The organism is Pseudomonas sp. GM25 (assembly GCF_000282255.1).
GTDB classification, from domain to species: Bacteria; Pseudomonadota; Gammaproteobacteria; order Pseudomonadales; family Pseudomonadaceae; genus Aquipseudomonas; species Aquipseudomonas aphyarum.
In genome coordinates this window covers 1-51696 of sequence record NZ_AKJQ01000008.1, presented here as the reverse complement: position 1 = coordinate 51696, position 51696 = coordinate 1, and the positions used below count along the sequence as shown (strand labels likewise).

General features: G+C 62.3%; 42 protein-coding genes. 15 read left to right on the top strand and 27 right to left on the bottom strand.

All coding sequences use genetic code 11. The features are described 5' to 3' along the window. The 11 genes from PMI24_RS02585 to PMI24_RS02540 form a co-directional block, all read right to left on the bottom strand. Window positions 1–567 (bottom strand): Plug domain-containing protein (locus PMI24_RS02585; protein ID WP_007951047.1); only part of this gene is annotated, 567 nt, incomplete at its 3' end. Between the two features lie 162 nt (window positions 568–729). After that, window positions 730–2109, bottom strand: coding sequence for a PepSY-associated TM helix domain-containing protein (locus PMI24_RS02580; RefSeq protein ID WP_007951046.1), 1380 nt, complete (start codon window positions 2107–2109; stop codon window positions 730–732). Window positions 2110–2188: 79 nt separating this feature from the next. Further along, complete coding sequence (locus tag PMI24_RS02575; RefSeq protein ID WP_007951045.1) at window positions 2189–4309, bottom strand: TonB-dependent copper receptor; 2121 nt, start codon at window positions 4307–4309, stop codon at window positions 2189–2191. A gap of 84 nt (window positions 4310–4393) precedes the next feature. Continuing rightward, entirely contained in the window at window positions 4394–4840 is a 447-nt protein-coding gene (locus PMI24_RS02570; RefSeq protein ID WP_007951044.1) for a DUF2946 domain-containing protein, read from the bottom strand. Between the two features lie 21 nt (window positions 4841–4861). Further along, window positions 4862–5341 (bottom strand): copper chaperone PCu(A)C, encoded by a 480-nt coding sequence (locus PMI24_RS02565; RefSeq protein WP_007951043.1) that lies wholly within the window; start codon window positions 5339–5341, stop codon window positions 4862–4864. 48 nt (window positions 5342–5389) lie between these two features. Further along, window positions 5390–5791: a DUF2946 domain-containing protein gene (locus PMI24_RS02560; protein WP_007951042.1), complete on the bottom strand. Its 402-nt coding sequence runs from the start codon at window positions 5789–5791 to the stop codon at window positions 5390–5392. Window positions 5792–5903: 112 nt separating this feature from the next. Further along, a complete protein-coding gene (locus PMI24_RS28665; RefSeq protein ID WP_007951041.1) occupies window positions 5904–6227 on the bottom strand; it encodes a helix-turn-helix domain-containing transcriptional regulator in 324 nt (107 codons plus the stop codon). A 4-nt stretch (window positions 6228–6231) separates the two neighbouring features. Further along, on the bottom strand, window positions 6232–6567 hold the full coding sequence (locus tag PMI24_RS02555; RefSeq protein WP_027613575.1) for a type II toxin-antitoxin system RelE/ParE family toxin: 336 nt from the start codon (window positions 6565–6567) through the stop codon (window positions 6232–6234). A gap of 56 nt (window positions 6568–6623) precedes the next feature. Further along, window positions 6624–7349: a cobalt-precorrin-6A reductase gene (locus tag PMI24_RS02550; RefSeq protein WP_007951040.1), complete on the bottom strand. Its 726-nt coding sequence runs from the start codon at window positions 7347–7349 to the stop codon at window positions 6624–6626. Further along, entirely contained in the window at window positions 7346–8443 is a 1098-nt protein-coding gene (locus PMI24_RS02545) for a cobalt-precorrin-5B (C(1))-methyltransferase (RefSeq protein ID WP_007951039.1), read from the bottom strand. Before PMI24_RS02545 ends, PMI24_RS02550 begins: the two co-directional genes overlap by 4 nt. Beyond that, on the bottom strand, window positions 8436–9647 hold the full coding sequence (locus PMI24_RS02540) for a bifunctional cobalt-precorrin-7 (C(5))-methyltransferase/cobalt-precorrin-6B (C(15))-methyltransferase (RefSeq protein WP_007951038.1): 1212 nt from the start codon (window positions 9645–9647) through the stop codon (window positions 8436–8438). Before PMI24_RS02540 ends, PMI24_RS02545 begins: the two co-directional genes overlap by 8 nt. A 144-nt stretch (window positions 9648–9791) precedes the next feature. Here PMI24_RS02540 and cobG point away from each other — a divergent pair, with 144 nt between their 5' ends. From cobG to PMI24_RS02515, 5 genes are all read left to right on the top strand, one after another. Continuing rightward, window positions 9792–11090, top strand: coding sequence for a precorrin-3B synthase (gene cobG, locus PMI24_RS02535; protein ID WP_007951037.1), 1299 nt, complete (start codon window positions 9792–9794; stop codon window positions 11088–11090). Continuing rightward, window positions 11083–11709, top strand: a complete 627-nt coding sequence (locus PMI24_RS02530; protein ID WP_007951036.1) for a precorrin-8X methylmutase — start codon at window positions 11083–11085, stop codon at window positions 11707–11709. The genes cobG and PMI24_RS02530 overlap by 8 nt, the downstream gene beginning before the upstream one ends. Next, window positions 11706–12440 (top strand): precorrin-2 C(20)-methyltransferase, encoded by a 735-nt coding sequence (locus PMI24_RS02525; protein ID WP_007951035.1) that lies wholly within the window; start codon window positions 11706–11708, stop codon window positions 12438–12440. Before PMI24_RS02530 ends, PMI24_RS02525 begins: the two co-directional genes overlap by 4 nt. Then, a complete protein-coding gene (gene cobJ / locus PMI24_RS02520) occupies window positions 12440–14143 on the top strand; it encodes a precorrin-3B C(17)-methyltransferase (protein WP_007951034.1) in 1704 nt (567 codons plus the stop codon). Before PMI24_RS02525 ends, cobJ begins: the two co-directional genes overlap by 1 nt. Window positions 14144–14446: 303 nt before the next feature. After that, a complete protein-coding gene (locus tag PMI24_RS02515) occupies window positions 14447–21574 on the top strand; it encodes a TcdA/TcdB pore-forming domain-containing protein (protein WP_007951033.1) in 7128 nt (2375 codons plus the stop codon). 66 nt (window positions 21575–21640) lie between these two features. Here PMI24_RS02515 and PMI24_RS02510 read toward each other — a convergent pair whose 3' ends face one another. From PMI24_RS02510 to gcbA, 14 genes are all read right to left on the bottom strand, one after another. After that, on the bottom strand, window positions 21641–22237 hold the full coding sequence (locus PMI24_RS02510; protein ID WP_007951032.1) for a MarC family protein: 597 nt from the start codon (window positions 22235–22237) through the stop codon (window positions 21641–21643). Between the two features lie 62 nt (window positions 22238–22299). Beyond that, window positions 22300–25077, bottom strand: coding sequence for a hybrid sensor histidine kinase/response regulator (locus PMI24_RS02505; protein WP_007951031.1), 2778 nt, complete (start codon window positions 25075–25077; stop codon window positions 22300–22302). Between the two features lie 102 nt (window positions 25078–25179). Further along, window positions 25180–26472, bottom strand: a complete 1293-nt coding sequence (gene purD / locus PMI24_RS02500; RefSeq protein WP_007951030.1) for a phosphoribosylamine--glycine ligase — start codon at window positions 26470–26472, stop codon at window positions 25180–25182. A 189-nt stretch (window positions 26473–26661) separates the two neighbouring features. Continuing rightward, window positions 26662–28269 (bottom strand): bifunctional phosphoribosylaminoimidazolecarboxamide formyltransferase/IMP cyclohydrolase, encoded by a 1608-nt coding sequence (gene purH, locus PMI24_RS02495; protein ID WP_007951029.1) that lies wholly within the window; start codon window positions 28267–28269, stop codon window positions 26662–26664. An 82-nt stretch (window positions 28270–28351) separates the two neighbouring features. Continuing rightward, a complete protein-coding gene (fis, locus tag PMI24_RS02490; protein WP_002555375.1) occupies window positions 28352–28672 on the bottom strand; it encodes a DNA-binding transcriptional regulator Fis in 321 nt (106 codons plus the stop codon). Further along, window positions 28669–29679, bottom strand: a complete 1011-nt coding sequence (gene dusB / locus PMI24_RS02485) for a tRNA dihydrouridine synthase DusB (protein WP_007951027.1) — start codon at window positions 29677–29679, stop codon at window positions 28669–28671. Before dusB ends, fis begins: the two co-directional genes overlap by 4 nt. A 185-nt stretch (window positions 29680–29864) precedes the next feature. Further along, window positions 29865–31133, bottom strand: a complete 1269-nt coding sequence (locus PMI24_RS02480) for a DUF3426 domain-containing protein (protein ID WP_007951026.1) — start codon at window positions 31131–31133, stop codon at window positions 29865–29867. A 30-nt stretch (window positions 31134–31163) separates the two neighbouring features. Beyond that, window positions 31164–32042 carry a 50S ribosomal protein L11 methyltransferase gene (prmA, locus tag PMI24_RS02475; protein ID WP_007951025.1) on the bottom strand — a complete coding sequence of 293 codons (879 nt, stop codon included), beginning with the start codon at window positions 32040–32042 and terminating at the stop codon, window positions 31164–31166. 166 nt (window positions 32043–32208) lie between these two features. Beyond that, the gene (accC, locus tag PMI24_RS02470) at window positions 32209–33567 is read right to left on the bottom strand and encodes an acetyl-CoA carboxylase biotin carboxylase subunit (protein WP_007951024.1); all 1359 of its coding nucleotides are present in this window, start codon (window positions 33565–33567) and stop codon (window positions 32209–32211) included. Window positions 33568–33584: 17 nt separating this feature from the next. Beyond that, window positions 33585–34052 carry an acetyl-CoA carboxylase biotin carboxyl carrier protein gene (gene accB / locus PMI24_RS02465; protein ID WP_007951023.1) on the bottom strand — a complete coding sequence of 156 codons (468 nt, stop codon included), beginning with the start codon at window positions 34050–34052 and terminating at the stop codon, window positions 33585–33587. Between the two features lie 24 nt (window positions 34053–34076). Then, window positions 34077–34532, bottom strand: coding sequence for a type II 3-dehydroquinate dehydratase (gene aroQ, locus PMI24_RS02460; RefSeq protein WP_007951022.1), 456 nt, complete (start codon window positions 34530–34532; stop codon window positions 34077–34079). A gap of 132 nt (window positions 34533–34664) precedes the next feature. Then, on the bottom strand, window positions 34665–36422 hold the full coding sequence (locus PMI24_RS02455; protein WP_007951021.1) for a protein-disulfide reductase DsbD: 1758 nt from the start codon (window positions 36420–36422) through the stop codon (window positions 34665–34667). A 157-nt stretch (window positions 36423–36579) separates the two neighbouring features. Then, complete coding sequence (locus PMI24_RS29670) at window positions 36580–37623, bottom strand: methyl-accepting chemotaxis protein (RefSeq protein WP_371857702.1); 1044 nt, start codon at window positions 37621–37623, stop codon at window positions 36580–36582. 953 nt (window positions 37624–38576) lie between these two features. Continuing rightward, window positions 38577–40247: a diguanylate cyclase GcbA gene (gene gcbA, locus PMI24_RS02445; protein ID WP_007951019.1), complete on the bottom strand. Its 1671-nt coding sequence runs from the start codon at window positions 40245–40247 to the stop codon at window positions 38577–38579. A 428-nt stretch (window positions 40248–40675) separates the two neighbouring features. Between gcbA and PMI24_RS02440 the strand changes: the two genes are divergently transcribed. The 6 genes from PMI24_RS02440 to PMI24_RS02415 all read left to right on the top strand — a co-directional run bounded on the left by PMI24_RS02440 (window position 40676) and on the right by PMI24_RS02415 (window position 47349). After that, window positions 40676–41743: a DUF2333 family protein gene (locus tag PMI24_RS02440; protein WP_007951018.1), complete on the top strand. Its 1068-nt coding sequence runs from the start codon at window positions 40676–40678 to the stop codon at window positions 41741–41743. Window positions 41744–41746: 3 nt separating this feature from the next. Continuing rightward, entirely contained in the window at window positions 41747–42304 is a 558-nt protein-coding gene (locus PMI24_RS02435; RefSeq protein ID WP_007951017.1) for an NUDIX hydrolase, read from the top strand. 186 nt (window positions 42305–42490) lie between these two features. Next, on the top strand, window positions 42491–42862 hold the full coding sequence (locus PMI24_RS02430) for a translation initiation factor Sui1 (protein WP_007951016.1): 372 nt from the start codon (window positions 42491–42493) through the stop codon (window positions 42860–42862). 218 nt (window positions 42863–43080) lie between these two features. Then, window positions 43081–44994, top strand: coding sequence for an arginine decarboxylase (gene speA, locus PMI24_RS02425; RefSeq protein ID WP_007951015.1), 1914 nt, complete (start codon window positions 43081–43083; stop codon window positions 44992–44994). 232 nt (window positions 44995–45226) lie between these two features. Next, window positions 45227–46558, top strand: a complete 1332-nt coding sequence (locus PMI24_RS02420; RefSeq protein ID WP_007951013.1) for a type VI secretion system Vgr family protein — start codon at window positions 45227–45229, stop codon at window positions 46556–46558. After that, complete coding sequence (locus PMI24_RS02415) at window positions 46555–47349, top strand: DUF4123 domain-containing protein (protein ID WP_007951012.1); 795 nt, start codon at window positions 46555–46557, stop codon at window positions 47347–47349. Before PMI24_RS02420 ends, PMI24_RS02415 begins: the two co-directional genes overlap by 4 nt. A 9-nt stretch (window positions 47350–47358) precedes the next feature. On the opposite strand, the gene PMI24_RS02410 is transcribed toward PMI24_RS02415, so the two are convergent. Next, window positions 47359–48708, bottom strand: coding sequence for an MATE family efflux transporter (locus PMI24_RS02410; protein WP_007951011.1), 1350 nt, complete (start codon window positions 48706–48708; stop codon window positions 47359–47361). Window positions 48709–48745: 37 nt separating this feature from the next. Further along, complete coding sequence (locus PMI24_RS02405; protein ID WP_007951010.1) at window positions 48746–49039, bottom strand: hypothetical protein; 294 nt, start codon at window positions 49037–49039, stop codon at window positions 48746–48748. 143 nt (window positions 49040–49182) lie between these two features. Here PMI24_RS02405 and PMI24_RS02400 point away from each other — a divergent pair, with 143 nt between their 5' ends. From PMI24_RS02400 to PMI24_RS02385, 4 genes are read left to right on the top strand one after another with little or no spacing between them, the layout of a single operon-like run. Beyond that, window positions 49183–49485 carry a MazG-like family protein gene (locus tag PMI24_RS02400; RefSeq protein WP_007951009.1) on the top strand — a complete coding sequence of 101 codons (303 nt, stop codon included), beginning with the start codon at window positions 49183–49185 and terminating at the stop codon, window positions 49483–49485. Beyond that, window positions 49485–50234: a methyltransferase gene (locus PMI24_RS02395; protein WP_007951008.1), complete on the top strand. Its 750-nt coding sequence runs from the start codon at window positions 49485–49487 to the stop codon at window positions 50232–50234. The genes PMI24_RS02400 and PMI24_RS02395 overlap by 1 nt, the downstream gene beginning before the upstream one ends. Before the next feature lie 12 nt (window positions 50235–50246). Continuing rightward, on the top strand, window positions 50247–50861 hold the full coding sequence (locus PMI24_RS02390) for a DUF4136 domain-containing protein (protein WP_007951007.1): 615 nt from the start codon (window positions 50247–50249) through the stop codon (window positions 50859–50861). 54 nt (window positions 50862–50915) lie between these two features. Continuing rightward, window positions 50916–51473: a DUF4136 domain-containing protein gene (locus PMI24_RS02385; protein WP_007951006.1), complete on the top strand. Its 558-nt coding sequence runs from the start codon at window positions 50916–50918 to the stop codon at window positions 51471–51473. The last annotated feature ends 223 nt before the right edge of the window (window positions 51474–51696 follow it).

Here is a 51696-nt window from a genome sequence, read left to right as displayed (position 1 = left end):
CTGGCGGTCGAAGGAGCCGTAACCGACGCGCACGTGGTTTTTGATTTCACCTTCGAACGGCTTCTTCGGGATCACGTTGACCACCGCGCCGGTCGCGCCTTCGCCGTACAGCACCGAGGCCGGGCCGCGCAGCACGTCAACGCGCTCCACCGACCAGGTGTCGACCGGAAACGTCACGGTGCCCATGCCGGTGTACATCCGGTTGCCGTCATACAACTGCATCACCGAGCTCTGTCCGGTAAAGCCCCGAGCCTGCAACGAAGTGCCGCCATCGCCCGGTGTGCCGGTTCGGCTGATGCCGGTGCTGCGCGACACTGCGTCCTGCACGCTGCGATCGCCACGGGCGCGGACTTGCTCGCCGCTGAGGCTTTCGACGCTGGCCGGGGTTTCCATGGCCGTGAGGTTCAGGCGCGAGCCGGCGCTGGTCGGCGTGGTCAGGCTGACGGTCTGGTCGTCATTGGCCGGTGCGGTGATGGTGCCGGTGGGCAGCGTCAGCGGGGCGTTGTCGGCGTGGGCGCTGTTGTTCAGGGCGAACAGACAGAGGCTGGACAAGAGGTACTTGTTCATCGGGGCGGTGAATCACTTCTTCAAAAGAAAAGCCCGCAGGCTCATGACAGTGCATGGCTGCGGGCAGAGCAGCAAATTTGCGTTATACAGTAACACTAAAAATTGCCGGAGTTTAAGCCCCGGCAGTTTAAAGATCTGTCTAAATCGCGCATCTCGCCTGTTTCATGATGAAGTTGAGGCAGATTCAGCTTGTCGGCCCAGACGCGACAACAGCAGCCGATCCAGCAACCACACCACCACCAGCGAAGCCCCCACCAGCGGAAACACCACCGCCAGAACCAGCATGATCGCCACCCCGGTTTTCCACTTCGGCAGATCGTGACGCAGCGGCGGCACGCCGAATTTTCCTTGCGGGCGACGCTTCCACCAGATCACCACGCCGCTGACGGCGCTGAGCAGAATCATCAGGCAGATCAGCAGCACGATGATCTGGTTGAAGGTGCCGAACATCTTGCCTTCGTGGAGCATCACGCCGATCTCGGTAGCTCGGGCAACAGCGCCGTATTGCTCGAAACGCACATCGGCCAGAACTTTGCCGGTGTACTGATCGATGTGCAGGGTCGCATCGTTGCGTGGGTCGTCGGCGAACACGGCGATGGTGAATACGCCGGTGGCAGTGGTCGGCATTGTGATGCTGTAGCCCGGCTCGACCTTGCGCTCAACGGCGATGTTCTGCACGTCCTGCAGGCGGATGGTCGGTGCGGCGGGGCCGTGTTGCATGCCGCCGTGGGCCATGTGTTCGGCGTGGTCGCCGGACATCGGCATCGGGGTGTTTTCCATCGCCCAGGGTACGGTCTGGCGGGCGGCGTTGTTGAGGCTGCCGGCCTCGACGTCGGAGGTCGGCACGTTGTCCCACATCGCCGCCGGGAACACGTTCCACACTTGGGCGTACTGCTTGCCCCAGAAGCCGGTCCAGGTCATGCCGCTGAGCAGCATCACCAGCAGCAAGGCCGCGCCCCAGAATCCGGTAACAGCATGCAGATCACGCCACAGCACGCGGCCGCGACTGCTCAGCCGAGGCCACAGAATCCCCGCTGCCTGACCTCGCGGCCACCACAGGAAAACCCCGGACACCACCAGCACCACGCCCCAGCCGGCGGCCATTTCGATCAGTCGGTCACCGACGGTGCCGATCATCAGTTCGCCGTGAATCGTCCGGGCGATGGCTTGCAGGTTCTGCTTGGCATCCTGCTCGCCGAGGATGTCGCCGTGGTACGGATCGACGAATACGTTCAGCTCATGGCCGGCATTGGCCACGACAAACTGCGCGCTGCGCTCGGCATTCACCGGTGGCAGGTACTGGGTGACCTGGCCCTGTGGATAAGCGCTTTTGACCTTTTGCAGCAAGTCGTCGGCCGGCACCGTGTGATGCCCGGCGGGGACGTTCAGCAGGCTGCTGTACATCAGCGAATCGAGTTGCGGCTTGAACAGGTAAATGATGCCGGTCAGGGCCAGCATCACCATGAATGGCGCGACGAACAATCCGGCATAAAAATGCCAACGCCAGGCCAGGTTGTAGAAATTCGGTTTGGGCTGTTTCATCACGTGTGCTCCGCTTGGCTTGGATCTTCTAGTTGTCTGTTGCCGCCCGCTCCCTGAAGGGAGCGAGCGCCCTTCAGGGTTAGAAACTCATGTCCACCTTGGTCCAGAGCGTGCGCCCCGGTTCATTGATCGCTTGCGGGTCGTTCGCCGGGTAGCCGAACCCGGCGTTGCCCGCCAGGTTCAGGTGTTCGGCGTAAGCCTTGCCGAACAGGTTGTCGACGCCGGTACTGACCTTCCAGTTTTTGTTGATCCGGTAGGCACCGTTGAGCGAGAACACGCCGAAGCCTGAACTCTTGTCGTAATCCTTGCCGACCACGTTGCCCTTGTTCTGGTCGATACGGTTTTGCGCGGCGACCACCCTCCACAGTGCGCCGGCGCTCCAGTTGTCTTCGGTATAGGTCAGACCGAAGCGCGCATCCAGCGGCGGCATCTGCGGCAGAGCCTTGCCGTCGCTGCTGTTCTTGCCCCAGGCGTAGGCCAGGGTCGCATCGGCTTTCCAGTTGTCGGTGAGTTTGTAAGCGGCACCGAGTTCACCGCCCATGATCCGCGCGTCGATGTTCTCGGCGCGGGAAGTGCTCATGCCCATCATCCCCGGGGTGTAATCGAACAGGATGTAATCGCGCACCTGGCCGATGTAACCGGAGGCCCAGGCTTCGAGCTCGGCGCTCTTGTAGTTCACGCCGAAGTCGAGCTGAGTGGTCTTTTCCGGCTTGATCGAATCGAACGCATTGACCGAACCGGCCGGGCCGGACTTGGGCGAAAACAGCTCCCAGTAATCCGGAAAGCGCTGAGCGTGGCCGAGGCCGGCGTAGAGCGTGGTCGGGCTGTCGGCCAGGTCATGCTCGTAACGGATGAAACCGCTCGGCAGGGTGTCGGCACGGGTATCGCCGGCAGTCGGGTTCGGGCGGGACATCATTCCCGAGCCGGTGGTCTGTCGGAAATCCTTGGCCGAGGCACGGTCGACACGGGCGCCGGTGATCAGCCGGTCGCGATCGGCGGCGTACCAGGTCATTTCGCTGAACACCCCGTAGTTATGGAAGTCGGCGTCCTTGGTGAACGGCTGATCCTTGTAGGTATCGATGCCCATGCCGCTGCGCTGCCGGTGTTCGTTGGTCTGCGCGTCGAGGCCGGTGATCAGCTGGATATCGGCCCAGCGCCAGGTCGCCTTGATCCGTGCGCCGAGGGTACGGCGGTCGACGTTGGACGCCATGGGCCCGGCCATCATCCCGGTGCCGGACGGCGTGCGCAGGGTGTAGTTGTCCATCACGTGGTCGGCGTAGTTGTAGTAGACCTGGGCTTCGAGCTTCTCCAGCACATCGGTGATGTTGGATTTCTCGACGCGCAGACCGAGGCTTTCGCGCAGGAATTGCGAACCGTCCATGCCGCGTCCGGCGTAGCGTGCTTCGCCATCGCCCTTGCCGGCGGTGAGTTCGATCAGGGTGTCGGCGTCCGGGGTCCAGCCCAGCGCCACGTCGCCGTTCCACTTGTCATAGCGCGAGGCAACGATGTCGTTGTTGCCGTCGCGGTAGTCGTCGGAATGCGCGGTGTTGCCGATCACCCGCACGTAGCCCAGCGATCCGCCGGCCGCCGCATCGACGACCTTGTCGAAGCGCCCGTGGGAGCCGGCCAGTACGCTGGCGTTCACCCGGGTGCCGAGCTCGCCGAAGCTTTCCGGCTCGCGGTCGAACAGGATCGTGCCGGCCGAGGCGCCGGGTCCGTAGAGCACGGTTTGCGGGCCTTTGATCACGGTGAGCTTGTCGTAGGTCTCGGGCGAGATGTACGAGGTTGGCGCGTCCATCCGGCCGGGGCAGGCGCCGAGCATCATGCTGCCGTTGGTGAGGATGTTCAGGCGCGAACCGAACATGCCGCGCAGCACCGGATCACCGTTGGTGCCGCCGTTGCGCACCAGGGCGAAGCCGGGAATCGTTTTCAGGTAGTCACCGCCGTCGCTGGCCGGCACCGGTTGGCGCGGGTCTTTCGGGTTGGTGACGATGGTCAGCGGCGAACTCGGGGCGATGGCGGTGATCACCGTCGGGCTCAGCTCATCAGTGTGGCCGGCGTGTTCGTCGGCGTGGACCAGCGGGGACAGCAGGACGCCGCAAAGGACGGCGGTAGCGTGCCTGAAACGAACGCGGGATTCGTTCAGGGCAAAGGACGCCGGGGCAGAAGCCGGGCGTGGGACAGCAGAAAACCTGGACATGACAATTTCCATCAAACAGTCGTAAACGACACGGCCGGCAGCCTGAGGCTGTCTTCTCAACCGTGTGCAATCAGAGGTGGGTGTTTACGCTGCGACGGGCGGGGCGCGGGTGCGGGCGCCGGGGAAGAAGGTCTGCCGGGCATGGCCCAGACGCGGGGAGGGTGGGGTGAAGGTGTTGACGAGTGGAATGCTGAAAGTGGCGAAGCTGCCGCCGCCGGTCAGCGCCGGGCAGTTGAACAGCAGGCTGCAATAACCGCATTTTTCCCACAGCACATGGTGCGAGGATTGCGGTGGGCAGTGTTCGGTGGTGGGCTGCGCACCGTGCCCGGAATGATCCATGCCCGCCATGTCCATCGACATGTCCATGCTCATCGGCATGGAGGTCGAGGCGTGCTGATCCATCGGCATCGACTGGGAAATCAGCGGGCCGATGAAGATCATCAACATGGCGAACAGGGCGATCCAGCTGCCGCGGGTCAGGTGTTCAGTCTGACGGCGTTGCAGGGAGGGCCTGGCGCTAATGGGGCGCATGGGCGGAGTCTGCCGGAACGGTTACTGGGCGTGCGCGTGGGCTTGCGTGGCTTCCGGTGGCTTTTTCTGCACGGCGACTTCGACGGTCACGTCACCGGCCTTTTCGAAGTGCATCGTCAGGGGAAAGCGCTTGCCGTCGGTCAGCAGACTGCGGTCGGTCGGATTCATCAGCATCACGTGATAGGCCATCGGCGCGAAGGTCACGTTTCCACCGGCCGGGATGGCCACGTTCGGCACCTGTTGCATCTTCATCAGATCGCCCTGCATCACGTGCTCGTGCAGTTCCGCAGTCGGGGCGATGGGCGAGTCGACGCTGAGCAGGCGGTCAGCCGTCTTGCCACCGTTGTGAATGATGAAATACGCGGCAACCGTCGGCGCGTTCGGCGGCAGTTCCTGCGACCACGGGTGGGCGATTTCCAGCTCGCCGGCCTTGTATTCGTGGGCATGGGCGAAGCACGCAGGCAGCAACAGCGCAGCTATGACGATGAATTTGTTCAACATGGCAGTTCTCCAGAACGATTTGAAACGCAGGTCAAATGCGGGAACAAATCAAACCAGAGGAGAGGCGCGGGGATTGAGGCTCGGCCATTGCTGGCGAGGTGTCGGAGTTTGCAGCAAGGCGGGCGCCACGCTGCGATTGCTTTCGTATCGGGCGAAATACAGCTGCGGCGAATGCCCCGGCAACGCCACCACCGGCGCCGATCCGGAACAGCACCAGCAATGCTGCATGGTCGAATGATGGTCACCGCTTTGCGGCGCTTTCTGATCGAGGCTGCCGATGTCGATCGCCACCATCTTCGTCCCGCTGCCGGTGCAGAAACTGCTCCACAGCAACTGCTCGGCCGGCGTCTGCGCCGCCTGCGCCATCGCTCCCGTCAACGGCATGGCGAGCATGTTGAACAGCACTGCAAAGCAGGCGATCCAGGCAAATGCGAGCCGGTGTCGGTTCATGGGACAGATCCGTAGGGTGGGCGATCAGGCGCGGCTATTTAGCCTGATCAGGGCCGATAAGTAAAAAAGCGTCGTGCGGTTTGGTGTCGCAGCGATCTCATCAACCAATCGCTCAGTTCACTGGTACCGCGTGAACCTCCATGTCTACTCCCAGCGTAGCTCGGATTACCGAAAAAATTTTTGCCAGATTGTCCATGCTCGGGTTGCCTTTGGCGGACAACATTCGATGCAGGCTTTTGCTGGGCTTTTCAGTTTCCCTTGCAAGTTCTTCGAATCCGACAGTTGCATTGACGAGGTCGCGCAAAATTATCCTGGCAACTTCTGGCTCGCCATTCAGAAAAAGCGTTGCGGCTTCGTCCAGTAATGCCTGGGCAAATTCGGGATCACGTTGTGCACGCTCTGAAATTGAAATTTTGTAGCTTCGAGTGAGCGCCATCAAATTACCTCTGGTTCTGTTCAGCTTTTTTTCGAGTTCGAAATTCGGCTATCAGTGCTTTCACCTGTTTGATGTCCTGTCTCTGTGTGGATTTATCTCCTCCACCGAACAAGATAATCAGTCGTTTTCCCTCTTGTATCAGATAAATTCTATAGCCAGGACCCCAGTTTATTTTGTATTCGCCGAGACCATCGAACCACTTGATGTTGGAGGTGTTGCCCGCTTCCAGCCGTGCCAAGGCTTTCGAAACCCTCGCTGCGGCCGGCACGCTCAAAGTGGAGATCCAACGGCCAAACGGGCTTGAATCGTTTTCTTGTAGATATTCTTCGAGTGTGATCACAGTCGGCCCTGAAGGTAACAAATAGGTTACTTATCATGCAAGCCGTGGATCTTGCCTCAGGAGTTGATTGTCTCCAATTCAACAAGTGTTTCTTGAAGCGTCCAAAACTCCCGATCAACCCCCGCCAACTCCGGCCGCTTCAACACCATCACCGGCACCCCAAGCTCCCGCGCCACGTCCAGCTTCGGCTCGGTTGCGGTGCTGCCGCTGTTCTTGCTGATCAGCACGTCGATCTGCCGGCGTTCGAACAGCGCCCGTTCATCCTCCAGCAGAAACGGTCCACGGGCGTCGATGACTTCGCAGCGTTCGTTGCCGGGGTAGGCGTCGAGGGCGCGCAGGGTCCAGAACTGGTGCGCGGGGATTTCGTCGAGGTGTTGCAGCGGTTCGCGGCCGAGGGTGAACAGTGGGCGACGAAAGGGTTCGAGGGCAGTGATCAGTTCGGCCCAGTCGGCGACTTCGCGCCAGTCATCGCCCGGCTGTGGTTGCCACGCGGGGCGGCGCAGGGCCCAGCAGGGGATGCCGGTGAGTTGCGCGGCGGTGGCGGCGTTCCGGCTGATCTGTGCGGCGTAGGGATGGGTCGCGTCGAGCAAAAGTGTGATGCCTTCGTCGCGAATGAACTGCGCCAGACCTTCGGCGCCACCGTAGCCGCCGACGCGCACCTGACACGTCAGATCGGTCGGCACCCGGCCGACGCCGGCCAGGCTGTAAATGTGTTCCGGCCCCAACGTGCGCGCGATGGCCAGCGCTTCAGTCACGCCGCCGAGTAACAGGATTCGCTTCATACAAAGGCTCCCGCATGGCCAACGATGCCGCCCTGACGATCAATCGCAAACACTTCGACCTGGACCTGCGCCGGCACCACGCTACGGGCGAATTCCAGAGCATGGCGGCAGACCTCATCGCCCAGCGCAACGCCAGCCGCGTTGGCCATCGCCAACGCCTGCTGACTGGTGTTCGCCCCGCGAATGGCTTGCTGCAACGCATCGTCAGCACCAATCGCCGCCGCCCATTCGGCCAGTTGCGGCAGGTCGATGCTCGAATGGCGCGAGTGCAGATCCATGTGCCCGGCCGCCAGTTTGCTGATCTTGCCGAAGCCGCCGCACAGGCTGAGCTTATCCACAGGTACTTTGCGCAGGTGCTTGAGCACGGCGCCGACGAAGTCGCCCATTTCGATCAGGGCGATTTCCGGCAAGTTGTAGACCCGGCGCATGGTGTCTTCGCTGGCGTTGCCGGTGCAGGCGGCGATGTGCAGGTAGCCGTTGGTTTTCGCCACATCGATGCCTTGATGGATCGAGGCAATGTACGCCGCGCAGGAAAACGGCCGGACGATGCCGCTGGTGCCGAGGATCGACAGCCCGCCGAGAATGCCCAGGCGCGGGTTCATGGTTTTCAAAGCCAGGGCTTCACCGCCCTCGACATTGACCGTCACCTCGAAGCCGCCGCGATAGCCGGTTTCTTCGGCGAGCAGCGTCAGGTGATCGCTGATCATCTTGCGCGGCACCGGGTTGATTGCCGGTTCGCCTACGCCCAGCACTAGCCCCGGTCGAGTCACAGTGCCGACGCCTTTGCCGGCGATGAAGCGGATTCCCGGCTCGGCCATCAGTTGTACCCGTGAATAGAGCAGGGCGCCGTGAGTCACGTCCGGATCATCGCCCGCATCTTTGATCGTCCCGGCTTCAGCGCCGTCATCAGTCAGTCGACAGAACTCCAGGCGCATCTGCACCTGCTTGCCCTTGGGCAACACGATCTGCACGGCGTCCGCCACCACTCCGCCGAGCAGCAGGCGGGCAGCGGCGAGGCTGGTGGCCGTGGCGCAGCTGCCGGTGGTCAGGCCGCTGCGCAGGGGCGCGGGTTGTTCGGCGGTTTCGTCACGCATCGAGGGGTTTGACCAGATCGAGCAGGGTGATCGGCAGGGCCTGGCGCCAGGTGTCGAACTCGCCCAGCGGCTGGGCCTGGGCGAGGTGGATGCGGGTCAGCTCGCCGCCGTGGCGTTCGCGCCAGCTCATCAAGGTCATTTCGCTTTGCAGGGTCACGGCGTTGGCGACCAGGCGGCCGCCGGGTTTGAGTTGTTCCCAGCAGGTGTCGAGCACGCCTTCGCGGGTCACGCCGCCGCCGATGAAAATGGCGTCCGGACGCTCCAGCCCGGCGAGTGCCTGCGGGGCACTGCCGCGAATCAATTGCAGGCCGGGCACGCCCAGCGCATCGCGGTTGTGTTCTATCAACTGTTGCCGACCGTCATCGGCCTCGATAGCCAGAGCGCGGCAGCTCGGGTGAGCGCGCATCCACTCGATGCCGATCGAGCCACTGCCGGCACCGACGTCCCACAGCAATTCGCCCGGTGTCGGGGCGAGGCGGGCGAGGGTGATCGCGCGCACGTCGCGCTTGGTCAGTTGGCCGTCGTGCTGGAAGGCCGAGTCCGGCAGGCCGGCGAGGCGCGACAGGCGCGGTGTCTGCGGATCGGCGAGGCACTCGATGGCGATCACGTTGAGGTCGGCAATGAGTGGATCGTTCCAGTCGTTGGCGGTGCCGTCGATCCGGCGCTCGGTGTCGCCGCCCAGATGTTCCAGAACACTCAGACGACTGGTGCCGAATCCGCGCTCGCGCAGCAATGCTGCAACAGCCGCCGGACTTTGTCCGTCATTGCTCAGCAACAACAGGCGCACGCCGCTGAACAGTTGTGCGTTGAGGGCCGCAAGCGGGCGAGCCACCAGCGACAGCACGCTGACATCCTGCAACGGCCAGCCCAGTCGGGCCGCCGCCAGCGAGCAGGACGACGGCGCCGGCAGAACCAGCATCTCGGCCCCCGGCACCTGCCGCGCCAGACTCGCGCCAACGCCGTAGAACATCGGATCACCGCTGGCCAGCACGCACACCGCTTCGCCACGGCGCTCGAGAACCGGGACTAGGGAAAACGGGCTCGGCCACAACTGGCGCTCGCCACGGATGCACACCGGCAACAGATCCAGCTGACGCTGGCCGCCGATGATCCGCGAAGCGCCCAGCAAGGCGCGCCGGGCATTCTTGCCCAGGCCCTTGAAGCCGTCTTCACCGATTCCTACTACTGTCAGCCAGGGTGACATCTGTAGCCCCTCAAAAAAGTGTCCGCAAACGCGCCGTTCCGACGGGCAGACTTTTCATGCCGTCGGACAAAGCAGGCATAATACCGCGCCTTCGCCCGCGAAGCGCCTTTCCCACAGAGCTGCCAGCCCTTGAACGAACGCCCGATGTCCAACGCCATACGCCCCTCGGCCTGTCCGGGGTTGCTGCGTATCGTCCAGGCGCTGGATGGCGGGATCTGCCGGATCAAGCTCGATGGCGGGTCGATCACGGCCGATCAGGCCGATGCGGTGGCCAACGCCGCCGAGCGGTTTGCCGGCGGGGCGATCGAGGCGACCAACCGCGGCAATCTGCAGATTCGCGGGATCGGCGAGCAGTCCGCCGCGCTGATCGACAGCCTGCTGGCCGCCGGTCTCGGGCCGCGAACCGCAGCGGGTGACGATGTGCGCAACCTGATGCTCAGCCCTGCCGCCGGCATCGACCGGCAGATGCGCTTCGATACTCGTCCAGTGGCCGGGCAGATCCTCGAAACCCTGCAAAGCCATCCGCGCTTCCACGAGCTGAGCGCCAAGTTCGCCGTGCAACTGGATGGCGGTGAAGCGCTGGCGATGCTCGAACATCCCCACGATCTGTGGTTGTCGGCATTCGAAGAGTGCGGCGACACGCTGTTGGCGTTCGGCCTGGCGGGTTGTCCGACGGATCGACCGCTGGCCGCTGTGGCGCTTGCGCACGGACATGCGCTGGTGGTCGCGGTGCTGGAGTTGTTCCTCGATCTGGCCCGTCCGGAGCAGGCGCGAATGCGCCATCTGCTGGATGAATGCCCGGCGCCGGTGTTCCTGGAAAAACTCGCCCAGCGAATCAACCTGAAAGCCGCCGCTGATTGGCAGCGCGAAGCCGGACCGGAAGGTTTGCACCTCGGCATCCATCCTCAGCAATCGGCCGGTCAGGTCTATGTCGGTGCCGCACCGGCGCTCGGTCGCCTCGATCCGGACATGCTGCGTGGCGCCGCACAACTGGCCAGAACCTTCGGCGACGGCAGCCTGCGTTTCACCCCTTGGCAGAGTCTGTTGCTGCCCAATGTGCGGGAAACCGATGCGGTTCAAGTGCTCGACGAATTGGGCAAGCTGAACCTGCTGCCCCACTTCGAAGATCCCTTAGCGCACCTGATCGCCTGCACCGGCGCCAACGGCTGCGGCAAAGGCCTGGCCGACACCAAACACGATGCCCGCCTGCTGGCTACGCTGTTGCCACACGCCGTGGATGTGCACCTGTCCGGCTGCTCGCGTTCCTGTGCCGCTGCGCATCGGGCGGCGGTGACGCTGCTGGCGGTCGGCCCCGGTCACTACGATCTCTATTTTCGCGATGCAGCCCTGCCGGGATTCGGCGCGCTGCACGCTCACAACCTTACTATCGAAGCGGCGGCGAAATTGCTCGCCGCCCGCTCACGGAGCCCCCTTGATGCTTGATTACATCCGCGACGGTCAGGAGATCTATCGCAACTCCTTCGCGATCATTCGCAGCGAGGCCAACCTGGCTCGCATCCCGGCCGACCTGGAAAAACTCGCCGTGCGGGTGATCCACGCCTGCGGCATGGTCGAGGCCATTGACGGGCTGCAATTCTCCGAGGGCGCGGGCAAGGCCGGGCGCGATGCGCTGGCCGCCGGCGCGCCGATCCTGTGCGATGCGCGGATGGTTTCCGAGGGCGTGACCCGTGCGCGCCTGCCGGCCAACAACCAAGTGATCTGCACCCTGCGCGATGACAGCGTGCCGGATCTGGCGCGCGAGCTGGGCAACACTCGCTCGGCAGCGGCGCTGGAACTGTGGCGCCCGCATCTGGAAGGCAGCGTGGTGGTGATCGGCAACGCGCCGACCGCGCTGTTCTATCTGCTGGAAATGCTCGACGCCGGTGCCCCGAAACCGGCGCTGATCCTCGGCTTCCCGGTGGGCTTTGTCGGCGCTGCCGAATCCAAGGCCGAGCTGGCCGCCAACAGCCGTGGCGTGCCGTTCGTGATCATGCAGGGCCGCCTCGGCGGCAGCGCCATGGCCGCCGCCGCGGTCAATGCCCTCGCCACGGAGATCGAATGATGCAGGCTCAAGGACGTTTGATTGGCCTGGGCGTCGGCCCCGGTGATCCGGAACTGATTACCGTCAAGGCCTTGCGCCTGCTGCGCGAATCGCCGGTGGTGGCGTACTTCGTGGCCAAGGGCAAGAAGGGCAACGCGTTCGGCATCATCGAAGCGCACCTGCAGGACGCGCAGAATCTGCTGCCGCTGGTGTACCCGGTGACCACCGAAGTGCTGCCGGCGCCGCTGTCCTACGAGCAAGTGATCAGCGATTTCTACGATGACGCGGCAGAAGAAGTCGCCGCGCATCTGGATGCCGGTCGCGACGTGGCGGTGATCTGCGAAGGTGACCCGTTCTTCTACGGCTCCTACATGTACCTGCACGATCGCCTCGCCAGCCGTTACGAAGCCGAAGTGGTGCCGGGCGTCTGCTCGATGCTCGGCGGCGCGTCGGTGCTGGGCGCGCCGCTGGTGTATCGCAATCAGAGCCTGTCGGTGCTGTCCGGCGTGCTGCCTCACGATGAACTCAAGCGCCGTCTGGCCGATGCCGACGCGGCGGTGATCATGAAGCTGGGGCGCAACTTTCCGAAAGTGCGCGACGTGTTGGCAGAGCTGGGCCTGGCCGAGCGTGCGCTGTACGTCGAACGCGCGACCATGGCCAACCAGAAGATCGTACCGCTGGATGAGGTCGAGCCGATGTCGTCGCCGTACTTCTCGCTGATCATTGTTCCTGGCGAACGGTGGCAAGGCTGATGACTCAATCCACACCGGCCATCGTCATCCTCGGCCAGGGCGCGCTGGCCACGGCCCGTCGCCTTCAGCAGGTTTATCCGGCTGCACAGATTCACGGGCTGAAAGGGCGCGTCGATGGCGCCGACCTGACTTACAGCGACTTCGGCGCGACCCTGCGCGAGCTGTATCAACAGGACACGCCGATCATTGCCCTGTGCGCGGCCGGCATTGTCATTCGTACCCTGGCGCCGCTGTTGCTGGAGAAAGGTGTCGAGCCTCCGGTGCTCGCCGTGGCGGAAGACGGCAGTGCCGTGGTGCCGCTGCTCGGTGGCCTGGGCGGAGTGAATGTCATGGCTCGCGAGATGGCGGCTGCACTTGAAGTGGCAGCGGCGATCACCACCAGCGGCGAATTGCGTTTCGGTACCTGCCTGCTCAATCCTCCCGGCGGTTATGCCCTTGGCGATCTGGAGCAGGGCAAGCGCTTTGTCTCCGACTTGCTCGCCGGCCACAGCGTGCGCATCGACGGTGCTGCGCCGTGGCTTGAGCAGGCGCAACTGCCGGAAGATCCATTGGCGCAGCGTTCGATTCATGTGGGCAGCGATGCCCGCGCGGCGAGCACCAGTGAGTTGCTGATTTATCCACGCAGTGTGGCGGTAGCGGTCGGTGCCGATGTGGCCGGTCTGCCGGATGCGATTCGCGACGCGTTGCAGCAGGCCGGTGTAGCTATTCAATCGCTGGCCTGTCTGGTGGCGGCTGATACACAGATGGCCAGTCCGGCGTTGCGTGAAGCCGCGCTTGAATTGGCTGTGCCGTTGCGCTTTGTCGCGCCGGCGAGTGACATCGTTGAGCTGGTTCGCGATGCAGTCCCCGACGCTCGAATCATCACAACATCCCGCGACATTGCCATCGCCGTGGCCGAACAGCCGCTGGATGTTTCGCAGGTCGGCCGTCCACGCGGTCGCCTGGCCGTCATCGGCCTCGGCCCGGGTGCGGCAGAGCTGATGGTGCCGGCGGTGAAAGCCGAACTGGCCCGAGCCACCGACGTGCTCGGTTACGAAACCTATGTGCGCATGGCCGGCCCGTTCCGCGACGATCAGGTGCAGCATTGCACCGACAACCGCGAAGAAATGCAGCGTGCCCGTCACGCCTTCAGGCTGGCGGCTCAGGGCCGTTCGGTGATCGTCGTTTCGTCCGGCGATCCGGGCGTGTTCGCCATGGCGGCGGCTGTGCTCGAAGCGTTGCACGAATCGACGGATCCGGCGTGGCACAGCGTCGATCTGGAAATCCTGCCGGGTGTTTCGGCGTCGCTCGCCACCGCCGCTCAGGCCGGTGCGCCGCTGGGCCACGACTTCTGCGTGATGTCGCTGTCGGACAACCTCAAGCCGTGGTCGATCATCGAGAAGCGCCTGGATCTGGCTGCCGAGGCGGATCTGGCATTGGCCTTCTACAACCCGATCTCCCGTGCCCGTCCGTGGCAACTGGGGCGAGCGCTGGAAATCGTCGCGCAACACCGCACGCCGCAAACGCCGGTGGTGTTGGGCCGCGATATCGGCCGTCCCGGACAGGCGTTACGCACCACCACGTTGGGCGCATTGACTCCGGATCAGGTCGATATGCGCACCATGGTGTTGATCGGTTCGTCCACTACGTGCACCTTCCCTCGCCCGGAAGGCGGGGAGTGGGTGTATACACCGAGATGGTACGGGGACAAGCCCGTAGCCTGATACCGTTATATTAGTTTTCGATAAAACCAGAAAAGGCCGCGAATTCGCAATTCGCGGCCTTTTTTGTTTGTGCGCATTCTGAAGTTTGTATTTGTTTCAATAGCGTTTGTTTGAGTGGTCTAGTGTTGATGGATGTTTCGTTGGACATTGTTTGAATGGCTTTGTGTTTGTCTTTGGATATTGTTTTGCACTAGTTTCGGTTATGTGAAATCTGTTCGGGTTTTAGTGTTTGCTTATTGCAAGTTGTTTGCTCTCGCGGCGTCGGCGCGCGCGTGTAATTTATTATGTCGAGGAAATGTTTCAATGCAGGAAGCTAAAGTTGATGGCGGGTATGTAAAGTTTGTCAATCTGTTCAAATTGTCTGATCTAGAACAAGCGCTGTTGCCCTACAAGAATACCGTTCGTTATGACGAGGTGATCCGTTACTACTTTGCCTGTGTCGGTTTGCTCGACTCGCCACGGCTCTTGCAACCCCTCGCGCTGTTAAAGCGGGCGCTTGGAGAGTTCGACGGACATCGGGTGCGACGTGAAGTTGAAAAAGCACCTGCGCCGAGCCCGAAGACGGAAACAGCGCCCGATCTTTCAGAAATCAGCGCCAGGGTCAGCGACTTCGAGTTGCGGCTGAACTATAGCGTTGAACTGATGAAAACACCTGCTACGCAGGTGCCGAAGATCCTGCACTTCGTCTGGCTGGGTGGCGGAGTCGGTGACATCCAGCGCGATTACATCAATGTCTGGAAACAGGTATTGGCCGGTCAGGGTTATCAGATCAACGTCTGGTATGACGGTGATGCGTTGCTGGCCTGGCAGGCCAATCGCTTGATGGTCGAGGCGGCCAAGGCGGACGCCATGGAGCACGGGGGCGTCGACAGCCTCTCCGACAAGGTTTTGGGCGAGATGTATGTCGCCCGTGCTATCGCTTTGAAGCAACAGATGAGCGAACACATTGATGCGGCGGTTGCGAGAGGCGAATCCGCCGATGAAGCAAGATTGCAGTTGTTGTGCCGTGCTTATGGGCAGAACGTTCAGGATTTAAAGGCGTTGAAAGCAAAGAACCGTGAAAGTATCGATGCGCTGGTCGGAGGTAATATTCGAGTGCGCGATCTGGCGGGTTCGGAAATACCTTTGAAGTTGCGGGATGTTTACCAGCGGGAAATGCGCATGCGGTGCAACCTGGCGGCTGCGTCGGATATCGTAAGAGCAGAGGTCTTGCACTTCGAAGGTGGCAGCTACAGCGATGTTGATAATTTGCCGCCGTTGCTGAAGGAAATTGCAGGTATCGATATCAGCGACTTTGGTGCCGATGCGCGCCTCGGTGTCTTGCAGTTGATGCTGGATCAGAATCCCGACTGGATGCCCGGTCGACAGGCGCTACGGGGGCGGTACAGAGACAAGCTGCTGCAAATACCCGAAGAGCATCGCCCGGTGCTGCAGGCGTTTGCCAAAAGCCGGCCGCTTTTGACTCAGGTGTTTCAGCCTCCGCAGGATCTGCTTGTCCGACCGTATGCGCTGCGCGCAGTGGCAATGGGAAACACGATCAGCAATGCCTACATGATGGCTCATGCCGGTTCGGCGGTACTTGAGTCCGTGCTCAAGCGCTTCAGGTTCAACTACGAACTGCTCGATGACACCGCCCGATTGGCCATTGAAAGAGGTATCAGTCTTCAAGAAAGCGAGGCAATGAGTACGCTGGCCAACGAAGTACTGGAACGATCTTACGGGCCTTTGGTTGAGATGCCGGGAATGGAGTCCGTCTTTGCGGCTTATCTGGCGGATGCCGTTGCCGGATACTACAACGAAGGTATCCGTCCGGGAAACGAGGGGACGATCTATTTGACCGGGCCCGTCGGAATCAAGGATGGCACCAGCGATTTCGAAAAGACATTTTTAACGCCCGAAGGGGCGCAGGCGTCACGGCGGGAAATGGCCATCGCACCTTTGCAGACGGTCAATCAGCTCACTGAAGAGGAGCTGGATCACTCCTGGAAAGAAAACGAAACCGATACCCGAAAGTGGCTCGATACTGAACAGCAAAGCTGGCGCGACGGCCGATACAAAACCCGCTACGCCGGGAATGTCGCCGAATTGCTCAAGCAGACCACCGTCGAATTCGAACTCGGCTGGCCACTGGTCGAAGGACGTCATGTCCTGAATACCGAGCTGTTGCAGCGTATGGCAGATCACCTCGGGGAACCGTTTACCAAGGCGATGATGAGCGGCCATGATGGGCCGGTCGTGTTCGCCGACCGATTGCCGCTGAGCTTCGATGATCGTCAGGCCATACGTCATCAGAACACTCGCCTGCGGCCACCGGCATTCCCGAAAAATCCGATTGCCCAGAGTATCGCGCTGGATGAACTGCTGATCGGGCTGGGTACCCGTTCCTGGCAACTCGCGCAGCTCAACCCGCTGCAGCGTTTGACGATCGGCGCGTTGCTGGGCGCCGATTCACTGGATGCCCAGCGATTTTCCGCATTGAACGGTGCGCTGGACAATCTGATCAACAGCGTCAGTGAACGCGGTACGTCCGGGCGTTACGCGGTAATTGAACAGCAGCTCTATCAGCACCGGGCACCTGCGTTCATGGCAGGCATGTCCAGTGTGGGTGATGAATTGCCCGCACATTCGGTCAACGCACTCAGCCTGAAAAAGAACGCGCTGGCCAACGCTGCGACGCTGTTTGACTGGGGGCGCCGGGTAGCGCAGATCCAAAGGCTGGCCACTCAGGAGCATCGCGATCAAATCCAGGAAAGGGCGGAGCAGGTGCTCAATCAGTTCGCGGCCGGCACCGTCAAACTGGTGCCTCAGGATTTGTTGATGCACGGGCTGGGTGATACCGCCGCCGGGCGCTGTTTTCCGCTGGCGCTGGCAATGAGTGCCGCCCTCACGCAGGGTGAGGGTGAGACCCGACAGTTGCGCGAGCGATTCTATCTGGCGGTGCTTGAGCCGGAGCATTCGGACTCGAAGGCGTTTCTGGCCGCGCTGGAGGAAATGCGTGGCGTGAACGCCGCAGAGGTGGGCACGGCGCTGGGGCGGGTCGATCTGGACAACATGGTCGCGACCCTTGAGGCGTCCGCGGGGCCTCGAACCCTGATGCTCAACTCGGACAACCACTCGATGCTGGTGGCCCGGACCGTAAACGGGAGTACGGCCGTTTACCACTTTTACGATCCGAACTTCGGCCTGTTCGAATTCGACAGCCCGGCGACCTTCCGGATGGCCCTGAAGCAATTTTTCAAGAACACGCATATCGCCCGTCATTATGCCGTGTACGGCAAACCCGGCCGTCCGCAGTTCGATCTGATCGATGTGCAAGGCGAAAAGGTTGCCGCCCTGAACCTGTCGAACGGCATCAAGGTAAGTCAGTTGCTCAGGGATGAACCGCTGCCGGACAAACCGTTCAGGTCCGTTCGCCAAAGGGTGAACAGCGCTCACGGTCGATCGCTCATGGACAATTCGCGCCTGGGCAGTGCATTGCTGTCTTCAGAAAATGACTGGTGGGCCGAGCAGATTGCCGACGTCACTGCACGTTTGCAGGAGGGCCATGAGTCGGTCACTCCGCTGGTGCCGTTGTTCGACTCGCTGGAGGTGACCCCCGAGGGCGGTTACCGGGTACACATGCTCGACCCGCAAAGTGGCGAGACGGTCGCCGTGGTCACCAGCCGGGATGATCGCCTGCTGCGGATCAGGAATTACCTGACGGATCTGTTTTCGACGCTGGGGCACAAACCTGCGACCGGCGCGGTGGTGGATCCGACAGAGGCGGCGGCCGTGCACACGCTCAATGCCGGTTTTGCGGTACAGGCGCTGATGAATGCGTTGCGCGGGCGCGAGGGCGAAGATCGCACTGTGAGCACCGCGGTTCAGTGGCATGCCTACGTCAACTACGCACAACTGGTGCATGGCAATGTGGTCGACGTAGCGGGGCTGATCGGTCTGGTGCAAGCCGCATTGCGTGATGAAAAACTGATCGCCCGCACCACTGCGAAAGTCGTCGGCGAGGCGCTCGAGCCGTTGACCGCCAGAACGCTGGGAGCTGTGGCCGGGCATGTGGCTAACGAGGGCGTCGGTGCCGTGCTGGGTCTGGCGAATGTCGGCTTCGATATCTATCTGTTGGCGAATGCTCGCAACGATGTCGAGACCGCCACCTATGCCACTCAACTGACCTTCGACGCCAGCAGTCTGGCCCTGACCGGTGCGGGACTTGGCGCAGCGGCCGCTGGCGCGGGTACGGCGGCTGCGGTGCTGGGAGGCGCCGGGGTGATTCTGGGTGGCCTTGCCGTTGGCGTGACTGCACTGGCGCAGAATTTTGCGACCATCGCTGAAGAGGCGAAGGCGGTCGGACTGTTTTTCGCGGAGCTGGAGCAGGCACATCACGGTGCCGGATTTCACTACAGCGACGAGCAAGGTGCCTGGTTGCCGCGACCGTCGCTGATCATCAACGGACTGGATCTGAGCACCGGCAAACTGCTGCTCGACAGTTCCCGGCTGTATCCGCTGCGTGATCATTTCGGTGTGCCGGACTTCGAGGTCGACTACCCGCGAGCCATCCACCTCAGTAAAGAGCTTGGCTACCCCGCCGAAATGACGTTCGCACCATCGGCCGAGCAGGCCATTGTCCTGCCGTGCACGCCGCTCACTTGCTACGGCTACGAGTACCAGATCCTGCCGTTTTCATCGCAACGCCACGACAAGGGTTTCGACATCGCGCGGCGTCTGGAGAAGAAAAAAACGGACGGCCAATGGCTGTTCCTGTTTTCGTTCTACTCGTTCCCCAGCCATTACATTGTTCATCGGATGTACCCCGATTATCGCCCGACCGAGATCAGCATCACGCTCGATGCACAGGCGCGCAAACTGGTTGTGCCGGTGATTCCCAAGCCCTGGCACGAGCAGATCAGTTATCGGATTCAGGGTGGGGGAGGCGATTGCACGCTGGTGCTCAATCCAGGTGTCAACGTCGAACTGGTGTCCGTGGGGGCGCAAAAGAACCGCTGGATCATCGTCGCACCCTGGGCCCGAGAGTCGGAGATCGTGTTCAGCCAGGACGGGCAGTTCAGTGTCAAAGGCTGCCAGTTCAAGGTGACGGCGAACAGTGCGCCGGAGATCTCCCTGCTGATCGAAAATGGCCGGCTCTTCAGGATCGCCGGCGGCAAACGGCACGAGTTGGAGCTGCTGCAGGAACAGGCCAAAGGGCTGGATGACCAGACCTTGCAGGATCATCTGCAAGCGCTGGCACGGGCGCATCGACTGGCGCTGCGCTATACGCCGATCCACAACTACCGGGTTCCTTTTGAAAACCCCAAGGCGCCGCGTTACACCAACGGCTGGTACGACGCCACGGAGGATCGGGTCCTCTATATCCGCAATGATGAAGTGTTCGACGATGAGGGATTGTTCTCGGTGGTCACCGGCGGCTCGGCGTTTTTCCATGATCCGAGTGGCTACGATATCTGCCAGGTCGATGCCGACACCGGCCTGCTCAGTCATCGCTTTCGTTTGATGTTTCGACGCACCGGCGTCAGCACGATTCGTAGCGTCGAGGCCGATGGGCAGGGTGTCGTCCACGTGGTGCAGGAGTACGCGTATGAAGACGGCACGCTTGAGCGTCTCAATTACCTGATTCATGAAGGTGAACTGTGGCTGAGCTCGGTCACTCGCGGGCTTGAACCAACTTACTCAGCGCTGTTCGATGACAGCAAAAGCCTGGCAGATTGGGCTTCGGTGCTGGGTGATCGGGTGATGCACAAGCCGGTTCAGGATGACAAAGGCTTTGCCACGGTCGACTGGCAGTTCGCGCCTTATGTTTCGATCTGCTGGATGATCGAAGAGCACGAGCGGGACATGGCCTGGGTTCGTACCCGTGACAACCTGATCGTGCGCCCGGTACCGCGACGTCACCATGCGCGCGCCTGGCCCGATTCGATCCAGAACCTGAACGAGCTGATGCTGCTGACGCCGGCCGATGACGGCGACGTGTTTGTCATTTACGACCGACCGTTCCAGAGCCTGTGCCGGGTGCAGCGCACTGTGGCGCAGGAGCAGAATCAATGGTCGCACCGCTGGGTGCAACCCGAGCGCCTGAAGCAGGTGACGGCTGAGCACAATGGCTATCAGGCCCGCACCGAGGACGGGTTGTCATTCGGGATCGGCGCTGATGGTGAGCTGCATTTTGCCGGCCTGGCAGAACCCTGGCTCAAGGGACGCAAGCAATGGTGGCTGGCGCTCGACGCCATTGCCCGGCAATACGCCGTCGAGCAATTCCCTATTGTCGGCATTGCCAATGCTGCCGGGGATGCGCGCTTGCACGCCTGGTATGTGGACAACCGTTTGTTGTTGTGTGAAGCGCAGCAGACGCAGCTCCGGTTGCTGGGCATGACACCGGACAATCAGTCGGCATGGCTGTTCGAGCCCGAGAGTGGTGAGGTCTGGCGCCAGACGTTTGTCGATCCGCAACATCTGCAGTCGGCATTCGGAGAAGGCACGCAGTTGTTGCAGACCCGGATGCTGACCAGGCCAGAACGACTCTGGACGGCGTGGCGCTTTGCCGATGTGCGGGTCGACGGTGCGGGTCTCGTGGGCACGACGGGCGAAGGTGTGGTGCTGCAACTGGAGCATCAGGAGCCACCGCAGATCATCGGTGTGCAACAGAATTGGCTGGCGGCCCATGGCGAACATCTGATCAGCGACTTGCAGGCCTTGCTGGCGAACGAAGCGCATCGTCTGTTCATTTCGATCGCCGCACAGGACGCCAGTGTGCAGTGGTACATCGCTGACAGTGCGCGGCTGGTTCAGATCCCCGCTGCCGACCTGCCGGAGGATTACGCGCTGCTGGGAACCCGGCGGCATGCCGATGTCTTGCTGCATGAGCCGCAGGATCGCGTTGTGCAGGGTTATCCGAGCCTGCGCCGGATCAGGCCGCTGGATTACGTCCAGCGCACGGGTGACGTGCTGGTGCTCGAAGGACGGGTGGATGCCTACGATCTTCTGCCGGTGATCCCGGACGATGTGCGCACGCTCGTTTTGCGGGTAGGGCGCGGTGCGATGAAATGGCACCTGTCGGAGGCGCTCATGCGCAAGCTCGACTCGCTGGTGGTGGACTGTCGTTATCCGCTGGGGGGCCGCCCGTTGGTCCTGAGCCGATTGATCCTGACGCTGACTGTCCCTCAGAAGCTGGAGGTGGCGATGGTCGAGGATCATCTGGTACTGATCGACCCCGACAGTGAACACTGCGTTCTGGTGCGCAATGCGGATGCGTCAGATCCCTCGCAGCGGGGCGATGCGATGCTAGAGGTCAATGGCCTGCGTCCGTGCCAGGTGTCGACGCTGGTGCGCTGGTTGAAGGCGCGCAAGGAAGGCGCCGAGGGCGTGACGCTGAAAGCGTTGATCGATCAGGCGGATGCGAAGAAAGCCGTCGAGTCGGCGGGTTGACGGTCCGCGGTTACTGACGAAAAAAGACCGCCGACGTTACCGTCGGCGGTCTTTTCGTTTCAGGATTCAAGGCACCAGATAACCTTTGACCCCGGTAAAGATGATCTGCGCCGCCAGTGCGCACACAAACAACCCCATCAGGCGGCTGACGATCTGCAAACCCTGATCGCCGAGAATGCGTTCGATGCGGTTCGACAGATACAGCACCACGCCTACCGTGAAGCTGGCGAGGGCGATACTCATGATCGCGAACAGCTTGTCGTCCCAGTGCGGCTGGCTGACGCCCATCACCAATAGCGCACCGATGGTCCCGGGGCCGACGGTCAGCGGAATGGTCAGCGGAACGATCGTCACGTCCTGCTGCACGTTGTCGGTCTGTACGGCCGACTTGCCCTGCGCCATGCCCAGCGCCGAAATGAACAGCACACTGCCGGCGCCGATGCGGAAGGCATCCACCGTGATGCCGAACACATCGAAAATCACCCGCCCGAACAGATACAGCAACACGCTCGAGACCAGGGTGGCGACTGCCACTTTCCAGGCCAGGCGGCGCTGTTCCTTGCGCGAGTAACCACGGGTCAGGCTGATGAAACAGGACAACACGAAGAACGGGCTGTAGAGCACCAGCATCTTCAGGTAAACACTGAATAACACGTGGAGCATGGCGCGGGCTCGCTGGCGGGGAAAGTCGGGGGAGTCTAACAGGCGCTATCGTGTCTGTCGGCTCACGACGGTTGCGTCGTCGCTCGGTTCTGCTGATCACGCTGGGCCACCCAGTGCTCGATCAGCTCACGCAGTTGCGACAGCTCCACCGGTTTGGCCATGTGCCCGTCCATGCCGGCCTGGCGCGCGCGTTCCTTGTGCTCGGCGAGGATGTGCGCGGTCAGCGCCACGATCGGCGTGCGGATGCGCTGATTGCCGACTTCCCACGCCCGCAGTTGCTGGGTGGCGGAGAAGCCGTCGAGGATCGGCATTTCGCAGTCCATCAGCACCAGGTCGTAGCGCTGGGCTTTCATCGCCTGCAAGGCCTCTTCGCCGTTGCTGGCGGTGTCTGGCTGCAGGTTGAGTTTGCCGAGCATGCCCCGGATCACCTTGGTCGAAATGGTGTTGTCTTCGGCCACCAGAATGCGGAAGTCGCTCGGCACCTTGACCGGCGCGGCGGGACTCGCGACCTGTGGCTGGAACACCACCTGGCCACGGTTGCGCTGGTTGAGTTCGTCGGCGAGCGTGGTCTTGAGGGTGTAGCCGGCCACCGGTTTGGCCAGAATGCGCTTGATCCCCGAGTTGCGCGCGATGATCTTGCTCGGCGCATTGCTGATGCCGGTGAGCATGATCAGCAGGATGTCGTGGTTCAGGCTCGGGTCTTCCTTGATCTTGGCGGCCAGTTGCATGCCGGTCATGCCGGGCATGTTCTGGTCGAGCAGGACCACGTCGAAGTAATCACGCAAATGCGCCTTGGTGCGCAGCAGGGCCAGCGCTTCCTTGCCCGACGGGACGGCGCTGACGTTCAGGCCCCAGGCGCTGCATTGCTGCACCAGCACCTTGCGGCAGGTGTCGTTGTCGTCGACCACCAGCACGCGTGCGCCTTGCAGCGGGCTGTCGAGGTCCGAGGTCGGATGCTCCAGGCGATCAGGGTCCAGCGGCAGGGTCAGCCACAGCGTGCTGCCCTGGCTGGCGCCGCTCTTGATGCCGAACTCGCCCTGCATCAAACGGATCAATTGGCGGGCGATCACCAGACCGAGGTTGCCGCCCAGACGATTGGCCGACAGGAAGTGCTTGCTGTGCAACTCGGCGTGCATCAGCGCGTCGCGTTCTTCCTGATCCATCGGCTGGCCGCTGTCCTGCACGGCAATGCGCAGGCGTGGCCCGGCGCTGCGTTCGTCGAGGGCGACGACTACCAGCACTTCACCTTCTTCGGTTTTCTTCAGGGCGTTTTCCAGCAGGCTCAGCAACGTCTGGCGCAGGCGTGTCGGGTCGCCGCTGATGACCCGTGGCACTTGAGGCTGGATGAAGCTGATCAGCTCGACGTTCTGCTGTTCGGCCTTGGCGCGGTAGATGCTCAGGCAATCGTCGATCAGCGCGTTGAGGTCGAACTGCACGTCGTCGAGTTCGATCTGCCCGGACTCGAGCCGCGAGATGTCGAGGATCTCGTTGATCAGGGTCAGCAGTTCGTTGCCGGCGCTGTGGATGGTTTGCACGTAATCGCGTTGCTTGACCGACAGTGGCGTGCCGAGCAGCAGTTCGGTCATGCCCAGTACGCCGTTCATCGGCGTGCGGATTTCGTGGCTGATCTTGGCCAGGAATTCGGCCTTGGCGTTGATCTCGGCGTTGCTCGCCGCGAGGTCGCGGCTGATGCTGAAACGGCTTTCGGTGATGCTGCGCTGGCGCTCGCCGAGGGCGATGCTCATCAGCAGGCCACTGATACAGATGAAACCCATCAGGGTCATGATCAGGCCTTGCGGCGCGACCAGGGTCAGCCCCAGCAAGGCCGGAAGGATGATCAGCGTTCCGATGTTGAACACCACCATTGCGGCGACGAACAAGCGGGCAGGGCGGTAGCCTTTCTGCCAGTGATAGAACGCCACCAGCAACATGCTCAGCCCGGCCAGGGCCACCAGCGCGTAGGTGATGATGTTCAGCGGCAGGGTGTTGACGAACAACAGCAGCAGGCTGCAGATCACGATGAACAGGATGTCGCCGATCAGCAGCTTGTTCAGCGGATGCGGGCCGAGCGGCGCGAAGAAGCGGTAAGCGAACATCAGGCCCGCCGGAGCGGTCAGCAGCAGGGCCAGATAGGCGCCGGGAGTCTGGATCGCGTGCCAGTTCGGCAGCCACGGACCGGCGAGGTTGAGCAACAGCAACAGGCTCAGGCTCAACAGGCCTTCACACACCGCCAGCCACAGGCTGCTGCGCGAGCGGGTGTAGGCGTAGCGGATCAGGTTGTGCAGGATCAGCATCGCCAGACAGCCGAACAGCAGGCCGTAGATCAGCGTCTGGTTGTGATTGGCCGCGGCCATCACCGCCGATTGCAGGGTGATATACGGGCGCAACTGGTGATCGGAGACCAGTCGCAGGTAAACGTCGAGGGGTTTGTCGCTCTGCGGCAACGGCAGCATGAAGTCGCTGCTGGGCAGCGGTCGTTCCACCTGGGGCTGGGTGGTGCCGGTGTCGCGTTGTTCGATCAGGCGATCGCCGTCGAGGACATACAGATTGAGGTGCGACAGGTCGGGGGCGAAGATCCGCAGCACTTGTTCGTGCTTGCCGGGCGCCAGCCTGAAGCGCAGCCACAAGGCGCCATCGGGTTCGGCCGCGGTGAGGCGGTCAAGCTCGATAGGGCTGAATTGATTGGTGTAGCGGGCGGAGCGGATATCGCTCAGCTGGAGGTTGCCCTGATCGTCAAGCAATACCGACCAGCCACTGCCTTGCGCGGCCTGGGCCGGAAGCATGCAGAGCAAGGTCAGCAACGTGACGGTGAAGCCTATGGCAATCCTGAGCCAGCGCACGGCGAAATCCCTTCGTAGGTTGATGCCAGAATATAACGATGCGCAGCGTCGGAACAGTCCGGCAAGGGCGATGAGCCCCTGCCGGAAACACAGCGTAGCTTATTACTGAGACTCACCGCGTTCACGGGCAATGGCGCGGTAGCCAATGTCGGTGCGGTAGAAGCAGCCTTCCCAGTCGATGGCCTTGGCCAGTTTGTAGGCCTGCTCCTGGGCGGCGCCAACGCTGGCGCCCATGGCGGTGGCGCAAAGCACCCGACCACCGGCTGTCACGACGTTGCCGTCCTTGAGTGCAGTACCGGCGTGGAAAACCTTGCCTTCCAGTGCGGCGGCTGCGTCCAGACCATTGATCGGCGCGCCCTTGGCGTAGTCGCCCGGGTAACCGCCGGCGGCCAGCACGATGCCGACGCTCGGACGTGGATCCCACTGTGCTTCAACCTTGTCCAGCGCTTGCGCCAGTGCCGCTTCGACCAGCAATACCAGGCTCGATTGCAGACGCAGCATCACCGGTTGGGTTTCCGGATCGCCGAAACGGCAGTTGAACTCGATGACCTTCGGATTGCCGGCCTTGTCGATCATCAGACCGGCGTACAGGAAACCGGTGTAGACGTTGCCTTCGTCGGCCATGCCGCGCACGGTCGGCCAGATCACCTGGTCCATCACGCGCTGGTGCACGTCGGCGGTGACAACCGGAGCCGGGGAGTAAGCACCCATGCCGCCAGTGTTCGGGCCGCTGTCGCCGTCGCCGACGCGTTTGTGGTCCTGGCTGGTGGCCATCGGCAGAACGTTCTTGCCGTCGACCATGACGATGAAACTGGCTTCTTCGCCGTCGAGGAATTCTTCGATGACAACGCGCGAACCAGCGTCGCCAAAGGAATTGCCGGCGAGCATGTCGCGCACGGCGTCTTCGGCTTCGGCCAGGGTCATGGCGACGATCACGCCTTTACCGGCGGCCAGACCGTCGGCCTTGATCACGATCGGTGCGCCTTTTTCACGCAGATAAGCCAGGGCCGGCTCGATCTCGGTGAAGTTCTGGTAGTCGGCGGTCGGGATCTTGTGGCGTGCCAGGAAATCCTTGGTGAAGGCTTTCGAGCCTTCCAGCTGCGCGGCGCCGGCGGTCGGACCGAAGCAATCCAGGCCACGGGAGCGGAACAGGTCGACGACGCCGGCCACCAATGGTACTTCCGGACCGACGATGGTCAGGGAAACGTTTTTCTCGGCGAAGTCAGCGAGCTGCTCGAGGGCCAGCACGTCGATGGCGACGTTTTCGCACTTGGCTTCAATCGCAGTGCCGGCGTTGCCCGGCGCCACGAAAACTTTCTGCACACGCGGATCCTGAGCCACTTTCCAGGCCAGGGCGTGTTCGCGGCCACCGCTGCCAATGATCAAAACATTCATTTCAAAAACCTCGGATGACGCTAATTCTGTTTTAGAACCTGAAGCGCTTCACGCTCCAGGAGGTCGCAATGAAGTCGGTAGATGCAAGGCGGAGTCGACCTCGGTGAGCGGAGTTGCCTTTTGGCAATGAGCATCATCGAGGTCGGCTCCAACGCAGCAGATGCCGGCTTCAGTGCGGCCGTTGTCTGATTAGTGACGGAAGTGGCGCATGCCGGTGAATACCATGGCGATGCCAGCCTCGTCGGCAGCAGCAATCACTTCAGCATCACGCATCGAACCACCCGGCTGGATCACCGCAGTGATACCGACCTTGGCCGCATTGTCCAGACCGTCGCGGAACGGGAAGAACGCGTCCGAAGCCATTACCGAACCCGCCACTTGCAGACCGGCGTGCTCAGCCTTGATCGCCGCGATACGCGCGGAGTTCACGCGGCTCATCTGGCCGGCGCCGACACCGATGGTCTGACGGTTCTTGGCGTAGACGATGGCGTTGGATTTGACGAACTTGGCCACTTTCCAGGCGAAGATCAGGTCGTGGACTTCCTGTTCGGTCGGGGCGCGCTTGGTCACCACTTTCAGGTCGTCGGCGCCGATCATGCCGATGTCGCGGCTCTGTACCAGCAGGCCACCGTTGACGCGCTTGTAGTCCCAAGCCGGAACGCGATCCGCCGACCACTCGCCGCAGGCCAGCAGGCGTACGTTAGCTTTGGCAGCAACGATGGCGCGGGCTTCATCGCTGACGCTTGGGGCGATGATCACTTCAACGAACTGACGCTCGACGATCGCCTTGGCGGTCTCGGCATCCAGTTCACGGTTGAAGGCGATGATGCCGCCGAACGCCGATTCGGTGTCAGTGGCGTAGGCCAGTTCGTAGGCCTGACGGATGCCGCCTTCGGCGTCCGGGCTCACGGCCACGCCGCACGGGTTGGCGTGCTTGACGATCACGCAGGCCGGTTTGACGAAGCTCTTCACGCATTCCAGCGCGGCGTCGGTGTCGGCCACGTTGTTGTACGACAGTTCCTTGCCTTGCAGTTGGGTCGCGGTGGCGATGCCGACTTCGGCAGGCTTGGCTTCAACGTAGAACGCCGCGCTCTGGTGCGGGTTCTCGCCGTAGCGCATTTCCTGGGCCTTGATGAACTGGCTGTTGAAGGTGCGCGGGAATTCGCTGCGACCTTCGGTGCTGAGGGTGTCAGCGGCCTGGTTCACGGTGCCCATGTAGTTGGCGATCATGCCGTCGTAGGCGGCGGTGTGTTCGAACGCCTTGAGCATCAGGTCGAAACGCTGAGCGTAGGTCAGGCCGCCGGCCTTGAGGTTTTCCAGGACGTTGGCGTAATCGCTGGCATTCACCACGATGGCCACGTCTTTGTGGTTTTTCGCCGCCGAACGGACCATGGTCGGGCCGCCGATGTCGATGTTCTCGATGGCGGTCGGCAGGTCGCAGCCTGGCTTGCTGATGGTGGCTTCGAACGGGTACAGGTTGACGGCTACCAGATCGATCGGCTTGATGCCGTGCTCGTTCATGATCGCGTCATCGATACCGCGACGACCGAGGATCCCGCCGTGGATTTTCGGGTGCAGGGTTTTCACCCGACCGTCCATCATCTCTGCGAAACCGGTGTAATCCGCGACTTCCACTGCGGCCACGCCGTTGTCCTGCAGCAGTTTGAAGGTCCCGCCGGTGGAAAGGATTTCCACGCCCAGGGCTTCCAGCTCCCTGGCGAATTCGAGGATCCCGGTCTTGTCGGAAACACTGATCAAGGCGCGGCGGATCGGCAGGCGGGTAGTCTGGTCGGTCATCTCAATTTCCATCAAAAGCAAGGGAAGTCAGCAAAAAAGGCGACCGGTTTTACGCGGGCGCCTTTCTGGTTTGATTGAATGCTTACAGCAGATCGTACTGCTTGAGTTTCTTGCGCAGCGTGCCGCGGTTCAGTCCGAGCAGCTCGCTGGCCTTGGTCTGGTTGCCCTTGACGTAGTTCATCACGCTTTCGAGCAGGGGAGCCTCGACTTCGGAGAGCACCAGGTTGTACACGTCCGTGACGGACGCGCCCTCAAGGTGGGCGAAATAATTGTGCAGCGCCTTCTCGACACTCCCGCGAAGGGTCTGGCCTTCTTCGCTCGGGGTATTGAGGTGCTGTTTCAAATTCACGTTGTCGCTCACGGGTGTTGTTCCACTCACTAAAGTCTCGGTCATCATCGTCATGCGGCCACCCCTTCTCCGTCCCCTGTCAGGCTCTTGTAACGTTCGGCGAAGAACTCCCGAACGTTGGCGCATTGTGTTTCCGTACCATCCAAACGATTGAAGTGGGCGCGAAATTCCCTGGCGCCCGGCAAGGTTGCGAGATACCAGCCCACATGCTTGCGGGCAATTCGCACACCCATCACGTCCCCATAGAAGGCGTGAAGGGCGGCCAGATGCTCAAGCAGAATGCGTTCCACCTCGATCAGCTCCGGCGCCGGCAGTTTTTCGCCGGTACGCAGGAAGTGTTCGATCTCGCGAAAAATCCATGGCCGCCCCTGGGCAGCCCGGCCGATCAACAGGCCATCGGCACCGGTCGCGTCGAGCACGTAGCGGGCCTTTTCCGGCGATACGATGTCGCCGTTGGCAAAGACCGGAATCGACACCGCCTGCTTGATCGCGGCAATGGTGTCGTACTCGGCTTCGCCGGTGTACAGGTCGGCGCGGGTGCGGCCATGCACCGCCAGCGCCGTGATCCCGGCCTGCTCGGCGATCTTCGCCACGGTCAGGCCGTTCTTGTTGTCGCGATCCCATCCGGTGCGGATCTTCAGGGTCACCGGCACATCAACTGCCGCCACGACGGCATGCAGGATCTCGGTAACCAGTGCCTCATCCTTCAACAACGCGGAGCCGGCGGCCTTGTTGCAGACCTTCTTCGCCGGGCAACCCATGTTGATATCAATAATCTGTGCGCCCAGTTCGACGTTGGCCCGGGCTGCATCCGCCAGCATCTGCGCATCGCCACCGGCGATCTGCACCGAGCGTGGCTCGGGATCGCCTTCGTGGATCATGCGCATGCGCGACTTGCGGGTGTTCCACAGGCTCATGTCACTGGTGACCATTTCCGAGACTACAAGCCCTGCGCCCAAACGCTTGCACAGCTGACGAAAGGGCTGGTCGGTGACACCCGCCATCGGGGCGAGGATCAAGCCGTTCTGCAATGTATATGGGCCGATGCGTACCGCCGACATAGGACTTCCCTGAAGTGGGGCCGGATCATGAGAGTTCGAAAAAGGGTTGGCATGATACCCGCTCTCGATGACTGGATAAAGGCTGAATTGAACAAAATCTGAACAGTTATTCTGTTATTACCGCCGGTTTGGTCACGCGCTGCGCAGTCAGAAAACTGCCGTCAATCCGGGAGCGGTGAAGCGTTTCACTCGGGCGAGTGGAAACTCAGGCTGTAGTTCACGGCTTTCGGGCCTGGATCGAGGATGTCCAGGGCGATGTGGATCGGCGTCTGCGGCGGCATTTCCGCCATGCCTTCGAGGTCGCCGTTGAGGTATTCGCCGGGTTTGAAGCGACGACTGGCGATCAGGTGACCGTTAAGGTCGGCGAAGCGCAGCTCCAGCAGCGGAAACGGCTGCGAGAACGGCGCGCGGTTATAGATGATCGCATCCACCACCAGTGCACCGCTGAATTCCGGGTGGCTGCGCACCACCAGGTTGCTGCTCTTGATCTTGGCGATATCCACCTTGGACGGCACCGTGCAGCCGACTTGCGGACACAGTTGCTGGAACCACGGCCGGTATTGATCCTGACGCGCCAGTTCATCGAAGTGATAGGCGATGTACTGTCCGCCCAGACCGGCGGCGGCCAGCACGATCAGCAACAGCCAGAGCAGGCGACGGCCCCAGGGCGAGCGGCGTTTCTGCCAGTCCAGTTGCAGCGGGTCGTCGGTCAGATCCTGCAAGGCTTCGGCGCGAACACTGGATTCGACGCGTTCGCGTTTTTTGCGCGGTGCTTCGATCAGTGGCAGTTCGTCGTCGACGTCGTCGCTGGCCGACAGGCGTTCGCGGCGGGCGTTCGGGTCGATCGGATCGTGCAGGCGCAGTTGCGGGATCGGCGGTTCATCGTCGAGATCCACCGGCTCCAGCGACAGCGAGGGTTCGGTGCGCTCCGGTCGGACCGGCTCGGCCTCGATGGCTTCGTGTTCATCTTCGACTTCGGGTGCGCGTTCATCCGCCGGCTCGCTGAACAGGCTGTCCGGCCACGTCGTGTCTTCCGGTTCGTGGCTGTCGCGGCGAGCGCTCAGGGCGTCTTCGCGCGGGCGGCCGAGCTCGGTGGTCGGCTGGATTTCCCGTTGCTCGAGGCGGGCAAGTTCTTCGTCCAGATCCAGGCTGTCCAGATCCAGCTCGGCGGCGCTCCATTGCTTCTGGCTGATGGCGCGTGGCTCGGGCGTTTCGACGATGGCCGGTGGCTCGACAGGCGCCGGCTCGCTGATCGGTGGCGGCTCGCTGATTAACGGCGCCACCGGCGTGACCGCTTCCTTGCCTGCGTGTTGCTCCAGCAATTGCTTGGCGGCATTGAACACTTGCAGGCAGGAGCCGCAACGAACCACCCCGCGGGCCACGCTCAACTGAGCGTGGCTGACGCGGAAACTGGTTTGGCAATGCGGGCACTGGGTGACGAAGCTGTCGGTCATGCGGCGATCCGGATTGAGCAGGCGGTCATTCTAGCGCCGACGGCCGGTGATGCGCACCCAGCCATCACGATTGGCGATCGGGTCGAGATCGAAGTCCTGCGCGTAGGCGGCAGCGACTTCGTCACCTTGTTCGGCGAGGATCCCCGACAGTGCCAGACGCCCGCCGGACTTGACCAGGCCGGACAGTTGCGGCGCCAGGGAAACCAGCGGGCCGGCCAGAATGTTGGCCACCAGCACGTCGGCTTTGACCTGCGGCAGGTCTTCCGGCAGGTACAGCGGGAACAGTTCGTCAGCGATGTTGTTGCGCCCGGCGTTGTCGCGGGAGGCTTCGAGTGCCTGCACGTCGATGTCGGTGCCGACGGCTTCTTTCGCGCCGAGCAGCAGGGCGGCAATCGCCAGAATCCCCGAGCCGCAGCCGAAATCCAGCACGTTGCAGTCTTTCAGGTCCTGGCCGTCCAGCCATTCCAGGCACAGAGCGGTGGTCGGGTGAGTGCCGGTGCCGAACGCCAGGCCCGGGTCCAGCAGCAGGTTGACCGCGTCCGGCTCCGGTGCGGCATGCCAGCTCGGCACGATCCACAGACGCTGGCCGAAGCGCATCGGCTGGAAACCATCCATCCAGCTGCGTTCCCAGTCCTGGTCTTCGATCACTTCGCTGTGATGCTCGGGCAGCGGGCTGCCGGTCAGCAGTTCCAGATGGGCCAGTACCGGGGCGGCTTCGGTGCCGCCCTCGAACAGGGCCAGCAGGTGGGTGTGCGCCCACAGCGGGGTGGTATTGAGTTCCGGTTCGAAGATCGGCTGATCTTCGGCGTCCATGAAGGTCACCGAAACGGCGCCCACTTCAAGGAAAGCGTCTTCGTAGGTTTCGGCTTGTTCTGGGCTGATGGCGAGACGGACTTGCAGCCAAGGCATGGCGGGCACCTGTGAAAAAGATTGATTGCAGCCTAGCGGCCTGCGAGAAGCGCGCAAGTTTACGCGAGCGCGACGGTTTTGTGGGAGCGGGGAATGTGTGAGCAGATGAAACCTGCAGAAACAACAAAGCCGCCCGAAGGCGGCCTTGTCAGGTGCGGGCTGAAGCTTAGTGCTTCTCGCCAGCCAGCTTGTGCTCGAGGTAGTGAATGTTCACGCCCCCTTTGCAGAAGCCTTCGTCGCGGGTCAGATCACGGTGCAGCGGGATGTTGGTCTTGATCCCGTCGACCACGATTTCGTCCAGGGCATTGCGCATGCGGGCCATGGCTTCGTCGCGGGTCGCGCCGTAAGTGATCAGCTTGCCGATCAGCGAGTCGTAGTTCGGCGGAACGGCATAACCGCTGTACAGGTGCGAATCGACGCGAACGCCGTTGCCGCCTGGAGCGTGGAAATGCTTGACCGTACCCGGGCTCGGCATGAAGGTTTTCGGGTCTTCGGCGTTGATCCGGCATTCCAGCGAGTGACCGCGGATGACCACATCATCCTGGGTATACGACAGCTTGTTGCCAGCGGCGATGCTGAGCATCTCCTTGACGATGTCGATACCGGTGACCATTTCCGAAACCGGGTGCTCCACCTGAACACGGGTGTTCATTTCGATGAAGTAGAAACGACCGTTCTCGTACAGGAACTCGAAGGTGCCGGCGCCACGGTAGCCGATGTCGATGCACGCCTTGACGCAGCGAGCCAGGACTTCCTTGCGCGCGTTCTCGTCGATGCCCGGTGCCGGCGCTTCTTCGAGAACCTTCTGGTGACGGCGTTGCAGCGAGCAATCGCGGTCGCCGAGATGGATGGCGTTGCCCTGGCCGTCGGACAGAACCTGCACTTCGACGTGGCGCGGGTTGGTCAGGAATTTTTCCAGATAGACCATCGGGTTGCCGAACGCCGCGCCAGCTTCGGAGCGGGTCAGTTTCGCCGAGGCAATCAGGTCTTCTTCCTTGTGCACCACACGCATGCCGCGACCACCACCGCCGCCGGCGGCCTTGATGATCACCGGGTAGCCGACTTCACGACCGATGCGCAGTGCCGTTTCCTCGTCTTCCGGCAGCGGGCCGTCGGAACCTGGAACGGTTGGCACGCCCGCTTCGATCATCGCGTGCTTGGCCGATACCTTGTCGCCCATCAGGCGAATGGTGTCGGCTTTGGGGCCGATGAAAGCGAAGCCGGAGTTCTCGACCTGCTCGGCGAAATCAGCGTTTTCCGCGAGGAAACCGTAGCCTGGGTGAATGGCGGTAGCGCCAGTCACTTCAGCGGCAGCGATGATGGCCGGGATGTGCAGGTAGGACTGAGCGGCAGAAGCCGGGCCGATGCAGACGGATTCGTCTGCCAGACCCAGGTGCATCAGCTCTTTGTCGGCCTTGGAGTAAACGGCGACGGTCTTAATGCCCATCTCTTTGCAGGCACGCAGAATCCGCAGGGCGATCTCACCGCGGTTAGCGATCAGAACTTTTTCCAACTTCGCAGTCATCAAAGGCTCTCCGCAGTTCAAACGATGGTGAACAGCGGTTGGTCGTACTCAACCGGCTGGCCGTCTTCGACGAGGATGGACTCGATCACACCGCTGGTTTCAGCTTCGATGTGGTTCATCATCTTCATGGCTTCGACGATGCACAGGGTGTCGCCTTTTTTCACGGTCTGGCCGACTTCAACGAAGGACGGCGAGGTTGGCGAAGATTTGCGATAGAAGGTGCCGACCATCGGCGAACGGGCAACGGTGCCGTTCAGCGCTGGAGCAGCAGCGGCAGCCGGAGCTGCTGCAGCAGCAACCGGAGCGGCAGCGGCGGCAGGTGCAGCGGCCGGAGCCTGCATCGGAGCCGGTGCGTAGTACTGCTGCGCCGGGGTCTTGCTGTGACGGCTGATGCGTACGGACTCTTCGCCTTCCTTGATCTCGAGCTCGTCGATGCCGGACTCTTCCAGCAATTCGATCAGTTTCTTAACTTTACGGATATCCATGAATCATCAACTCCCAAGGGTCGGTCAGGGGCGTATAGCTTGTTGTTCAAGCTGCTCTAGTGCAGCCTCCAGGGCCAGTCGATAACCGCTGGCGCCAAGGCCGCAGATCACTCCTACCGCTACATCGGAGAAGTAAGAGTGATGGCGGAAAGGTTCGCGTTTGTGCACGTTGGACAAATGCACTTCGATGAATGGGATGCTCACTCCCAGCAGCGCGTCACGTAATGCGACACTTGTGTGTGTAAATGCTGCCGGGTTGATCAGAATGAAGTCCACGCCCTCGCCGCGTGCGGCGTGGATGCGGTCGATCAATTCGTACTCGGCGTTGCTTTGCAGATACAGCAGATGATGGCCGGCTTCACGGGCGCGGCGTTCCAGATCCTGATTGATCTGCGCCAGGGTGGTCGACCCGTAGGTCCCGGGTTCCCGGGTGCCGAGCAGGTTCAGGTTGGGGCCGTGCAGCACCAGTAGCGTTGCCATCTGCGTGTTCCTTGTTATGGGTGAGCCTTCGTCAGAACCCGGCGACTATGCCGCAAAGACTTTGTGACTGTCCAGTTCTCTGCAATAGCCAGCACGATGTCCGATGTTTGCGCAAAATATGTGACTGACTGATTAAATCCGGTCATTCGCTTTCGCGACACGTTCGGCGAAGTCGCTGGCGTTGATCTCGCCGATCACCCGCACATCGCGACGTTCCACCCCTTCCTTGTCGAAGAACATCAGCGCCGGTGGGCCGAACAGGCTGTAGCGGTCAAGCAGGGTGCGCTGTTCGGCATTGCTCGCGGTGATGTCGAAGCGGATCAGCCGGTAACCCTTGAGCCGATCCAAGACCGTGGCGTCATTGAGCACTTCGTGTTCGATGACTTTGCAGCTGATGCACCAGTCGGCGTACCAGTCGAGCAGCAACGGGGTGCCGGCGGTTTTCGCTTCGAGCAGCACCCGATCCAGTTCCGCCGGGGTGCTGACGGTCTGCCACGAGCCGCTGTTTTGCGCGGTCGAGCCGCTGTCCGCAAGGCGTGCCGGGGCTATCGGATTCAGCGGGTCGGTCTGGCCGCTGAACGCGCCGTACCAGCAGGCCAGCGCATAAAACAGCAGGAACATGCCGAGCAACTGGCCGAGCCGTTTGCGCGGCGGTTTGTAGACGAATTCCAGAGCGCCGAGGAACAGGCCGACACCGCCGGCCAGCAGGCCGATCAGCAGCAAGGTGATCTGCCCCGGCAACACCCGGCTGAGCAAACCGATGGCCAACCCGAGCAGCAACACGCCGATGCCGTTCTTCACGTACATCATCCACGGCCCGCTTTTCGGCAGCCACGCCGCGCCGCCGGTAGCCACCAGCAACAGCGGCGCGCCCATGCCCAGCCCGAGCATGAACAGCTTCAGGCCACCGCCCAGCGCATCGCCGCTGGCGCTTATATAAAGCAGCGCGCCGGCCAGCGGGGCGGAAACACACGGGGATACCAGCAGACTCGACACCACACCCAACACCGCCGCGCCCCACAGCGAGCCGCCTTCGGTGCGCCCGGCGATCCGGTCGAGGCGGCTGCTGATGAAGTGCGGCAGTTTCAGCTCGAACACGCCGAACATCGCCAGCGCGAACACCGCAAAGAACATCGCAAACGGCACCAGCACCCACGCCGATTGCAACCGCGCCTGCAAATTCAGTTGCGCGCCGAACAGCCCCATCAAGGCCCCGAGCAGCGCAAAGCACGCAGCCATCGGCAGCACATAAGCGAGCGACAGATTGAAGCCGCGCAAACCGCCGACCTGCCCGCGCAACACCACGCCAGACAGGATCGGCAGCATCGGCAATACACAAGGCGTGAAGGTCAAGCCCAGGCCCGCCAGGAAAAACAGCGCCAGATCACGCCAGTCCCAACCCGTCACCGGAGCGGACGCGTCATTCGCCGCTGCGTTGCCCTCGATGCTCAGGCGTTCGGTTTCCGGCGGATAGCACAAACCCTTGTCGGCACAGCCCTGATAGGTGACGGCCAGCGTGAAGGCTCGGGAATCGTTACGCGGTAGCTCCACATCGAGAATGCCGTGATAGACCTCGACGTCGCCAAAATACTCGTCGTGTTTCTGTTCGCCCTGGGGCAGTTGTGCGGCACCGAGTTTCACCTCGGCAGGCTCGGCCCGAAACTGGAAACGATGGCGGTAGAGGTAATAGCCTTCGGTGGCGACGAAGCGCAGTTTGACCGATTGCGGCGTGCTCTCGACCAGGCTCAGTTGAAAGGCTTCGCGTACCGGCAGGAAATCGGCGCTGTTGTTGACCGAGCCCAGCGTGGCGCTGGGTTTGCTGTCGAACAGACCGGCGGCGCCGGCCGGCAGGGCGAAGACGAAAAACAGCAGGCAGAGCAGACGGCGCATGACAATCTCGCGAATCAAAGGTGCGGGAATGATAGCGGACGGAGTGCCGATTGGCAGGTTCTTGCGTTGACTCGTCTGGCCCCATCGCGAGCAGGCTCGCTCCCACAGTGGGTATGTATTCCAATGTGGGAGCGAGCCTGCTCGCGATAGCCATCTGTCAGACGCGAAAGGCTTGCACGGCAGTGTGCAGCTGACCGCCCAGTAACAGCAGGTTCTCGCCCTGCTCGCGGCCCTGACCGATGCGCAGCAGATTGTCCCCTCCCAATTGGTGAATCCGCTCGCTGTGATCGCGGATCTCGCTGACCGCGCCGCTCTGTTGCGCGGTGATGTCGGCGATGCGGATCGCGGTGTCGGAGATGGTCTGGATCGCCCCGACAATCTTGTCCAGCGCACCGTCCGCCGATTGCGCCTGATTGGCCGTGGCCTCGGCGTGTTCGACCTGCGCGCGCATGCCTTCGACCGATTGCCGGGCGGCGGTTTGCAGGCCGGCGATCAGGGTCTGGATTTCCGCGGTGGCGCCGGCGGTTCGCTGCGCCAGTGAGCGCACTTCCTCGGCCACCACGGCGAAGCCGCGACCCATCTCCCCGGCGCGGGCGGCTTCGATCGCCGCGTTGAGCGCCAGCAGGTTGGTCTGGTCGGCAATCGAGCGGATCACCGTCAGCACGCCGCCGATGGTTGCCGACTCTTCGGCCAGGTGTTCGATCATCTGCGCATTGCCTTGCACTTCGCCGACCAACGCGTGCAGACCGGTGAGGCTCTGGCCGATCACCTGTTGCCCGTGTTCGACGGCTAGCCCGGCATGACGACTGGCGTCGGCGGCCTGGCGCGCATCGCCGGCCACTTGCTGGATGGTCGCTTCCAGTTCGCCGAGGGAATCACGGATCAGCGCGGTATCGCCGGCCTGATGTTCGGCGCCGCTGTGCAAGTCATTGCTCAGTTCGGCGAGGGTGCGACTGCTGCCCGCCACCTGCTCGGCATTGCCGCGAATCGTCCCGACCAGATCCACCAGATAGGCACGCAGACGATTGAGCGAGGCTTCGATGTCGTGCAGTTCGCGGTTGGTCTTGCCCAGATGAATGTCGCGGCTGAAATCGCCTTCGGCCCAGGTCGACAGCGCTGGCGCGAGGTTGGTCAGGGTGCGGGCCAGGCGCCGTTGCAGGGTGTCGATCAGCAGCGCGATCAGCAGAATCAGGCCGATCATCACGCCTTGCATCAGGCGGACTTCGCCCTGGATCTGTCCGTGCTGGGCGCGCACCACCGGTTCGAGACCGGCGATGGCTTGCTGCACGGCGGCGATTTTCTGGTGGGTCGCGGTGCTCAGATCGGTGCGTTTCTGGATCTGATCGCGGGTGCGCGCCAGCTCGGCCGGGTAACGGCCGAGCAAACTGTTGAGCTCGCGTTTGAGGCCGACGCCGGCATCTTCGGCAGCGGCTTTTTCTGTACTTTCGATGCCCATCATCGCGGCGAAATCGTCGCTGCCTGATTCACTGCTGGCGACCACGCCGAGCAAGGGCAGGGCATCGATCGTCTGGGCTTGGGCGCGGATGTTGCTGACTTCGCGTTCGACATCGGCGGCCAGTTCACTGCGTCCGCTGCTGACCAGTTTGTCCCGGGCCAGCGACAGTTTGCCCAGATGTTGAGAGGCGATCAGTAGAGGCGTGAGATAGGTCGCGTTGCCGCCGGCGTAGGTGCTGAGTTGATCTAGGCTGGCGCTCAATTCCCGCTCGGCCTGCAACAGCAGCGCCTGTGGATCGCCGGCCAGTTTGCCGGCGGCCAGCAGGTCGGTCTTGCTGAATTCATCGAGGCCGGTGAGGCTCGGGCGCAAGGTGTCGGCCAGCGCCGGCGGCAGCTCGCCGAGTTCTTTCTGCAACTGATCGATGGCCTGACTGGCGCTGCTCAGGCGCAGGGCGTCGCCGCTGGCGAGGTAATCCTCGACATTGCGTGCCACGTCATTCTGAAATTGCTGCGACAGCCCCAGGTAACGCTCCATCAACAGATACGGGCGTTCCAGGGCTTTCTGCGACCACCACAGCGTGGCGCCGAGGGCCACGCAGACGGCGACCAGCAACAGAGTATTGAGATTGGTGAGCAACTTCAGGCGCATGACGGCTACCAACGGCAGAATGGTAAGCGCCTGAATTTATTGCGGTTCTGTTACAGGGTTATGACCGATTGGGTCGAATCCGATGAAAAAGTGGCACTTTGCTTTGAGTCACGCGCGGTCTGCACCCGATTGCGTCCTTCGCCCTTGGCGCGATACAGCGCCTCGTCGGCCTGGCTGGCCATCATCAGGCTGTCGGAGTCGTCGCGCATTTCCACCACGCCGGCGCTGAAGGTGCACCACAGATCCTGCGGCTGGGCCGGATAGTGGATCTCGGCAAAGCGCTGGCGGATTTCGTCGAGCACTTTGTGCGCCGCTTCTATATCGGTGTCCGGCATGACGATGGCGAATTCTTCGCCGCCGTAACGGCCGATGAAATCGGTCTTGCGCAGACGCTGCTTGAGGAACAGCGCCAGGCTCTTGATCACCCGGTCGCCCATGGGGTGGCCGTGGCTGTCGTTGACCCGTTTGAAGTGGTCGATGTCGAGCATCGCAAAGCTCAACGGCTTGTTCTCGCGGCGGGCGCGGAACGAGCAGTCTTCGAGCAATTGCAGAATGTGCGTGTGGTTGTACAGGCCGGTGAGGCTGTCGCGGACCATCCGTGCTTTCAAGTTGCGCGCGCGGGCGGCGCGGTTGCGCACGGTGGTGATCAGGTGACGCGGCTTGATCGGCTTGGTCAGGAAGTCATCGCCGCCTTCGCTCATGGCATCGAGCTGCTTGTCCAGATCGTCCTCGGCGGACAGGTAAATGATCGGCACGCTGACATAGCGGTCGTTGTGGCGGATGACCTTGGCCAGTTCGGTGCCGGTGCAGGCCGGCATGTACATGTCGAGGATGATCAGGTCCGGCTGGAAGTCCGCCAGCTCGGCCATGGCCTGGATCGGTTCGATCAGGGTGCGGGTGACGATCCCGGCGCTGTTGAGCAGGCGTTCGGTGTGCAGGGCCTGGGCGCGGGAGTCGTCGATGATCAGCACTTTATAGGGTTCGTACTGGGCGACGCAGGTCAGGACCTCGATCTTCTCCAGCAGGCTCGAGGCTTCGAGAGTGCCAGTGAGAAATTCCTGGCCACCGGCGCGCACCGCCGCGAGGCGGGTCGGGGTGTCGGTTTCGTGCAGGCTGAAGAACAGCAGCGGCAACGGTTCTTCCAGGCCTTGCTGGGCCTCGGCGGCGAGTTTCAGGCCGACGCCGGCACCGCTGAAATCCACGTCCATGACGATCGCGGCCGGCAGGCGCTCGACCATCGACGAGCGAAACGCCGACACGCTGTCCAGCGCCTGGGCGCTCAAGCCGAAAAACTCCAGCTGTTTGGCCAGCCGCTCGGCGCGGTCGTGATCCTGCAGCATCACGTAGATCGGTTTGCGCAGGGGCGGCAGGAAGGTCTGATCGAGCTGATCGCCATGGCGCAGGCCGGTGCGTGACAGGCGCTGCATCAAACGGTTGAGATCGGTGATCAGGCCGCTGCTCAGGCGTCCGCGATTGGCATCTACCGCTTCCAGCGACTGGCTGATGTGGCGGGCCAGCTGCGTGTGTTCGGGCTGTTCGAAGCGCTCGGCAAAACGCAGCAGGCGCAGATTGGCCTCGCTCAGTTCGGCGAGATCGGCAGTGGACCACTCACTGCGTTGCAGGCGCTGCCATATCTCAAGAATCTGACGTGCCTGATGAATTACCCGCTGGGCAAAGTGGTGCTTGAGGCGCTCACGGCTGGGGTCTTCTGGCTCGGTCATATCCTGACTACTAGTTAGGGTGCATGCTGAGATCGACTGGTGGCTCTATGCTAGCACCTCTTTTCCCTTACATGAGTGTCGTACGTCAATAATCTGCGGTACGGCATCATTCAGTTTCTGACTGCCGGGTTTCAATTTGAACCTGATCGTCGGGGAAGTCCCCATCTACCGGGCATTTGCCGATCTGAATGCCGGTGAGTTTATCGGAGGATGAGAAAGGTGGAGCAGGGTGTTTGTGCTGTCGCGTTACGGGTATTGGCGGCGAAATGGCGATGAATCCGCTATCGGGGAATCCCTTAGGGTGATCTGCACAGGCCTCGTGTCGGGTGGCGAGACAACGCCTGTCAATATTGACGGGTGCCCGGTCGAGGCACGTTGTTGTATGGTTGTGGTCGAACCGTTGAACCCAAGATTGAAAGGATATCGCCATGCTGGACTGGAAGAACCGCGCGGGCAGCGCGCCTGAACGTGCCGCCGAGCCCAAGTCGGCCGCCCGCAGCTATGTCGGCGGGCTGTTGTTCAGCCGGGCGCTGGCCACGCTGGTCGCCATTTACTTGTTGGTGACTATTGCCCTTGGCTGGTACTGGAGCCAGGAGCCGGCGCTGTTTCCCGTGGCGCAGAACGCCCAGGTTGCCGCCGAGAAAGAGGGCAAGCAGATGGTGGTTGGCTACACCACCGTCGAAACCCTGAAAACCGTTGCCGGCACGTTGCTCGACAAGCCGGGCGGCTACATTTCCAACGACCGTTTCCCGCCGGGCCTGTGGATGGACAACATGCCGAGCTGGGAATACGGCGTGCTGGTGCAGGTGCGCGACCTGACTCGTGCCCTGCGCAAGGATTTCGCTCGTTCGCAGTCGCAATCGGCTGAAGACGCCGACCTGGCCAAGGCCGAGCCGCGCTTCAACTTCGACAACAAGAGCTGGATCCTGCCGTCCAGCGAGTCGGAATATCAGGAAGGCATCAATTCCCTGAGCCGTTATCAGGCTCGCCTGTCCGACCCGACCCAGAAAAACGCGCTCTTCTACGCCCGCGCCGACAACCTGAACAACTGGCTGGGCGATGTCGGCACCCGTCTCGGTTCGCTGTCGCAACGCCTGTCGGCCAGCGTTGGCCGGGTCAAGCTCAACACCGCGCTGAAAACCGAAGTGCCGGCGGTGGGTGAAGTGCCGCAGGTCGACGAGGAAGTCGTCGAGACTCCGTGGATGCAGATCGACAACGTGTTCTACGAAGCCCGCGGCCAGGCCTGGGCGCTGTCGCACCTGTTGCGCGCGATCGAGGTCGATTTCGCCGACGTGCTGGCGAAGAAGAACGCGACCGTCAGCGTGCGTCAGATCATTCGTGAGCTGGAGGCGTCTCAGGAGCCGGTCTGGAGCCCGATGATCCTCAATGGCAGCGGCTTTGGTGTGCTGGCCAACCACTCGCTGGTCATGGCCAACTATATTTCCCGGGCCAACGCCGCCGTGATCGATTTGCGTCAACTGCTCAATCAGGGCTGAGTCATGGACGAGAGCGCCAAAGAGGCGGCCCATCGCGCCGCCTCGGATGCCGAACAGATCGCCTGGGTCGACGAGCAGGACAACCTGCTCGGCGCCCTGGTGCGCTCCGACCTGCGCGAGCGCGGGCTGATCGGCCGTGGCACCTACATCATGCTGTTCAACTCCGCCGGTGAACTCTGCGTGCATCGGCGTACGTTGAGCAAAGCCATCTATCCCGGTTACTGGGACGTGGCGGCAGGCGGTATGGTGCAGGCGAACGAGACTTACGCCGAGTCGGCGGCCCGTGAACTGGAGGAAGAGTTGGGAGTGAGCGGCGTCGAGCTGACGGCCCACGACCATTTCTACTTCGAAGACACCGGCAATCGCCTCTGGTGTTCGGCGTTTTCAGCAGTGTGGGACGGGCCGCTGATCCTGCAGCCTGAGGAAGTGCTCGAAGCGCGCTTCATTCCGGTCGAGCAGGTCATGCTGGAAATCCAGCAAAAGCCTTATTGCCCGGACTCTCTGGCCGCGTTGAAACGCTATCTGAAGGCTCAGCAAAGCGACGTCGCAAAGAACACATAAATTGGCGCCGATTGGCACTTAGCAATCGGCGTTTTTGCCGTTACACTGCGCGACCTTTTCAAGCTGTGCCGGCCCGCTTTCAGGAGCTCATGGCACAGTAGCGCTGCCCCTGCCTGAGTGGGGCTTCGCGGTCGATAGCCTTGCCCAAGGCTGCGATCAGTCTTTGTCCTCCCGAGAGGATTGCCGGTGGCCAAAAAAGCCGCATCCTTCGCCGCCCTGGGCGGCCTGGTATTTTCCACCGACGCAGGTCGTCATTGCCCGGAATGCAGCAAGCCGGTGGACGCCTGTATCTGCAAACAAACCGTGATCCCGGCCGGCGACGGCATTGCCCGCGTGCGCCGCGAGAGCAAGGGCCGTGGCGGCAAGACGGTGACCACCATCACCGGCGTGCCCTTGGCCGAAGACGCACTCAAGGAGCTGGCGACAACGTTGAAGAAACGTTGCGGCACCGGCGGTGCGTTGAAAGACGGGATCATCGAGATTCAGGGCGACCATGTCGAGCTGCTCCTGGCCGAGTTGGTCAAGCACGGTTTCAAGGCGAAGAAGTCCGGCGGCTAGCAGCCTCTGTGAAACCCACCGGCGGCTTGATTCAGCTCCAGAGTCCCTGGGTCTGACGTCGTTTCCATGGTTTTCACAGAGCCTGTTCATGACCGGTTTCTAAACTCAACGCTGTCAGCGCGGTCTACCGCCCCGCTGACGAACCGTCATTTTCATTCTTTAGACTGCGCCGGCCTGAGATCAGGCGACGCACTATGACTTCTTTATAGGGGACTTCGATGTCCGTACGACGCACACGCAAAGACGATGGCAGCCAATGGACAGTTGCGGACAGCCGCAGTGTTTACGGGATTCGCCATTGGGGGGCCGGGTATTTCGCGATCAATGACGCCGGTCGCGTCGAAGTTCGTCCGAACGGCCCGAGCAGCTCGCCTATCGATCTGTTCGAACAAGTCGACCAGTTGCGCAAGAGTGGCTTGTCCCTGCCGCTGCTGGTGCGTTTCCCCGACATCCTGCAAGACCGCGTCCGTCAGCTGACCGGCGCTTTCGATGCGAACATCGAGCGTCTGGAATACCAGAGCAAATACACCGCGCTGTACCCGATCAAGGTCAACCAGCAGGAAGCGGTGATCGAAAACATCATCGCCACCCAGAACGTTTCCATCGGTCTGGAAGCCGGCTCCAAGCCTGAGCTGCTGGCGGTGCTGGCGCTGGCGCCGAAGGGCGGCACCATCGTCTGCAACGGTTACAAGGACCGCGAGTTCATCCGCCTGGCGCTGATGGGCCAGAAGCTCGGTCACAACGTGTTCATCGTGATCGAGAAAGAATCCGAAGTCGGTCTGGTGATAGAAGAAGCGGCGTCGCTGAAGGTCAAGCCGCAGGTCGGCCTGCGCGTGCGTCTGTCGTCGCTGGCGTCGTCGAAGTGGGCGGACACCGGTGGTGAGAAATCCAAGTTCGGCCTGTCGGCGGCGCAACTGCTGTCCGTGGTCGAGCGCTTCCACGCGGCGGGCCTGGATCAGGGCATCCGCCTGCTGCACTTCCATATGGGTTCGCAGATCGCCAACCTCGCTGACTACCAGCACGGCTTCAAGGAAGCGATCCGTTACTACGGCGAGCTGCGCAACCTCGGTCTGCCGGTCGATCACATCGACGTCGGTGGCGGCCTGGGCGTCGACTACGACGGTACCCACTCGCGCAACGCCAGTTCGATCAACTACGACATGGATGACTACGCCGGTGTCGTGGTCGGCATGCTCAAGGAGTTCTGCGACGCGCAGGCCTTGCCGCATCCGCACATCTTCTCCGAAAGCGGCCGCTCGCTGACCGCGCACCACGCGATGCTGGTGGTGCAGGTGACCGACGTCGAGAAGCACAACGACGACGTGCCACAGATCGAGAACAAGGAAGCGCTGCCGGAAACCGTGCAGTGGCTGGTTGACCTGCTCGGCCCGACCGACATTGAAATGGTCACCGAAACCTACTGGCGCGCTACCCACTACATGAGCGACGTGGCCGCCCAGTACGCCGACGGCAAACTGACCCTGGCCGAGAAAGCCCTGGCCGAACAATGCTACTTCGCCGTATGCCGCCGCCTGCACAACTCGCTGAAAGCGCGTCAGCGTTCGCACCGCCAAGTGCTGGACGAACTCAACGACAAGCTGGCCGACAAGTACATCTGCAACTTCTCGGTGTTCCAGAGCCTGCCGGACACCTGGGCGATCGATCAGGTCCTGCCGATCATCCCGCTGCACCGTCTCGACGAAGAGCCGCTGCGTCGTGCCGTTCTGCAAGACCTGACCTGCGACTCCGATGGCAAGATCAATCAGTACGTCGATGAGCAGAGCATCGAGACCAGCCTGCCGGTGCACGCGCTGAACGAAGGTGAAGACTACCTGCTGGGCGTGTTCCTGGTCGGCGCCTATCAGGAAATCCTCGGCGACATGCACAACCTGTTCGGTGACACCGACTCGGTGAACATCTACCAGAACGCCGACGGCAGCGTGTACCACGCCGGTATTGAAACCCACGACACCATCGAAGACATGCTGCGCTACGTGCACCTGTCGCCGGAAGAGCTGATGACCCACTACCGCGACAAGTGCGCCAGTGCCCGCATCAGCGCCAGCGAGCGCACCCAGTTCCTCGATGCATTGCGCCTGGGTCTGACCCGCTCCTCCTACCTGTCTTCCTGAGGCCAAGTTCCGCTTTCATCGGGTTGTCTGAAATTGTTCCGCTCACCGCGGACGTTTCAGACAATCAGGTGAGACGCTTCTTTTTCTCTTCGCGAAACGGCTTGCTTCCAGGCGAGCAAAGTGACGTCGTCTGCTTTTCGCGTAGGTCATTTCCGAATTTGTAGTTCGGCCCTCTACTCGGCCATGGGTCTCGGCGAGAATCCCCGCCCGCCCCCCTGTAGAGAATCCCCCCATGTTCGATCCACCCGACGAGCCGTCGTTTCGTCTCGATGTAGCGGGCCTTTCCGACTCGCTTGAAGTCCTGGCATTCACGGGTTGCGAAGCCATCAGCGAGCCTTTTTCATTCGAGATCGACGTGCTGGTCGATGATCCGCATCTGGATCTTGCCGGCCTGATGTATCGTTCGGCGCGCCTGTGTTTCGGGCCTTGCGGCAATGGTGTTCACGGGCAGTTGCACAGTCTTGTCCAGCATGAACAGGGGCGCGGTGCCCGGTTGTTCCGGGCGCGGCTCGGGCCGCGGCTGAGCTGCCTGGGCCTGCGTTACAGCCAGCGCATCTTCAGTGATCTTTCGATACCGCAGATACTTGATCAGGTGCTCAGGGAGCACGGCATCAGTGGCAACGGGCGCCGGTTTGATTTGCAGGACGCCTATCCGCCCCGCACGTTCTGCACCCAGTACGGCGAGTCGGATCTGGAATTGGTGCAGCGGTTGTGCGGCCAGGCACGCATTCACTATCACTTCGAACATGGGGGCAGGGGGCATTGCCTGGTGTTCGGGGATGACCCGGCTCGACTGCCACGCGCCGGGAACCTGCGATGTGAGGGCGAGGATGTGAGCCGCTGGCAACTGGGCGAACACGCGCGCCTGCATGCAGCAGGCTCGCGGCGGACACGCACGGCGCAGGGGCACTCCGATTCGCCAACCCTGCGCAGTGGTCACTGGCTGACGATTTCCGGCCAGCCCCTGGCAGACGCGAATGCGCACTGGCTGGTGAGCCGAATCGAACATCGGGCCGATCAGTCCCTCGAGCCGCCCTACAGCAATCGGATCTTTGCCGCTGACCAGTTGCCGCGGCCCCGATCATCCGTTGAATACCGGGGTGCGCGCATGTGCAGCCCGCAACGTGCGTGGGTGGTGTCGGTCGAGGAGGTGCAACCGGATGCCGTGCGGCCGGTGGCCGTTCAGTTTGACTGGCTCTATCAGGGAGAAGGGGCCCGCCCCAGCCATTGCTGGCTGCCGCTGGCTCCGGCGTTGGCCGATACGCCGATGGCATCATTGAAGGACGGGGTGGAGGTGGTGGTGAGCTTTCTGGAAGGTGACCCAGAGCAGCCCGTGATCAGCGGCGTCTTGCAGGTTCCGGCACTCACCGAAGCCATCGAGGATGATGCACCGTCAGCACTGCCCGAGCGTCTGGCGAGCGCGGGCCTGCCTCAATGGCTGAAAGCGGCCGAGCCGTTATTGTTGTTGTGCCTGATACCGGGCGGCGGCAGTTATCGGCATTGCGCGGCGTCACTGTGCAGCTGTCGATTGGTCGCCGGGCTCAAAACGAGCGACGGAAGATGAGCGTCGCGGCCCCCGGACAGCGCGCTCAATGGTTGTTGCTGGATATCGCACAGGCACCACAGGCCGTGCAGACGTTACGCCAGGGATTTGCCGGTGTGCACAGCCTGAAGCTGTTCGACGGTACGGAGTTCCAGCCGGTCAGCGAGCAAGGCCCTTGGCTGATCGACCTGCGTGACAGCCCAGCGCTGTCGGCGCTTTGCCACGCCGACCCGCTGACCTGGCAAGGGCTGCTGCTGGGCAGCGAGGCCTCAGCGCCGTTATTGCGCGAACACTTGCAACGGATGCTGACCGTGTCTGTCGGCCTGAATCACCGGGCACTGCTCAATTTCTACAATCGCCAGACCGCCAGCTACTTTTTCGATGCCTGCGATGCCCGGCAATTGAGCTGCTGGCTCGGGCCGATCGGGTGGCTGCGCTGGTTCGGCGGGACCTGGGCCGATCTGGCCGGCGGCAGTCAGGGCTGGCAGCAATTGCGCAATCCGGGGCTGGCCGTGGAGCCGCTGCGGATCGAGCAAAGCCTGACCCGCCGCCAGCGTGAGCGCCTGCACCGCTGCCTGCTGGATCAGCATGTCTGGCGCTGGAGTCAGGCGACAGGGAACGACTATCGGCTGATGTCTTCCTTTCAGGAGCAAGGCCTGGAACTGGGGTTCAGCGAGCAGGCGTTGCTGGACGACTGGTTGTGGCTGCGTTTGCAGCATCCGCGTGCCGAGCTGACGCCGCTGCCGCAAGGATTGACCCCACGGGAGCGGCTTGAGCTGTTGCGTCGGCGTTGGCTGAACGACCCGTCGTGAAACGCCGCTTCAGTGAGCGGCACCGTTGAACCAGCCATCGGTGCGCCGCAGCCACCACGCCAGCCCTCCGAGCGTCAGGCTGCGCAGCACCATGAACAGCAGGAAAGATATCCACAGGCCGTGATTGCCCAGACCTCTCAGCGCCCAGGCGACCGGCAGCAGCAGGATCACGGTTGCCAGCATACCGTTGCGCATTTCCCGGGCGCGGGTGGCACCGATGAACAGGCCGTCGAGCAAGTAGCTCCAGACCGCGATCAGCGGCAGGACGGCCAGGTAGGGCAGGTAGATGAACGCGGTCTCGCGCACGCTCTGGATGTCGGTCTGCATTTCGATGAACAAGTGGCCGGCCAACAGAAACAGTGCTGCAAAACCCAGGCTGGCCAGCAACGACCAGCCGCCGGCAACCACCAGCGAGCGGCGCAAGGCCAGACGATCACGGGCGCCGATGGCGTGGCCGCACAGGGCTTCGACGGCGTGGGCCAGACCGTCCAGCGCGTGGGCGGTCAGCAGCAGGCCGTTGAGCAGCAGCGCGTTGGCCGCGACCGTGGCGTCGCCGAGTCGCGCGCCCTGCACGGTGATCAAGAAGAACACCGATTGCAGGGCCAGGCTGCGGATGAAAATGTCACGGTTGACGGCCAGCAGCGGGCGCCAGCTCTGCCAGACCTTCAGGGCCGCCCAGGCGATGTGACCGGGGTAGGCGCGCAATGCCTTGCGAGTCATCCACAGGCCGAGCAGGGCGCCGCTCCATTCGGCGATCACCGAGGCCCGGGCCGAACCGACCACGCCCCAGTCCAGGCCTATAACGAACCACAGGTTGAGCACGATATTGATCAGGTTGGTGCTCAACAGAATCGCCAGCGGCGCCCGGGCGTTCTGGGTGCCGAGGAACCAGCCCACCAGCGCATAACTGGCCAGCGCCGCCGGCAGTCCGAACAGCCGGGTGTGGAAGAAGTCGCGGGTCAGTTGATCGAGTTCCGCCGACGGTTGCATGAAGTGCAGCGCGACCCCGCTCAGAGGTACGCCCAGCGCGCCGAGCAGCAGCGCCAGCCCCATCGCCAGCAGCAGGCCCTGAAGCAGAATCTGCCGCAAGGCCGCACCGTCGCTGCGCCCGGCTGCCTGCGCGGCGAAACCGGTGGTGCCCATGCGCAGAAAACCCATGGCCCAGGCCAGAAAGGTGTACAGGCTGGCGCCTACCGCCACTGCGCCCAGTTGATGGGCGTGGGGCAGGTGACCGATGACGGTGCTGTCGACCAGCGCCACCAGCGGCACGGAAATATTGGAGAGGATCATGGGGGCGGCGAGGGCCCAGACCCGGCGATGGGTCGGGCGGTCGCGCCAGTCGGCGATCAGGTTGGACATGCGGGCTCCTTGGGGAGCGGCATTGTAGCGGGAGGTGTCAGTGAATGATCCAGCTCAGTAGCCACAATCCCAGCAGCAACCAGATGATCCCGGCAATGATCGAGGCATTCATGAACGCGCGGATTGCCGACCACAACAGCATCAGGCCGACGATCAGCGCGATGATACTGATGATTGACGTATCCATGCCCAGCGCCTTCGACAGCCCGTCGACAAAGTTGCCGCCGGCGTTGCCCAGCAGATTGAACAGGCCGCTGAGGCCATCGACGATGAAGCGGATGATCGAGCCGAGCGCCTGGCCCAGCCATTCGAAAAAGCTTTCTACCTGCATGTCTGTTTCCTGATGAAAGAGCTGAGCCTTGGGCCGCAGCGGGTGCGGTCGAGTTCCCTGCAAGCATAGAGGGTTTTAACGGGCGACTGGCCCTTGCCTTCGCGCAGCTTCCCCCCGAAGCTATACGCCTTCAGGAGAGCCCGATGAACCTTGTTGAACTGACCGAACGCCTGCACGCCATTCGCGACCGCAATGACTGGCGGCAATTTCACAGCCCGAAAAACCTGGCCATGGCCGCCAGCGTGGAAATGTCCGAACTGGTGGAAATCTTCCAGTGGCTGACCGAAGACCAGTCCCGCCAATTGCCGGCGGACAAACTCGCCCACGCCGGGCAGGAAGTCGGCGACATCGTTCTGTATCTGTTGCTGCTGTGCAGCGAACTGGGGCTGGACATGAATGAAGTGGTGCGCAGCAAGCTCGCCGACAGCGAACGGCGGTTCAGCTGATGAGCGACCGTCATTTCGATCAGTTGGCGACCCGTTTCGCAGAAAAAATCTACGGTGGCGCCAAAGGCGCGATCCGCTTGGCGGTGCTGCAGGCCGACCTTGCCGAAGCCTTGCCGGATCGTCCGTTGCGGGTGCTGGACATCGGTGGCGGCCTGGGCCACATGTCGCTGTGGCTGGCCGAGCGCGGGCACGAGGTGACCTTCACCGAGCCGGCCGAGCCGATGCTCGAAGGCGCACGTCAGCGCTTTGTCGAAGCCGGGCAAACCGCGACGTTCATTCAGGCGCCCTGGCAGGAACTGCTTGGCCAACTCACCGAGCCCTACGACCTGGTGTTGTGCCATGCGGTGCTGGAATGGCTGGCCGAACCCCACGCGATCCTGCCGGTGCTGCATCAGCTGACCAAGCCCGGTGGCTGGCTGTCGCTGGCGTTCTACAACCGTGATGCGCTGATTTACCGGAACCTGCTCAAAGGCCATTTCAAGAAAATGCGCAAGAACGACATGGCCGGCGAGAAGCAGAGCCTGACGCCTCAGCAGCCGCTCGATCCACGGGAACTGGCAACGCAACTCGCCGGGTTGTGGCAGGTCGAAACCCAGAGCGGGGTGCGGGTTTTTCACGATTACATGCCGGTGGAATTCCAGGCCCGCGCCGAATTGATTGATTTGCTCGAGATGGAGCTCGCCCACCGTCGTCACCCAAGCTTCGCCGGGCTTGGGCGCTACTTGCACTGGATCTGCCGGCCGATCTGATCGGAGCGAGATATGAAAGGTCATTCAGGGTTACTGCTGATCTGTCTGGGGTTGGCCGCCTGTCAGGGCAGCAACCCTTACGTGGCGCAGTCGCGGCCATTGCCGCCGGCGCCCCCGCAAGCGGCGACCACCTTCGACCGCAGCGCTTATCCCGCGCCCCCTCGTGATTACGGGCGCTATCGCAGCTGGGCGTGGCTCAACGGTCAGCTGCCGCCGGGCACGGCCTGGGCCGATTCGGCGCAAGTGGCCGAAGCCGTCAGCAGTGCGCTGGACCAGCGCGGCTTGCGCCCGCTGCATGACAATCGCCCGGCCGATCTGCTGGTCAGTGCCAACCTGAGTCTGGAAACCCGTCTGCGTCAGGTGCAGGACGATTACGGTTACTACGGCGGCGGATACGGCGGTTATGACCGTTACGGCCGCGGCTACGGGATGTACAACACGGTGCCGATCGTTCGTACCTACCAGGAACAGGTCGTGGTGGTGCGGGTCGATCTGTTCGACGCCGGCAGTGGTCAGCCGGTCTGGAGCGCCAGCGCCGAAACCGGCACCCAGGGCAAACAAGGTGATCGCACCGATGCGATTCGCGAGGCTGTCGAAAAGGCCATGTCGGCGTATCCTCCCAGTTAGCTTCCTGCAATTGAAAAGCTCCCTCAGGTTCATGTCTTCCACCGGAGAAAAACCATGTTCCGCCGTCTCGCTTTACTGGCCGTGGCCGCACTGCTCAGTGCCTGCGCCGCCAACCAGGTCAATCATGACTTCGACGCCAGCCGCGACTTTGCCGCGTACCGCAGTTGGAGCTGGAAAGACCCCGCCCTGCAATACCGCCCCGACGATCCACGGATCAAGAGCGATCTGACCGAACAGCGCATCCGTCAGGCCGTCGCCGATCAACTGGATCAACGCGGCCTGCGCCCGGCCGCCTCGGGTGCCCGAGGCGATCTGTTTGTGCAGACCTACCTGATCGTCGAAGACCGTCAGCAACAAGTGACCACCAACTACGGCGGCGGTTGGGGTGGCCCGTGGAATGGGTACTGGGGCGCGCCGATGTACAACGAAACCCGCAACATCACCTACAAGGTGGCGACCATTCAGGTCGATCTGCTCGACGGCAAGGACGGCAAGCTGGTGTGGCGTGGCAGCGACGAACAGATGCTCAGCCGCACGCCGAACCCGGCGGATCGCAGCAATGCCATCCGCGAGACGGTGGCGCGGATCCTGTCGAATTACCCTCCGCGCTGAGCCTGTACAAAAAAACGGGAGCCTATGGCTCCCTTTTTTTATGGGCGGGTGAAACTGGCGCGTTGCCAGCAGTGTCGGTGCAGCGCGTCTACACTCAAATCCACCAATGGAGGTTGCGCCCGGCAGTGCGCCGGCAAAGGAGTGCGCCATGTCGCGTCATCCGCAGTGTGGCGGGCCAGCCCGGCAGCGCGGGGCCATCGGCCTGATGGCGGCCGCCACTCTC

Coding starts and splice junctions, on each gene's coding strand:
- PMI24_RS02580 (WP_007951046.1), bottom strand. CDS start 2,109: ATGAAACAGCCCAAACCGAATTTCTACAACCTGGCCTGGCGTTGGCAT.
- PMI24_RS02575 (WP_007951045.1), bottom strand. CDS start 4,309: ATGTCCAGGTTTTCTGCTGTCCCACGCCCGGCTTCTGCCCCGGCGTCC.
- PMI24_RS02570 (WP_007951044.1), bottom strand. CDS start 4,840: ATGCGCCCCATTAGCGCCAGGCCCTCCCTGCAACGCCGTCAGACTGAA.
- PMI24_RS02565 (WP_007951043.1), bottom strand. CDS start 5,341: ATGTTGAACAAATTCATCGTCATAGCTGCGCTGTTGCTGCCTGCGTGC.
- PMI24_RS02560 (WP_007951042.1), bottom strand. CDS start 5,791: ATGAACCGACACCGGCTCGCATTTGCCTGGATCGCCTGCTTTGCAGTG.
- PMI24_RS28665 (WP_007951041.1), bottom strand. CDS start 6,227: ATGGCGCTCACTCGAAGCTACAAAATTTCAATTTCAGAGCGTGCACAA.
- PMI24_RS02550 (WP_007951040.1), bottom strand. CDS start 7,349: ATGAAGCGAATCCTGTTACTCGGCGGCGTGACTGAAGCGCTGGCCATC.
- PMI24_RS02545 (WP_007951039.1), bottom strand. CDS start 8,443: ATGCGTGACGAAACCGCCGAACAACCCGCGCCCCTGCGCAGCGGCCTG.
- PMI24_RS02540 (WP_007951038.1), bottom strand. CDS start 9,647: ATGTCACCCTGGCTGACAGTAGTAGGAATCGGTGAAGACGGCTTCAAG.
- cobG (WP_007951037.1), top strand. CDS start 9,792: ATGTCCAACGCCATACGCCCCTCGGCCTGTCCGGGGTTGCTGCGTATC.
- PMI24_RS02530 (WP_007951036.1), top strand. CDS start 11,083: ATGCTTGATTACATCCGCGACGGTCAGGAGATCTATCGCAACTCCTTC.
- PMI24_RS02525 (WP_007951035.1), top strand. CDS start 11,706: ATGATGCAGGCTCAAGGACGTTTGATTGGCCTGGGCGTCGGCCCCGGT.
- cobJ (WP_007951034.1), top strand. CDS start 12,440: ATGACTCAATCCACACCGGCCATCGTCATCCTCGGCCAGGGCGCGCTG.
- PMI24_RS02515 (WP_007951033.1), top strand. CDS start 14,447: ATGCAGGAAGCTAAAGTTGATGGCGGGTATGTAAAGTTTGTCAATCTG.
- PMI24_RS02510 (WP_007951032.1), bottom strand. CDS start 22,237: ATGCTCCACGTGTTATTCAGTGTTTACCTGAAGATGCTGGTGCTCTAC.
- purD (WP_007951030.1), bottom strand. CDS start 26,472: ATGAATGTTTTGATCATTGGCAGCGGTGGCCGCGAACACGCCCTGGCC.
- purH (WP_007951029.1), bottom strand. CDS start 28,269: ATGACCGACCAGACTACCCGCCTGCCGATCCGCCGCGCCTTGATCAGT.
- fis (WP_002555375.1), bottom strand. CDS start 28,672: ATGACGATGATGACCGAGACTTTAGTGAGTGGAACAACACCCGTGAGC.
- dusB (WP_007951027.1), bottom strand. CDS start 29,679: ATGTCGGCGGTACGCATCGGCCCATATACATTGCAGAACGGCTTGATC.
- PMI24_RS02480 (WP_007951026.1), bottom strand. CDS start 31,133: ATGACCGACAGCTTCGTCACCCAGTGCCCGCATTGCCAAACCAGTTTC.
- prmA (WP_007951025.1), bottom strand. CDS start 32,042: ATGCCTTGGCTGCAAGTCCGTCTCGCCATCAGCCCAGAACAAGCCGAA.
- accC (WP_007951024.1), bottom strand. CDS start 33,567: ATGACTGCGAAGTTGGAAAAAGTTCTGATCGCTAACCGCGGTGAGATC.
- accB (WP_007951023.1), bottom strand. CDS start 34,052: ATGGATATCCGTAAAGTTAAGAAACTGATCGAATTGCTGGAAGAGTCC.
- aroQ (WP_007951022.1), bottom strand. CDS start 34,532: ATGGCAACGCTACTGGTGCTGCACGGCCCCAACCTGAACCTGCTCGGC.
- PMI24_RS02455 (WP_007951021.1), bottom strand. CDS start 36,422: ATGCGCCGTCTGCTCTGCCTGCTGTTTTTCGTCTTCGCCCTGCCGGCC.
- PMI24_RS29670 (WP_371857702.1), bottom strand. CDS start 37,623: ATGATCGGCCTGATTCTGCTGATCGCGCTGCTGATCGACACCCTGCAA.
- gcbA (WP_007951019.1), bottom strand. CDS start 40,247: ATGACCGAGCCAGAAGACCCCAGCCGTGAGCGCCTCAAGCACCACTTT.
- PMI24_RS02440 (WP_007951018.1), top strand. CDS start 40,676: ATGCTGGACTGGAAGAACCGCGCGGGCAGCGCGCCTGAACGTGCCGCC.
- PMI24_RS02435 (WP_007951017.1), top strand. CDS start 41,747: ATGGACGAGAGCGCCAAAGAGGCGGCCCATCGCGCCGCCTCGGATGCC.
- speA (WP_007951015.1), top strand. CDS start 43,081: ATGTCCGTACGACGCACACGCAAAGACGATGGCAGCCAATGGACAGTT.
- PMI24_RS02420 (WP_007951013.1), top strand. CDS start 45,227: ATGTTCGATCCACCCGACGAGCCGTCGTTTCGTCTCGATGTAGCGGGC.
- PMI24_RS02415 (WP_007951012.1), top strand. CDS start 46,555: ATGAGCGTCGCGGCCCCCGGACAGCGCGCTCAATGGTTGTTGCTGGAT.
- PMI24_RS02410 (WP_007951011.1), bottom strand. CDS start 48,708: ATGTCCAACCTGATCGCCGACTGGCGCGACCGCCCGACCCATCGCCGG.
- PMI24_RS02405 (WP_007951010.1), bottom strand. CDS start 49,039: ATGCAGGTAGAAAGCTTTTTCGAATGGCTGGGCCAGGCGCTCGGCTCG.
- PMI24_RS02400 (WP_007951009.1), top strand. CDS start 49,183: ATGAACCTTGTTGAACTGACCGAACGCCTGCACGCCATTCGCGACCGC.
- PMI24_RS02395 (WP_007951008.1), top strand. CDS start 49,485: ATGAGCGACCGTCATTTCGATCAGTTGGCGACCCGTTTCGCAGAAAAA.
- PMI24_RS02390 (WP_007951007.1), top strand. CDS start 50,247: ATGAAAGGTCATTCAGGGTTACTGCTGATCTGTCTGGGGTTGGCCGCC.
- PMI24_RS02385 (WP_007951006.1), top strand. CDS start 50,916: ATGTTCCGCCGTCTCGCTTTACTGGCCGTGGCCGCACTGCTCAGTGCC.